Annotated in this window: 58 protein-coding genes, 3 pseudogenes and 1 riboswitch (1 of these 62 running past the window's edge); of the genes and pseudogenes, 27 read left to right on the top strand and 34 right to left on the bottom strand. The window is 69.5% G+C overall.

The genetic code is table 11. From position 1 onward, the window contains the following. Both ACIBTS_RS42740 and ACIBTS_RS42735 read right to left on the bottom strand, forming a co-directional pair. A protein-coding gene (locus tag ACIBTS_RS42740) for a zinc ribbon domain-containing protein (protein WP_180291724.1) crosses the window boundary here: on the bottom strand, positions 1-88 show its start. 656 nt of this gene lie to the left of the window's left edge; the window shows 88 of its 744 coding nt (coding positions 1-88); its start codon is at positions 86-88; its stop codon lies beyond the left edge, outside the window. Further along, complete coding sequence (locus ACIBTS_RS42735; protein WP_399326452.1) at positions 85-945, bottom strand: Nif3-like dinuclear metal center hexameric protein; 861 nt, start codon at positions 943-945, stop codon at positions 85-87. Before ACIBTS_RS42735 ends, ACIBTS_RS42740 begins: the two co-directional genes overlap by 4 nt. A 196-nt stretch (positions 946-1,141) precedes the next feature. Here ACIBTS_RS42735 and ACIBTS_RS42730 point away from each other — a divergent pair, with 196 nt between their 5' ends. Together ACIBTS_RS42730 and ACIBTS_RS42725 are read left to right on the top strand one after the other, a co-directional pair. Continuing rightward, positions 1,142-2,413, top strand: coding sequence for a hypothetical protein (locus ACIBTS_RS42730; protein ID WP_399326476.1), 1,272 nt, complete (start codon positions 1,142-1,144; stop codon positions 2,411-2,413). 97 nt (positions 2,414-2,510) lie between these two features. Continuing rightward, the gene (locus ACIBTS_RS42725; protein ID WP_399326450.1) at positions 2,511-2,693 is read left to right on the top strand and encodes a hypothetical protein; all 183 of its coding nucleotides are present in this window, start codon (positions 2,511-2,513) and stop codon (positions 2,691-2,693) included. Positions 2,694-2,858: 165 nt separating this feature from the next. Here ACIBTS_RS42725 and ACIBTS_RS42720 read toward each other — a convergent pair whose 3' ends face one another. From ACIBTS_RS42720 to ACIBTS_RS42710, 3 genes are read right to left on the bottom strand one after another with little or no spacing between them, the layout of a single operon-like run. After that, positions 2,859-3,806, bottom strand: coding sequence for a 3-oxoacyl-ACP reductase (locus ACIBTS_RS42720; RefSeq protein ID WP_399326448.1), 948 nt, complete (start codon positions 3,804-3,806; stop codon positions 2,859-2,861). Positions 3,807-3,814: 8 nt separating this feature from the next. After that, the gene (locus ACIBTS_RS42715; RefSeq protein WP_079662679.1) at positions 3,815-4,891 is read right to left on the bottom strand and encodes a Zn-dependent alcohol dehydrogenase; all 1,077 of its coding nucleotides are present in this window, start codon (positions 4,889-4,891) and stop codon (positions 3,815-3,817) included. 29 nt (positions 4,892-4,920) lie between these two features. After that, positions 4,921-5,781 (bottom strand): MaoC/PaaZ C-terminal domain-containing protein, encoded by an 861-nt coding sequence (locus ACIBTS_RS42710; protein ID WP_399326446.1) that lies wholly within the window; start codon positions 5,779-5,781, stop codon positions 4,921-4,923. 368 nt (positions 5,782-6,149) lie between these two features. On the opposite strand from ACIBTS_RS42710, the gene ACIBTS_RS42705 reads away from it, so the two are divergent. From ACIBTS_RS42705 to ACIBTS_RS42695, 3 genes are read left to right on the top strand one after another with little or no spacing between them, the layout of a single operon-like run. Further along, entirely contained in the window at positions 6,150-7,565 is a 1,416-nt protein-coding gene (locus tag ACIBTS_RS42705; RefSeq protein WP_399326444.1) for a sensor histidine kinase, read from the top strand. A gap of 29 nt (positions 7,566-7,594) precedes the next feature. Next, a complete protein-coding gene (locus ACIBTS_RS42700) occupies positions 7,595-8,227 on the top strand; it encodes a response regulator (protein ID WP_399326475.1) in 633 nt (210 codons plus the stop codon). Positions 8,228-8,275: 48 nt separating this feature from the next. After that, on the top strand, positions 8,276-9,766 hold the full coding sequence (locus ACIBTS_RS42695; protein WP_399326442.1) for a hypothetical protein: 1,491 nt from the start codon (positions 8,276-8,278) through the stop codon (positions 9,764-9,766). Between the two features lie 140 nt (positions 9,767-9,906). On the opposite strand, the gene ACIBTS_RS42690 is transcribed toward ACIBTS_RS42695, so the two are convergent. The 3 genes and pseudogenes from ACIBTS_RS42690 to ACIBTS_RS42680 all read right to left on the bottom strand — a co-directional run bounded on the left by ACIBTS_RS42690 (position 9,907) and on the right by ACIBTS_RS42680 (position 13,557). Next, the gene (locus ACIBTS_RS42690; RefSeq protein WP_399326473.1) at positions 9,907-10,560 is read right to left on the bottom strand and encodes a class I SAM-dependent methyltransferase; all 654 of its coding nucleotides are present in this window, start codon (positions 10,558-10,560) and stop codon (positions 9,907-9,909) included. Positions 10,561-10,701: 141 nt separating this feature from the next. Continuing rightward, positions 10,702-11,551, bottom strand: a pseudogene (locus ACIBTS_RS42685) (RNA-guided endonuclease InsQ/TnpB family protein). Positions 11,552-11,814: 263 nt separating this feature from the next. Continuing rightward, complete coding sequence (locus tag ACIBTS_RS42680; protein ID WP_399326440.1) at positions 11,815-13,557, bottom strand: MFS transporter; 1,743 nt, start codon at positions 13,555-13,557, stop codon at positions 11,815-11,817. Positions 13,558-13,892: 335 nt separating this feature from the next. Between ACIBTS_RS42680 and ACIBTS_RS42675 the strand changes: the two genes are divergently transcribed. The 6 genes from ACIBTS_RS42675 (at position 13,893) to ACIBTS_RS42650 (ending at position 18,976) form a co-directional block, all read left to right on the top strand. After that, positions 13,893-14,435, top strand: coding sequence for a SigE family RNA polymerase sigma factor (locus ACIBTS_RS42675; RefSeq protein ID WP_399326437.1), 543 nt, complete (start codon positions 13,893-13,895; stop codon positions 14,433-14,435). Then, positions 14,435-15,244 (top strand): hypothetical protein, encoded by an 810-nt coding sequence (locus ACIBTS_RS42670; protein WP_399326435.1) that lies wholly within the window; start codon positions 14,435-14,437, stop codon positions 15,242-15,244. The genes ACIBTS_RS42675 and ACIBTS_RS42670 overlap by 1 nt, the downstream gene beginning before the upstream one ends. A gap of 168 nt (positions 15,245-15,412) precedes the next feature. Beyond that, on the top strand, positions 15,413-16,450 hold the full coding sequence (locus ACIBTS_RS42665; protein WP_399326433.1) for an N-acetylmuramoyl-L-alanine amidase: 1,038 nt from the start codon (positions 15,413-15,415) through the stop codon (positions 16,448-16,450). 178 nt (positions 16,451-16,628) lie between these two features. After that, a complete protein-coding gene (locus ACIBTS_RS42660; protein WP_399326431.1) occupies positions 16,629-17,471 on the top strand; it encodes a hypothetical protein in 843 nt (280 codons plus the stop codon). Positions 17,472-17,575: 104 nt separating this feature from the next. Then, positions 17,576-18,586, top strand: a complete 1,011-nt coding sequence (locus ACIBTS_RS42655) for an LLM class F420-dependent oxidoreductase (RefSeq protein WP_399326429.1) — start codon at positions 17,576-17,578, stop codon at positions 18,584-18,586. Between the two features lie 96 nt (positions 18,587-18,682). Continuing rightward, complete coding sequence (locus ACIBTS_RS42650) at positions 18,683-18,976, top strand: hypothetical protein (RefSeq protein ID WP_079662668.1); 294 nt, start codon at positions 18,683-18,685, stop codon at positions 18,974-18,976. 54 nt (positions 18,977-19,030) lie between these two features. On the opposite strand, the gene ACIBTS_RS42645 is transcribed toward ACIBTS_RS42650, so the two are convergent. From ACIBTS_RS42645 to ACIBTS_RS42635, 3 genes are read right to left on the bottom strand one after another with little or no spacing between them, the layout of a single operon-like run. Then, positions 19,031-20,101, bottom strand: a complete 1,071-nt coding sequence (locus ACIBTS_RS42645; protein ID WP_319676126.1) for a prenyltransferase — start codon at positions 20,099-20,101, stop codon at positions 19,031-19,033. Further along, positions 20,098-20,841 (bottom strand): class I SAM-dependent methyltransferase, encoded by a 744-nt coding sequence (locus tag ACIBTS_RS42640; RefSeq protein WP_079662666.1) that lies wholly within the window; start codon positions 20,839-20,841, stop codon positions 20,098-20,100. Before ACIBTS_RS42640 ends, ACIBTS_RS42645 begins: the two co-directional genes overlap by 4 nt. After that, complete coding sequence (locus ACIBTS_RS42635; protein ID WP_399326426.1) at positions 20,835-22,307, bottom strand: glycosyltransferase family 4 protein; 1,473 nt, start codon at positions 22,305-22,307, stop codon at positions 20,835-20,837. Before ACIBTS_RS42635 ends, ACIBTS_RS42640 begins: the two co-directional genes overlap by 7 nt. A gap of 231 nt (positions 22,308-22,538) precedes the next feature. Here ACIBTS_RS42635 and ACIBTS_RS42630 point away from each other — a divergent pair, with 231 nt between their 5' ends. Next, on the top strand, positions 22,539-23,189 hold the full coding sequence (locus ACIBTS_RS42630) for a TetR family transcriptional regulator (protein ID WP_399326424.1): 651 nt from the start codon (positions 22,539-22,541) through the stop codon (positions 23,187-23,189). 218 nt (positions 23,190-23,407) lie between these two features. Here the strand turns inward: ACIBTS_RS42630 and ACIBTS_RS42625 are convergent, their stop codons facing one another. Both ACIBTS_RS42625 and ACIBTS_RS42620 read right to left on the bottom strand, forming a co-directional pair. Then, the gene (locus tag ACIBTS_RS42625; RefSeq protein WP_399326422.1) at positions 23,408-23,698 is read right to left on the bottom strand and encodes a ferredoxin; all 291 of its coding nucleotides are present in this window, start codon (positions 23,696-23,698) and stop codon (positions 23,408-23,410) included. Between the two features lie 3 nt (positions 23,699-23,701). Beyond that, a complete protein-coding gene (locus ACIBTS_RS42620; protein ID WP_399326420.1) occupies positions 23,702-25,159 on the bottom strand; it encodes an aldehyde dehydrogenase in 1,458 nt (485 codons plus the stop codon). Between the two features lie 85 nt (positions 25,160-25,244). On the opposite strand from ACIBTS_RS42620, the gene ACIBTS_RS42615 reads away from it, so the two are divergent. Continuing rightward, positions 25,245-26,270, top strand: coding sequence for an MBL fold metallo-hydrolase (locus ACIBTS_RS42615; RefSeq protein ID WP_399326418.1), 1,026 nt, complete (start codon positions 25,245-25,247; stop codon positions 26,268-26,270). 51 nt (positions 26,271-26,321) lie between these two features. Continuing rightward, positions 26,322-26,774 (top strand): nuclear transport factor 2 family protein, encoded by a 453-nt coding sequence (locus ACIBTS_RS42610; protein WP_399326416.1) that lies wholly within the window; start codon positions 26,322-26,324, stop codon positions 26,772-26,774. A gap of 4 nt (positions 26,775-26,778) precedes the next feature. Here ACIBTS_RS42610 and ACIBTS_RS42605 read toward each other — a convergent pair whose 3' ends face one another. Then, positions 26,779-27,468 (bottom strand): phosphotransferase, encoded by a 690-nt coding sequence (locus ACIBTS_RS42605; RefSeq protein ID WP_399326471.1) that lies wholly within the window; start codon positions 27,466-27,468, stop codon positions 26,779-26,781. An 84-nt stretch (positions 27,469-27,552) separates the two neighbouring features. Beyond that, positions 27,553-27,707: riboswitch (cobalamin riboswitch) on the top strand. 82 nt (positions 27,708-27,789) lie between these two features. On the opposite strand from ACIBTS_RS42605, the gene ACIBTS_RS42600 reads away from it, so the two are divergent. The 6 genes from ACIBTS_RS42600 to ACIBTS_RS42575 all read left to right on the top strand — a co-directional run bounded on the left by ACIBTS_RS42600 (position 27,790) and on the right by ACIBTS_RS42575 (position 34,230). Continuing rightward, positions 27,790-29,046 (top strand): prenyltransferase/squalene oxidase repeat-containing protein, encoded by a 1,257-nt coding sequence (locus ACIBTS_RS42600; RefSeq protein WP_399326469.1) that lies wholly within the window; start codon positions 27,790-27,792, stop codon positions 29,044-29,046. Continuing rightward, positions 29,043-29,759: an SCO2322 family protein gene (locus ACIBTS_RS42595; RefSeq protein ID WP_399326414.1), complete on the top strand. Its 717-nt coding sequence runs from the start codon at positions 29,043-29,045 to the stop codon at positions 29,757-29,759. The genes ACIBTS_RS42600 and ACIBTS_RS42595 overlap by 4 nt, the downstream gene beginning before the upstream one ends. A 6-nt stretch (positions 29,760-29,765) precedes the next feature. Beyond that, positions 29,766-30,869 (top strand): energy-coupling factor transporter transmembrane component T, encoded by a 1,104-nt coding sequence (locus ACIBTS_RS42590; protein WP_399326412.1) that lies wholly within the window; start codon positions 29,766-29,768, stop codon positions 30,867-30,869. Continuing rightward, positions 30,866-32,569 (top strand): ABC transporter ATP-binding protein, encoded by a 1,704-nt coding sequence (locus ACIBTS_RS42585; RefSeq protein WP_399326410.1) that lies wholly within the window; start codon positions 30,866-30,868, stop codon positions 32,567-32,569. The genes ACIBTS_RS42590 and ACIBTS_RS42585 overlap by 4 nt, the downstream gene beginning before the upstream one ends. Then, positions 32,566-33,477, top strand: a complete 912-nt coding sequence (locus ACIBTS_RS42580) for an ECF transporter S component (protein WP_399326408.1) — start codon at positions 32,566-32,568, stop codon at positions 33,475-33,477. The genes ACIBTS_RS42585 and ACIBTS_RS42580 overlap by 4 nt, the downstream gene beginning before the upstream one ends. A gap of 330 nt (positions 33,478-33,807) precedes the next feature. Further along, positions 33,808-34,230: a transglycosylase SLT domain-containing protein gene (locus ACIBTS_RS42575; protein WP_399326406.1), complete on the top strand. Its 423-nt coding sequence runs from the start codon at positions 33,808-33,810 to the stop codon at positions 34,228-34,230. Between the two features lie 99 nt (positions 34,231-34,329). Here ACIBTS_RS42575 and ACIBTS_RS42570 read toward each other — a convergent pair whose 3' ends face one another. Genes ACIBTS_RS42570 through ACIBTS_RS42560 form a run of 3 tightly spaced genes read right to left on the bottom strand, consistent with a single transcriptional unit; the run spans position 34,330 to position 36,237 of the window. Continuing rightward, positions 34,330-34,716 (bottom strand): hypothetical protein, encoded by a 387-nt coding sequence (locus ACIBTS_RS42570; RefSeq protein WP_399326404.1) that lies wholly within the window; start codon positions 34,714-34,716, stop codon positions 34,330-34,332. Next, on the bottom strand, positions 34,713-34,976 hold the full coding sequence (locus tag ACIBTS_RS42565; protein ID WP_399326402.1) for a hypothetical protein: 264 nt from the start codon (positions 34,974-34,976) through the stop codon (positions 34,713-34,715). The genes ACIBTS_RS42570 and ACIBTS_RS42565 overlap by 4 nt, the downstream gene beginning before the upstream one ends. Before the next feature lie 25 nt (positions 34,977-35,001). After that, the gene (locus tag ACIBTS_RS42560) at positions 35,002-36,237 is read right to left on the bottom strand and encodes a cytochrome P450 (RefSeq protein WP_399326401.1); all 1,236 of its coding nucleotides are present in this window, start codon (positions 36,235-36,237) and stop codon (positions 35,002-35,004) included. A gap of 187 nt (positions 36,238-36,424) precedes the next feature. Here ACIBTS_RS42560 and ACIBTS_RS42555 point away from each other — a divergent pair, with 187 nt between their 5' ends. Then, a complete protein-coding gene (locus ACIBTS_RS42555) occupies positions 36,425-37,594 on the top strand; it encodes a steroid 3-ketoacyl-CoA thiolase (protein WP_399326398.1) in 1,170 nt (389 codons plus the stop codon). On the opposite strand, the gene ACIBTS_RS42550 is transcribed toward ACIBTS_RS42555, so the two are convergent. Both ACIBTS_RS42550 and ACIBTS_RS42545 read right to left on the bottom strand, forming a co-directional pair. Then, a complete protein-coding gene (locus ACIBTS_RS42550) occupies positions 37,578-37,859 on the bottom strand; it encodes a DUF397 domain-containing protein (protein ID WP_399326396.1) in 282 nt (93 codons plus the stop codon). The two genes, ACIBTS_RS42555 and ACIBTS_RS42550, sit on opposite strands and share 17 nt — an antisense overlap. Then, the gene (locus ACIBTS_RS42545; protein WP_399326394.1) at positions 37,819-38,667 is read right to left on the bottom strand and encodes a helix-turn-helix domain-containing protein; all 849 of its coding nucleotides are present in this window, start codon (positions 38,665-38,667) and stop codon (positions 37,819-37,821) included. Before ACIBTS_RS42545 ends, ACIBTS_RS42550 begins: the two co-directional genes overlap by 41 nt. Positions 38,668-38,742: 75 nt before the next feature. Here ACIBTS_RS42545 and ACIBTS_RS42540 point away from each other — a divergent pair, with 75 nt between their 5' ends. After that, complete coding sequence (locus ACIBTS_RS42540) at positions 38,743-39,180, top strand: ATP-binding protein (RefSeq protein WP_399326392.1); 438 nt, start codon at positions 38,743-38,745, stop codon at positions 39,178-39,180. Between the two features lie 870 nt (positions 39,181-40,050). Here ACIBTS_RS42540 and ACIBTS_RS42535 read toward each other — a convergent pair. Beyond that, positions 40,051-40,347: a DNA/RNA non-specific endonuclease gene (locus ACIBTS_RS42535; protein WP_399326390.1), complete on the bottom strand. Its 297-nt coding sequence runs from the start codon at positions 40,345-40,347 to the stop codon at positions 40,051-40,053. Between the two features lie 66 nt (positions 40,348-40,413). Beyond that, complete coding sequence (locus ACIBTS_RS42530) at positions 40,414-40,758, bottom strand: SMI1/KNR4 family protein (protein ID WP_399326467.1); 345 nt, start codon at positions 40,756-40,758, stop codon at positions 40,414-40,416. 263 nt (positions 40,759-41,021) lie between these two features. On the opposite strand from ACIBTS_RS42530, the gene ACIBTS_RS42525 reads away from it, so the two are divergent. After that, entirely contained in the window at positions 41,022-41,381 is a 360-nt protein-coding gene (locus ACIBTS_RS42525) for a helix-turn-helix domain-containing protein (RefSeq protein ID WP_399326387.1), read from the top strand. 25 nt (positions 41,382-41,406) lie between these two features. Beyond that, a complete protein-coding gene (locus ACIBTS_RS42520) occupies positions 41,407-41,601 on the top strand; it encodes a helix-turn-helix domain-containing protein (protein ID WP_399326466.1) in 195 nt (64 codons plus the stop codon). 191 nt (positions 41,602-41,792) lie between these two features. Here the strand turns inward: ACIBTS_RS42520 and ACIBTS_RS42515 are convergent, their stop codons facing one another. The 11 genes and pseudogenes from ACIBTS_RS42515 to ACIBTS_RS42465 all read right to left on the bottom strand — a co-directional run bounded on the left by ACIBTS_RS42515 (position 41,793) and on the right by ACIBTS_RS42465 (position 49,751). Next, positions 41,793-42,203: a hypothetical protein gene (locus ACIBTS_RS42515; RefSeq protein ID WP_399326384.1), complete on the bottom strand. Its 411-nt coding sequence runs from the start codon at positions 42,201-42,203 to the stop codon at positions 41,793-41,795. A gap of 52 nt (positions 42,204-42,255) precedes the next feature. After that, positions 42,256-43,536, bottom strand: a complete 1,281-nt coding sequence (locus ACIBTS_RS42510; RefSeq protein WP_399326382.1) for a polymorphic toxin-type HINT domain-containing protein — start codon at positions 43,534-43,536, stop codon at positions 42,256-42,258. 25 nt (positions 43,537-43,561) lie between these two features. Beyond that, the gene (locus tag ACIBTS_RS42505) at positions 43,562-44,104 is read right to left on the bottom strand and encodes a hypothetical protein (RefSeq protein WP_399326380.1); all 543 of its coding nucleotides are present in this window, start codon (positions 44,102-44,104) and stop codon (positions 43,562-43,564) included. Beyond that, the gene (locus ACIBTS_RS42500; protein ID WP_399326378.1) at positions 44,101-45,612 is read right to left on the bottom strand and encodes an RHS repeat-associated core domain-containing protein; all 1,512 of its coding nucleotides are present in this window, start codon (positions 45,610-45,612) and stop codon (positions 44,101-44,103) included. Before ACIBTS_RS42500 ends, ACIBTS_RS42505 begins: the two co-directional genes overlap by 4 nt. 151 nt (positions 45,613-45,763) lie before the next feature. Continuing rightward, on the bottom strand, positions 45,764-46,105 hold the full coding sequence (locus ACIBTS_RS42495) for a hypothetical protein (protein WP_399326377.1): 342 nt from the start codon (positions 46,103-46,105) through the stop codon (positions 45,764-45,766). 120 nt (positions 46,106-46,225) lie between these two features. Next, positions 46,226-46,381: a hypothetical protein gene (locus ACIBTS_RS42490; protein WP_399326375.1), complete on the bottom strand. Its 156-nt coding sequence runs from the start codon at positions 46,379-46,381 to the stop codon at positions 46,226-46,228. Positions 46,382-46,739: 358 nt separating this feature from the next. Next, a complete protein-coding gene (locus ACIBTS_RS42485) occupies positions 46,740-47,069 on the bottom strand; it encodes a hypothetical protein (protein ID WP_399326373.1) in 330 nt (109 codons plus the stop codon). 591 nt (positions 47,070-47,660) lie between these two features. Then, positions 47,661-47,876 (bottom strand): annotated as a pseudogene (locus tag ACIBTS_RS42480) (helix-turn-helix domain-containing protein); the annotation flags it as partial. A 35-nt stretch (positions 47,877-47,911) separates the two neighbouring features. Further along, a complete protein-coding gene (locus tag ACIBTS_RS42475; protein ID WP_232649539.1) occupies positions 47,912-48,250 on the bottom strand; it encodes a helix-turn-helix domain-containing protein in 339 nt (112 codons plus the stop codon). Then, positions 48,247-48,630, bottom strand: a complete 384-nt coding sequence (locus ACIBTS_RS42470; protein WP_399326370.1) for a type II toxin-antitoxin system RelE/ParE family toxin — start codon at positions 48,628-48,630, stop codon at positions 48,247-48,249. Before ACIBTS_RS42470 ends, ACIBTS_RS42475 begins: the two co-directional genes overlap by 4 nt. Before the next feature lie 674 nt (positions 48,631-49,304). Further along, positions 49,305-49,751 (bottom strand): GntR family transcriptional regulator, encoded by a 447-nt coding sequence (locus ACIBTS_RS42465; protein ID WP_399326368.1) that lies wholly within the window; start codon positions 49,749-49,751, stop codon positions 49,305-49,307. 311 nt (positions 49,752-50,062) lie between these two features. On the opposite strand from ACIBTS_RS42465, the gene ACIBTS_RS42460 reads away from it, so the two are divergent. The 3 genes and pseudogenes from ACIBTS_RS42460 (at position 50,063) to ACIBTS_RS42450 (ending at position 53,292) form a co-directional block, all read left to right on the top strand. Continuing rightward, positions 50,063-51,802: a replication initiator gene (locus tag ACIBTS_RS42460; protein ID WP_399326366.1), complete on the top strand. Its 1,740-nt coding sequence runs from the start codon at positions 50,063-50,065 to the stop codon at positions 51,800-51,802. After that, positions 51,799-51,987: a helix-turn-helix domain-containing protein gene (locus ACIBTS_RS42455; protein ID WP_399326364.1), complete on the top strand. Its 189-nt coding sequence runs from the start codon at positions 51,799-51,801 to the stop codon at positions 51,985-51,987. The genes ACIBTS_RS42460 and ACIBTS_RS42455 overlap by 4 nt, the downstream gene beginning before the upstream one ends. Beyond that, a pseudogene (locus tag ACIBTS_RS42450) lies at positions 51,987-53,292 on the top strand (tyrosine-type recombinase/integrase). Before ACIBTS_RS42455 ends, ACIBTS_RS42450 begins: the two are co-directional and overlap by 1 nt. A 110-nt stretch (positions 53,293-53,402) precedes the next feature. Here ACIBTS_RS42450 and ACIBTS_RS42445 read toward each other — a convergent pair. Both ACIBTS_RS42445 and ACIBTS_RS42440 read right to left on the bottom strand, forming a co-directional pair. Then, a complete protein-coding gene (locus tag ACIBTS_RS42445; RefSeq protein ID WP_399326362.1) occupies positions 53,403-53,816 on the bottom strand; it encodes a hypothetical protein in 414 nt (137 codons plus the stop codon). A gap of 5 nt (positions 53,817-53,821) precedes the next feature. Beyond that, the gene (locus ACIBTS_RS42440; RefSeq protein WP_399326361.1) at positions 53,822-54,169 is read right to left on the bottom strand and encodes an EndoU domain-containing protein; all 348 of its coding nucleotides are present in this window, start codon (positions 54,167-54,169) and stop codon (positions 53,822-53,824) included. Between the last annotated feature and the right edge of the window lie 682 nt (positions 54,170-54,851).

Raw genomic sequence — 54,851 nt, 5'->3', positions numbered from 1 at the left:
ACCTCCGCTTGTGCGCCAGCTGCTGCAGCCGGACGTCGAGGGCCTGGACGTCGAGGAGTCGGATCTGGTCGGCGGGCGCGGCGTTCAGTTGGGGGCTCCCAGTGGGTCGGTGGTGGCGGTGGTGGACGCCGCGTGGGCGGTCCAGGGGTCGGTGACCGTGCGGGAGACATGGACCCTGAGGTCCCATCCCCGCCGGTCGGAGATCTCGTCGAGCTGGGCGGCCGCCAGCTCGCACCAGGGCCACTCGGTGGCCCAGTGCGCCGCGTCGAGCAGGGCGACAGGGCTGTGCGCGCGGGCCTCGGACGCCGGGTGGTGGCGCAGGTCCGCGGTGAGGAAGGCGTCGACGCCGGCCGCGCGGACGTGGTCGAAGAGGCTGTCGCCGGACCCGCCGCTGACGGCGACGGTCCGCACGACCGCCTCGGGGTCGCCGGCCACCCGGATGCCCTGCGCGGTGGCCGGCAGCCGCTCGGCGGCCCTGGCGGCGAACTCGCGGACGGTGAGCGGGTGGTCCAGCTCGCAGACCCGGCCGAGCCCGCGCCGCCCCTCGGGATCGCTCGGATCCGGTACGAGGGGCCGTACGACCCGCAGGTCGAGGGCGCCGGCGAGGGCGTCGCTCACCCCCGGGTCGGCGGTGTCGGCGTTGGTGTGAGCGACGTGCAGGGCGATGTCGTTCTTGATGAGCGTGTGCACCACGCGGCCCTTGAAGGTGGAGGCCGCGACGGTCGTCGTCCCGCGCAGATACAGCGGATGGTGCGTGACGAGCAGACCGGCGCCGAGCCGCACGGCCTCCTCGACGATTCCCTGGACGGGATCGACGGCGAACAGAACCCGGGAGACCTCCTGCTCGGGGTCGCCCACGACCGTGCCGACCGCGTCCCAGGACTCGGCCCGCTCGGCAGGCCACAGGTTCTCCAGCGCAGCGATGACTTCAGACAGACGGGGCACGGGCCAAGGCTACCTGGCCGTTCTACGAGCCCGTACCGCTGCCGTCGATGCCGGCCCGGGCGATGCACACCCCTTCCACAGCCCTCAGGCGAATCGCTTCTGCACCACTCTTATGAGGGAAGTGGACCGCCCGTCGGTCCCACGTCCGTGCGTGCGAAAACTAGCTTCGTGTGCCGGAGGTGGCTGAACGATGACGATGCCGGCCTGTGCGATCGAGCCCACCGCGACGGACGGGGAGGCCCCTGAGGTGCCTGAGGCACTCGATGTCCCCGAGGTCCCCGAAGTTCCTGAGGTCCCCGAGGTTCCTGAGGCTCCCAGGGGCGGCCGCGCCGATCCTGGTATGCCGCCGCACGCGGACTGCGTGATCACGGCGGACGGCGCCTACGCCGCACGCCTGGCCCGGGCCGGCGACTGCTGGTTCCCGGAGCGCTGGACCCTGGACGGCCCCGAGCCGTACGCCGTGCCGCTGCCCGGCAACCAGCCCGAGGAGCCGGGCACGGAGGTGCAGCCGATGGCCGACGGCCGGGTCCTGATCCGGCGGCCGACCGACGGCCGGCACGCCTTCTCGCTGCTGTACCCGACCGGCCCCGGCACGGGCGAGCTGCCGCTGGGCGCCGTCGAGTGCCCGGACGAGGGCACCTGGCTGCGCCTGCTCCCGCCGGCCCCCTGCGGCGGACGCGCGTACGCCCTGGCCGTCGGCCGCGGCACGACGGACCTGTGGCTGGTCGCGGGCGGCGCCTTCGGCCCCGAGTACCTCGCCGAGATCCCCGGCCGCTGCTCGGGCGGCGTCTGGCTGGACCGTACGGGCCGGATGCTGGCGCTGGACCGTGAGGTCGGCGGCCGGACCAAGGCGATCGTGGTGGACCTGGAGCGCGGCGGCGAGGTGTCTGAGCTGCTGCAGATCTCCGCCGACAGCGACGACCGTCTGCTGCTCGCCGACCCCGACAGCGGGCTGCTGCTCATCGGCTCGGACGCCCCCACCCCGGGCGAGACCCGGCTGGGCTGGGGCGTCCTCGGCAGCACCCTGCCGGTCCGATTCCCGGAGTCCCTGCATCTGCCCGGCCACACGCTCACCCCGTTCGCGATCCAGCCGGGCCAGGTGCTCCTGCCGGAGGGCTGTGCGGTGGGGTTGCGCATCGACGGCCCCTTCGGCACCTGGGTCGGCGTCTGGCGCCCGATGGACCGACGGTTGCATCAACTCGCCGCCCCCGAGGGCTGGTTGGCGGGCAGCGGGCTGTGGACGGCGGACGGCGTGCTCCGTCTGCCGTACGCCACGGCGGCGGAGCCCTGCGGGGTGGCGCCGCTGCCGGCGCCGGTCACGGCGCCGCCCTCGTCCGCGCCCCGCGACGATGCCTCCCTGCTCGAAGGACCCTCGGGGGCAGAGGAGTGGGATCCCTCCCGACCGCCTCCTGGCCGCCGCCCGATCCCTCTCCAACAGGCCCCTCTCGGCAGCCTTGTAACGAAGTAGCTGCGGTTGGCGTGGCCGCCTGGATTCGCCCCGCGGTGTGCTGGATAAAATCGCCCGGCTGTAAAGAAAGATCATGTTGACGGGGTGAACTTTTCCGATGAGCGACGCAAGCACGATGCAGCCGCTGTCCACCGACTCCCAGGAGACGGCCGGTCACGGCCGGCACCGGGGCCCGGTCTCGTCCTACGACGGCGACTCGGCCCCGCACGGCCGGCACCGCAAGCCGGCCGACAACCGGTCCGAGAACCGGTCCGAGGGCAAGGCCCAAGCGGCTGTCTGAGCAGGAAGCAGCCGGCTGAGCAAACGAAACGGCTGTCTGAGCAGGAAACGGCTCTCTGAGCAGGAAACGGCTCTCTGAGCAGGAAACGGCTCTCTGAGCAGTACGCGGAACACCGAAGGGGCTCCGGGCGTCCATGGACGGACGACCGGGGCCCCTTCGCTTGCGCTATCCCTCCCCGCGTCGCAGCCCCAGCACCTCCGCCGCCGCGAACGTCTCCGCAGGCGGCCGCTGCGCGTAGTGCGGGGTGAGGACGGCGTCGAGCTCGTCGTAGGTGAAGGTGTCCTGTTTGCTGTCGAACTTCGCCCGGACCTTGGGCCGTTCGACGACGGCGACCATGCCGCCGTGCACCACGAGCAGCTGTCCGTTGATCCGGGCGGCGGCCGGTGAGGCCAGGTACCCGACCAGCGGGGCGACATGCTCGGGGGCGAGCGGGTCGAGGCCGCCCTCGTCCGGCTGCTCGAACCCGGCGAAGACGTCCTCGGTCATCCGGGTGCGGGCGCGCGGGCAGATGGCGTTGGCCGTCACCCCGTACTTGGCGAGCGCGAGCGCCGTGGACGTCGTCAGTCCGACGATCCCGCCTTTCGCCGCCGCGTAGTTGGGCTGTCCGGCCGAGCCCGCCAGGAACGCCTCCGACGAGGTGTTCACGATCCTCCCGTACACCGGCCCGCCCGACGCCTTGGACCGTTCGCGCCAGTGGGCGGCGGCGAAACGGGTCGTGTTGAAGTGGCCCTTGAGATGGACCCGGACGACCGCGTCCCACTCCCCCTCGGCCATCGAGAAGACCATACGGTCGCGCAGGATGCCCGCGTTGTTGACCAGGACGTCCAGCTTGCCGAACTCGGCGATCGCCAACTCGACGAGCTGACGGGCCTGTTGGAAGTCGGCGACGTCCCCGGTGTGTGTGAGCGCGGTGCCGCCGGCCGACCGGATGGCCTGTGCCACCTCCTCGGCGGGGCCGGCCGACGCCTCGCCCGACCCGTCCCGGCCGGGCTGCCCGTAGTCGTTGACGACGACGGCCGCGCCCAGCCGGGCCAGCTCCAGCGCCTCGGCCCGGCCGAGCCCGCGCCCCGCGCCGGTGACGATCGCCGCGAGTCCCTCAAGTGGCAGCGACATACCACGCCTCAGATCTCTATGCAGGTACGCAGGGCCGCTCCCGTACGCATCTGGTCCAGCGCCTCGTTGATCTCGGCGAGCGGCACACGGTGGGTGATCAGACCCGACAGGTCGATCCGGCCGGCCCGCCACAGGGCGATCGTCCGCTCGTAGGAGCTCAGGACGTCCCCGCCGCCGTACATCGAGGGCAGGATCCGCTTCTCGTCGAAGAACAGCTCGAACATGTTGAGCTGGAGGAAGTCGTCGAGGGCGCCCGCGCCGACGACGACGAGGGTGCCGCCGCGCCGGGTGTTCTCATAGGCGGTGCGGGCGGTGGCGGAGCGGCCGACGACCTCGAAGACGTAGTCGAACCCCTCGCCGCCGGTGACCAGTTGCTTCGCGCCGGGCAGCTCCTCGGGCGAAACGGCCTTCGTGGCGCCGAAGTCGAGTGCGGCCTCCCGGCGCGAGGCGACCGGGTCCACGGCGACGATCTCGGCGGCGCCCCTGAGCCGCGCACCCTGGATCGCGGAGATGCCGACGCCCCCGCAGCCGATGACGGCGACCGACGAACCGGCCGCCACGTCCGCGGTGTTGAGGGCGGCGCCCAGGCCCGTCGTCACCCCGCAGCCGATGAGCGCGGCGATGTCGAAGGGGACGTCGTCGGGGATCGGGACCGCGCAGCCGGCGTCGACCACGACCTCCTCGGCGAAGGTGCCGGTGCCGGCCATGCCGAACAGGTCCCCGCCCGCCCGGCGGAAGTTGGGGGTGCCGGCGTTCATGAACCCGGCCAGGCACAGCTCGGTCTGGCCGCGCTTGCAGGCGGGACAGGCTCCGCAGGCCGGCAGCCAGCAGACGACGACCCGGTCGCCGGGCTTGACCCGGGTGACGCCCTCCCCCACCTCCAGGACCTCGCCCGCGCCCTCGTGGCCGGGCACGAACGGCGCGGGCTGCGGCAGCACCCCGCTCATCGCGGACAGGTCCGAGTGGCACAGCCCCGTGGCCCGCACCCGGATCCTGACCCGTCCGGGGCCGAAGCCCACCGCCTCGACGTCGTCGAGGACCTCCAGCTTGTCCTGGCCGATCTCGTGCAGTACGGCTGCGCGCATGGTGCGGCTCCCCTCAGGTCATCGCGAGTTCAAAAGTGTTCGACGATCGTGTCGGCGAGGACGGGCGCGTCGTCCCTCTCGACGGCGTTCACGGCCACCCGGAGCGTGGTGTCGTCCTGCCGCCACATCCGGATGCGCAGGGTCTCGCCCGGGTACACGACCCCGGCGAAGCGGGTGGCGTACGAGCGCACCCGGGTCACGTCGCCGTCGAGCAGGGTGTCGACGACCGCCTTGAGGGTGATCCCGTAGGTGCACAGGCCGTGCAGGATGGGCCGCTCGAACCCGGCGCGCTCGGCGAACTCGGGGTCGGCGTGCAGGGGGTTGTAGTCGCCGGAGAGACGGTAGAGCAGGGCCTGGTCCTCGCGGACGGACCGCTCCACCACCTTGTCGGGGTCGCCCGCGGGCGGGTCGAGTCGGGTGGACGGACCCCGGTCACCGCCCCAGCCGCCCTCCCCGCGCACGAAGATCTGGGCGTCGTTGGTCCACAACGGGCCGTCCGCGTCGGCGACTTCGGTGCGCATCACGAGGACGGCGGCCTTGCCCTTGTCGTAGACGGCGGCGATGCGCCCGGTGGCGGTCGCCCGGCTCTGCACCGGGAGGGGCCGGTGGATCTCCAGACGCTGCCCGCCGTGCAGGACGCGGGCGAGGTCGACGTCGACGCCGGGCATGGACAGGCCGCTGATCACGCCGGGTGAGCCGGCTCCCGCGACGGTGGCGAAGCTCGGCAGGACGTGCAGCCGGGACTCCAGGGTGTAGCGCAGCTCGTCGGGATCGGTCGCGGGGACGCCGGCGCCGATGCCGAGGTGGTAGAGCTGGACGTCCTTGGGGATCCAGGAGATCTCGCCGGAGCGGGGTTCGGCGGCGAGCGCCTTGGCTGCGTCGATGGGCATGAAGCTCCTGATGTTCGGAACGATCGGATCGCTCGGACTGCTCGGAACGCTCGGACTGCTTGGATCGCTCGGACTTGCTCGGATCGCTCGAACTGCTGAGAGACCTCGGCACGGCCGTCCGCACCGATCGGCCGCACCGAGGTCGTGACGGGGCCGCAGAACCCGCCCGCTCTAGAACGCGTTCCAGTGCGGCGACCCCCTGTATAGCCCAGGCCCCGGGACTTGTGAAGACAGCTGACGGTATGTCAGAAACGGCCGCCGGTGACATTTGTCCCGGCCGAGTCCGTACATCCGGCACTGCCGCGAACGGGCGCGGAACCGTAGCGTCGGGGACGACCACACAGCCGTGGAAACCGGGGGACAGGAACATGACGAGGTCGTTCGAGGATTGGCGGCGCGCACAGGCGTGCCGCCGGGATGCCCTGCGCTCGGCAGTCCGGGAGGGGCGCAGGCAGCAGCGGTACTGGCAGGACAACAAGCAGCGCCTCAAGGCCGAGTACAAGGCCGCCCGCAAGGCCGGACAGGTCCCCGAGGACCCGGGCCCGCCCGCCAACGCGTTCTCCCTGATGCCGTGGCTGCTGTTGGGGATGGGCGCGATCTCCAACCTGTTCCACGGCGAGACGCCGAATCCGTGGATCGGCGGCCTCGGCCTGCTGACGTTCAACTCGCTCTACATCTACGTCTCGAGCCGCGCCTTCGCGAAGCAGTCGCGAGAGGCGACCTCCACGCGGGTGGCGCTGGGGCTGCTGGCCCTGGTCACCTTCGGTCTCGCCCTCGCCTACGGCGGCAACTGGCTGCTGTTCCTCCCGCTGCTGGGCCTCGCGACGGGCGCGACCCTGCGCGGTGCCCGACTGCGCGCTCTGGGTACCGCGCTGGCCGTCCTCGCGGGGGTGGTCTCCTGCGTCCACAACGGTTGGGACGGCCTGACCATCGCCTACGCCACCTGGATCTCGACGATGGTGACGGCCGCGATCCTCTCCCTGTCCGAGGCCGTACGGGAACTGCGCGCCGCCCGCGAGGAGCTGGCCCGCCGGGCGGTGGAGGAGGAACGGCTGCGCTTCTCCCGCGATCTGCACGACCTGCTCGGCCACACCCTGTCGGTGATCGTGGTGAAGTCGGAGGCGGCCCGCCGGCTGGCGCCGCGCGACATGGACGCGGCCCTCTCCCAGGTCATGGACATCGAGGCGGTGGGCCGCCAGGCGCTGACCGAGATCCGGGAGGCGGTCACCGGCTACCGCGAGGGCAGCCTGGTCACCGAGCTGGACCGGGCCCGCTCGGCCCTGACGGCGGCGGGCGTCGAACCCTCGGTGAGCCGGTCCGGGCCGCCGCCCGAGCCGCAGACCGCGGCCCTGCTGGGCTGGGTGGTGCGGGAGGCGGTCACCAACGTCGTCCGGCACAGCGGAGCGACCCGCTGCCAGATCACCGTGACGGGTGCCCCGGAGCGGGTCCGGCTGACGGTGACGGACAACGGCACCGGCACCGGCACCGGCACCGGCAGCGACGGTGGCTGTGGCAGTGGCAGTGGCAGTGGCACAGGTGGCGAGGAGTGCCGCCCGTCTCGCGGCGGTACCGGTCTGACCGGCCTGCGCGAGCGCCTCGCGACGGCGGGCGGCTCGCTCACGGCGGGCCCGGGACCGCGCGGCGGCTTCACGGTCACGGCGGAACTGCCCACGGAACCGTCCTCGGAACCGTCCACGCAGTCCCCGACGCACCAGACGTCCGCACCGCAGGAGCCCACGGACAGTGCGCCGTCCGTGGCCGCCGGCCCTAACCTGGTGCCGTGAACGAGATGCCGGGCCGGCCCGTGAACGAAATGCCCCGCGACCACCGCCCCACCAAGTCCATCAGGGTGCTGCTCGCGGAGGACCAGGGCATGATGCGCGGCGCGCTGGCCCTGCTGCTGGGGTTGGAGGCCGACATCGAGGTGGTCGCCCAGGTCGGCACCGGGGACGCGATCGTGGACGCGGCGCTCCTCCACCGCCCGGACGTCGCGCTCCTCGACATCGAACTCCCCGGCATCAGCGGTTTGGACGCGGCCGCCGAGCTGCGCGAACAGGTGCCCGACTGCCGGGTGCTGATCCTGACCACGTTCGGCCGGCCCGGCTATCTGCGCCGGGCCATGGAGGCCGGGGCCTCGGGCTTCCTGGTCAAGGACGGGCCGGTGGAGGAGCTGGCGGCGGCCGTCCGCCGGGTCCTGACCGGCGAGACGGTGGTGGACCCGGCGCTGGCCGCGGCCGCCCTCGGCGCCGGCCCGAACCCCCTCACCGCCCGCGAGTGCGACGTCCTGAAGGCCTCCGTGGACGGCGCGACAGTCGCCGACATCGCCGCCAAGCTGCACCTCTCGGAGTCCACGGTCCGCAACTACCTGTCCTCCGCGATCGGCAAGACGGGCACCCGCAACCGGATGGAGGCGATGCGGGAGGCCCGGCAGCAGGGGTGGCTGTAGCCGCGGGGCCGACGGCGACGACCGGACCGGTGGTGGCATAGTGCCGGGATGCCCTTACCGATATCGATCCTGCGGCGACGTCTCTTCACCCGTGGGGCCGCCCTGGCGGCAGCACTCGCCGCCGTGTCGGCGTCCGCGCCCGCCGCGGCCGAGGGCTCCGGTCAGGTCGTGATGCGGTTCGAGACCGTGAAAACCTTCGTCATGTACAACGCCGACGAGGGAGCCAAGGCATCGAACGACGACTTCCACGTCCCCGTCTTCGTCGAAGCGAGCAAGGGCGGCGAACCGGCCCGCAACGTCAGCGTCGTCGTGGACGCGTCGGGGCTGAAGGGCGTCGCCCGGCTCGGGGACCGGGAGATGTGCAAGGCCGCGGGCCCGATCTACACCTGCCACTACGGCGATCTGCAGAACGGCGACGGGGAGAGCTACGACCCCCTCACCCTCCTGGGCGTGGACGGCGTCGAGCCGGGCGACGGCGGAACGGTGACGTACACCGCGACCGCCGACAACGCTCCCACCATCACCGGCTCCACCCGGCTGATCGTCGGCGGTCCGACGCTGTCCGCGCCCGGGCAGGAGAAGGGCGTGAGCGGGCTGGCCCCGGGAAAACCCGCGAACCTGACCGCACGACTGGCCAACAACACCCGTTTCCCCGCGAAGCAAGGGGTCGCCCTCCGGGTCGACGTGTCGGAGGGGCTGACGCTGGCCGCCCGGCACAGCAACTGTTTCTACGCCGGTTCCGCGGCCACCTCGGCGTGGTGCACGTTCCCCACGAAGCCCGCGGCGGGCGCCGCGTACCGCACGAGCGCCCCGCTGGTCTACACGGTCGACGTGCCCGACACGCTGTCCGGCGCGGTGACCTACAGCTGGTCGTCGGCCCCGTCCCGCCCCGCCGACCACACCGTACGTGGCACAGGCGCGCCGCTCACCCTCGTCCGCACCGCCGCCCAGGCCTTCGGCGAAGGCCAGGCCCGGGTCGGGATCACCACCACTCTGCAGGCCGACTACCGTCCGGTCACGGCGAGCGTGCGGGGCCGGGTCGGCGACACGGTGAAGGTGCGGCTCGGGGTGCGGAACCTCGGCCCCGGCCGCCCGGAGGGGGACGAGCAAATGGGTCGCTTCGAGGTGGTCCCGCCGGAGGGCGCCACGGTCACCTCCATCCCGTACACCATCGAGGACGACGACGTGAAGTGGGCCTGCGACCGGCCCGAGAAGCCGGGCAAGGCGTTCGTCTGCGAGGTCGGCTCCAACGCGTTCTACGAAGAGGCGCGGTACGGCGACGGTTCGACCGCCATCGACTTCCACATCCGCATCGACCGGCAGGTCCCGGGCGCGAAGGGGACCATCCGCACGTACAACCCGTCCGACCGCACGCCCGGCAACGACGTCGCCGCCATCCCGCTGGAGGCGTCCCCGGCGCCGCTGTACCGGTCCGCCCTGCGGCCCGCCGTGCTGGTGCCGGCCGCCCTGGTCACCGCGGCGGCGGTCACTGCGGCTGTCGTCGTGCGCCGCCGTCGCCGCGGCTCGGAACCGGCCTGAGTTTCGGACGACGGCCTTCGGATCGTCCCTGGATCCGCTCGCCCATGGATCCCCTCGTCTCCAGGGCCCCTCGTCTCCAGGGCCCCTCGTCTCCAGGGCCCCTCGTCTCCAGGGCCCCTCGTCTCCAGGGCCCCTCGTCTCTAGATCCCCGTGCCCGTGCGCCGCAGCACCCGCAGCGAGCCGGTGTCCGAGACCTCCGTGAAGGCCCCGGAGGCCAGGGCGCGCAGGTAGACGCGGTAGGGGGCCTGGCCGGTGAACTCGTCGACCGGGTCGGGGAACACGTCGTGGATGACGAGGAGCCCGCCCTCGGCGACGTGCGGCGCCCAGCCCTCGTAGTCGGAGGTGGCGTGCTCGTCGGTGTGGCCGCCGTCGACGAAGACGAGGCCGAGGGGCGCATTCCAGAACGCGGCGATCTGCGGCGACCGCCCGACCAGCGCGACCACGTGCTCCTCCAGGCCGGCCCGGTGCAGGGTCCGGCGGAAAGTGGGCAGTGTGTCCATCAGTCCGATCTCGGGGTCCACGGTCTCCGGGTCGTGGTACTCCCAGCCCGGCTGCTGCTCCTCGCTGCCCCGGTGGTGGTCGAGCGTGAGCGCGCTGACCCCGGACTGGCGGGCCGCGTCCGCGAGCAGGATCGTGGAACGCCCGCAGTAGGTGCCGACCTCGAGCAACGGCAGCCCGAGCGCGCCCGCCTCGACGGCTGCGGCGTACAGCGCGAGGCCCTCGTCGACCGGCATGAACCCCTTCGCCGCCTCGAACGCGGCCAGGATCTCGGGCTTGGGTGCGGCCGCGGGCATGGGCGGTCCTCTCGGTCGTACGAAGTTCTCGGTGCCCATGCTGTCGTACCCCCTGTCGCTCAATCGACAGAGGGTACGTTTGACTTGCTCCTCGGGCTGAAGCCCGAGGATTCTGGCCTTCCCTGACTGGTTGCCGTGCCGCTACGCGGCACGCGGTTCGGTCGGGAATCCGTGGCTTCCTGTTTCTTCGCGCTGTGCCGGGATCGCTCCTGGTCTTACCGGCGCTCCGCAGGCCGATGCCGCCAGTCCGGCGGCCGTCTTCACGTTGATCGCGGCGTTGTGGTCCCGGTCGTGGACGGCGCCGCAGGCGGCACAGGTCCATTCCCGCACGTTCAGCGGTTTGGGCCCGTCCACGGCGCCGCAGGCAGAGCAGGTCTGGGAGGTCGGCTCAAACCCGGCCGATCTTCACCAGGGTGCGGCCGTACCGCTGCGCCTTGTACTCCAGCATGTGCACGAACGACGACCAGCCCGCCTCGTGAACGGACTTGGCCAGCCGGGTACGTGCCAGCGCTTTCACTGCCGAAGGGACGGCGGGCAGAGGGCGGGACCATTTCACCTTCACCGCGCCGATCTTCGGCAGGTTCAGACGGCCGCCGGCGGTGACGCTCCAGCGGGCGTTGGCGGTGAACCGGATCGACTGCCGGGCGTCCTTGCGGGACTTCAACCGCGGCGCACCCACTTTCGGACCCTTGCGGGCGCCCTTGAGGGAGGCGAAGAAGTTGCGGTAGGCGGTCTCGGCGTCCCGCAGGGACTGCTGGAGCACCACCGCGGAGACCTCACCCAGCCAGGACCGCCCGGCCGTCCGCTTCGCCTCGGTGATCAGCTTCCGGGACAGGTCACCGGCCGTAGGGAAGGGCTGCCCGGCCCGACGGGCGTCCTCGCGGGCCCGCACGGCGTCGTTGAACACGACACGGGCGCACCCGAACGCCCCGGCCAGCGCTGCCTGTTGAGTGGCGTCGGGGTACACGCGGAAGCTGTACCGGAGCTGCATGACGATCACACTAGGCACGTCGAACCCGCGTCGTCATCGGGAACGTGTGAACGATCCGTCACCGTCACGAGTCGACTCCGGCTCCGCCGGAACGAGACCGCGACGCTCCGCGTCGCCACTGTCAGATTCGCTTCACCACCGGCCTGAAGGCCGATGCACTGCGAATGAAATCCGGTAGCGGACCTAGGGGCGCGGGGAACTGCGCGACCGGCCACGACGGCGCGGCAGACGCCGGACAGCGCGACGCGGCACCGCAGTGGGCGCTAAGCAGTCACCGTCTCGCCCGGCAAGGAGAGATCCAGCTCGACCGCCCGTTCCCCGCCATGGTGCGACGCGGACGACGCAAGCGGCCCATGGCCGGAGGCCCTCGCGGCGAGGACGTAGGCGCCCTGGGCCGGGACGGCGAGGGTGTAGCGGCCGTCCTCCTGCGACAGGGTGGCGCCGGCCTGCCGGCCGCGGCGGTCGATGAGGGTGACCTTGGCGCGGGCGACCGGGGCGCCGTCGGCGTCCAGGACCCGTCCGCGGAAGCCCCGCAGGACCTCCTCGGCGTGCTCCAGGTTGACGTCCTCCTCGCTGCTGGCGCGCAGCTGCGGAGCCGTCGCGGGGCGCTGCTGCTTCGGCAGGCACAGGGCGAGAACCAGGCCGACCGCGACGGCGGCCGTGGCGATCAGGAAGGAGACGCGGAAGCCGTGCATGGTCGGGATCGCGACGCCGTTCACGTTGTTCGCGGTGTTGGCCAGCACCATGCCGATGACGGCGCTCGACACGGACGTGCCGATGGACCGCATCAGGGTGTTGAGGCCGTTGGCCGCGCCGGTCTCCGAGGCCGGGACCGCGCCGACGATCAGCGCGGGCAGGGAGGAGTAGGCGAGGCCGATGCCCGCGCCCAGCAGCACGGCGATGACGAGGCTCTGCCAGGCGGCGCTCATCAGGCCGAGGCCGGCGCCGTAGCCGATCGCGATGATCAGCATGCCGAGGATCAGGGTGACCTTGGGGCCGTACTTCGCGGACAGCCGGGCGTAGACGGGGGCGGTGACCATCATCGTCAGGCCGAGCGGCGCGACGAGCAGACCGGCGACGACCATCGACTGGCCGAGGCCGTAGCCGGTGGCCTTCGGCAGCTGGAGGAGCTGCGGCAGGACGAGGGAGACGACGTAGAAGGAGACGCCGACCATGATCGAGGCGAGGTTGGTGAAGAGGACGGCGGGGCGGGCCGTCGTGCGCAGGTCCACCAGCGGGGCCTTCACGCGCAGCTCCATCACGCCCCACAGGAGGAGGACGACGGCCGCGGCGGCGAACAGTGCGAGGGTGGTGCCGGAGGTCCAGCCCCAGTCGCTGCCCTTGGTGATCGGCAGCAGGAAGAGGACGAGGCCGGTGGAGAGGCCGATCGCGCCCAGCACGTCGAAGGTGCCCTCGGCGCGGGCCGGGGACTCGGGGACGACGAGGAGGGTCAGGGCGATGGCGAGGGCGCCGAGGCCGGCGGCGCCGTAGAACAGGGCGTGCCAGTCGGCGTGCTGGGCGACGAGGGCCGCGGCGGGCAGGGCGAGGCCGCCGCCGACGCCGATGGAGGAGCTCATCAGGGCCATCGCCGAGCCGAGCTTCTCGCGCGGCAGCATGTCCCGCATCAGGCCGATGCCGAGCGGGATGGCGCCCATGGCGAAGCCCTGGAGCGTTCGGCCCACGATCATCATGAGCAGGTCGCTGGTGAGTGCGCTGACCAGCGCGCCGACGACCATCACGGCCAGGCTGAGGATCATCATCCGCCGTTTGCCGTACAGGTCGCCGAGGCGGCCCATGATCGGGGTGGCGACGGCGCCGGACAGCAGGGTGGAGGTCAGGACCCAGGTGGCGTTGCTGGGCGCGGTGTCCAGCAGCTGGGGCAGATCCTTGATGACCGGGACGAGCAGGGTCTGCATCACCGCGACCACGATGCCCGCGAAGGCGAGCACCGGGACGACGGCTCCGCTCGCTGGGCGGGCCGGCCGGTCGGTCGTCGTGTGCGTCATGGGGTGGGGCCTCCGGGGGCGGTGCTTCGGGCGTTACGAGGGTGGTGTCTCGGCGGTTACATGCGAACTGAACCTGTATGCACGGGCAACTATTCCGATGCTTTGGCGTACTAACGATTTCTTTATCTTCTCTTGGGAAAGCGGTCCCTCTCCCGCGCCCCGACCGGCGACCCAGGACCTGCCCTGGGCCGAAAACCCGATCCTCGACGCCGCTCGCCTCGCCGTTGCCGGCGGGGGCGCTGCTGACGCCGGTGTGGCTGCCGCGGAAAGTCTCCGCTCGCCGAGGCAACGATCCGGGCCGCTCATGGCCTCCTTTGAACATCTAGGAGGTGCTCATGGGGGATGGGAAGCAGGATCGGGACACGGAGTTCCAGGCTTTCGTCGTCGGCCGCTGGCCGCGGCTGATGCGCACGGCATTTCTCCTCACGGGGGAACAGCACGCCGCGGAGGACCTGGTCCAGTCGACGCTGGAACAGGTCTACGTGGCGTGGCGCAGAGTCGGCGCAGCCGACGAACCTGAGGCGTACGTACGGTGTGTGATGATCAACGCGCATGCCCGCAAGTACCGCAGGAAGCTCCGCGAGTTCCTCGCCCCGAAGGGCGACGACTCGGGTCTCACGCACGAGGTCGCCGACACCGGCGATCCGATCGGCCGGGCCGACGACCGGCACACCCTGCTGAAGGCGCTGGCCGAGTTGCCGCCGCGGCAGCGGGAGACGGTGGTGCTGCGCTACTGGGAGGACCTGACCGAAACGCAGACGGCCGAGGCGATGGGCTGTTCGGTCGGCGCGGTGAAGAGCAATGCGGCCAAGGGGATCGCGAAACTCCGCGCCATACCGGAACTGGCGGGCACAGCGACGCAGGGAGGGCGGAAGTGATGAGCGCGGACCGGGAGACGAACCACGACATGATGCAGCACGACATCGCCGGCCTGCTGGCGGACGCCGCGGACGAGGTCGAGATCGGTATAGCCCCCACCCAGACACTCATCCGCAGGGGTCGCCGCCGCAGGGCCCGCCGCTGGGCGGTCGCGGCGGCCACAGCCCTCGTAGTCGCCGGCTCGACCGGGGCGCTGGCGATGACGGGGCTGCCGGGAGGCAACGGCGAGCGGGTGACACCGGCGGCGACGGGAACGCCGGGCGCACTCCAGTCCCCCAGCAGAACGATCCTGGGGACCGGAACCGACCAGGGCAAGCCCTGGAAGGTCGCGATCGACGTCTGGCCGGCGCCACGCGACGCCGCAGAGGCCCAGGCCGAGCTGAAGGCGATGGCGAAGTACCGCGAGACCCTCCCGACCGTGCGGAAGCCTTCCGATCTGGTCGGCAGGAGCGCCCTCTTCCTACGCAGCAGCACCGGTGACGAGAACGGCCCGGGCACCCTGATTCACGCCGGCCTGATGAACGGTCGCGGCCTCGACCCGCCTCTGCGGAACCAGTCCGGCACGGTCCCGGCAGGCCCCGGCTCGGGCAGCTCCGACCGCGTGGTGGTGGGCCCGGTCGCCGAGACGGTCAACCAGGTGACCTGCAAGTGGAAGGACGGCACGAGGACCGACCTGGTCAGGCGACCGGCCAACGAGGCGACGAACACCGACAAGTCCGCCATCCGCTCGGTCGAGGGGTCCCCGTGGGACTGGTTCGTGTGCCTGGTGCCGCAGGGCACGACGCCTGACGGGACGATCTTCAAGTAATCAGGGGTCGGGGGGCGGAGGGGAAGGGGCAGGGAGGTGAAGGGGCAGGGGGTGAAGGGGCAGGGGGTGTAGGAGGGCGGGGGGTGCAGGAGGGCGGGGGGCCGCCCCTCATCCGTCCGGCCGCCTTCCGCCTGAGCCCTCGCCGGGATGCCCGTTAGGGTGGCAGGCGTGTCGTACACAGGCTCGAACCCCGGCTCCTCCGACCCCTTCGGCCCCTCCGATCGCTTCGACTCCGCGTCGCCGCGCCGCTCCCCGCTGCGCCGCCCGCTGACCGTGGCGCTCGCGGCGCTCGTGCCTGGGGCGCTGCTGGGCTGGCTGGCGTACGAGGCGCTGGGCGGGACGGGAACGGGAACCGGCGGGGACAGTGGACCGGACCGGGGGGCGGGAGCTGCGGCCTCGTCGTCCACGCTCCGCTCCCCCACCGACAGCTCCCCTGCCGACGGCTCGCCGGCCGGCGGCGCGAGCGGGGACCGGAACGCGAGCGGCGACGGCAAGCAGGGCGCCGGCGGCACCGCCCCGACCGCGGGGTCCGCCTCCCTCAGGGGCAAGGTCGTCGTCATCGACCCCGGGCACAACCCCGACAACGTCCAGCACACCGCCGCCATCAATCGCAAGGTGGATATCGGCACCAACTGGAAGGAATGCGACACTACGGGCACGTCCACGAACTCCGGTTACAGCGAGGCGGAGTTCACGCTGGACGTGGCCCACCGGCTGCGCGCGGTGCTGCAACAGCAGGGCGCCACGGTGAAGCTGACGCAGGACGGCGACCGGGAGTACGGCCCGTGTGTCGACGAGCGCGCCCGGATCGGGAACGCGGCGCACGCCGACGCGGTCGTCTCGATCCACGCGGACGGCGCCGGAGCCGGCGACCGCGGCTTCCATGTGATCCTGCCGGCCACGGTGCACGAGGGCGCCGCCGACACCCGTGCCGTCGTGGGCCCGTCGAAGGACCTCGGGAAGCTGATCGCAGGCGACTTCGCGCGCACGACGGGCAGTTCGCCCGCCAACTACATCGGCGACGGGACCGGTCTCGTCACGCGGAAGGACCTGGGCGGTCTCAATCTGTCAACGGTTCCCAAGGTGTTCATCGAGTGCGGCAACATGCGCGATACCAAGGACGCGGCGTTGCTGACCAGTGGCGCCTGGCGGCAGAAGGCGGCGCAAGGGATCTCTGAGGGAATCGTGAGTTTCCTGCGCGGGTAGTGATCAGCGCGCTGATCACGGCGGACAGCACAATCGTGCGGACGATAGTGTCGTCCCTACGATGAGGGGCCACCCCCACGCTTCACACCGGGGCCTGACGGCGACATGGTGACAGCGACGCCTCTACCGATACGTGTATGCGTGTACCGACGACGAGACGACTGACGAAGGACCTGAAGTGAATATCCGCTCCCTCACTCGAGGCGACGGCGTGGTGATCGGAGCAGCGGTATTGCTGTTCATCGCGTCGTTCCTCGACAACTACTCGTACGACAACGCGCCCAGCAGCCTCGACATCCCGAGCCTCTGGTCGAGCGGACCGGTCCTGCTCAGTGTTGTCCTGGCCGGCCTCATCGCCGCCGCGCTCATTGTCGTCGCCCGCGGTCTGCCGAACCCTCGCAAGATCGCCGGCCTGGAACTCGGCGCGTTCGGTGTCGCGTTCGCCGTGTTCGCCGCCTGGAGCGCCCTCGGCAACGTCGTCGACCCGGTCGGTGGCCTGGACAACTTCGGCGGTGACAACTCGAACGCCCCCTCCGCCGGGACGGGGCTGATCCTCGCCCTCATCGCCACGCTGGTGCTCGCCGGGGCCGCTGTCGCCACCCCCCTCGTCCCTGCCCTGCAGGCCGGCCTCATCCCGGCGCCCAAGCCGCCGACCCCCCAGCCCTACGGTGCGCAGCCGCCCGCGGGTTACGGCTACCCGGGCGGGCCGCAGCCGTCGGCGTTCGGCGGTCAGCCGCAGCCGGGGCAGCCCGGTCAGTCGGGTGGGCAGCCGGGACAGTCGCCGTTCGGCGCTCAGCCGGGTCCGGCGCAGCCGCCGGCCGCGGACTTCTCGCCGTTCTGGTTCGCCGTACCGGTGCCGCGTCCGCTGTACGCGGAGGACGGCGCGCCGATGCCCATCGCCGAACTGGCGCCGGGCACCTGGTACCTCGCGGTCGAGCAGGGCGCCCAGGGCCTGGTGGCCCAGACCCAGGACGGCCGACGCGGCGTCCTGCGGGACGCCTCGGGCATTCAGCGCGGCTGAGCCCACGCCCCCCGTACGACGGGTACGGCCCCTCGCCCTTCCGGGCGGGGGGCCGTTGTCGTACAGTCGCAGCCCCGTATCTGACGTACCGTCAGGAGGCTGGTATGCGGCTCGGTCTGGCGCTCGGCTACTGGGGCCGCGGCCCCGCCCCCGACCATGTGGAGCTGGCGCGCGAGGCGGAACGGCTCGGCTACGGCTCCGTGTGGACGGCGGAGTCCTGGGGCTCGGACGCCTTCACCCCGCTCACCTGGATCGCCGCGCGGACCTCGACGATCTCGCTGGGTACGGCCGTTGCCCAGATGGCGGCCCGCTCCCCCACCACGACCGCGATGCACGCCCTGACCCTGGACCACCTCTCCGGCGGCCGGATGATGCTCGGGCTCGGCCTGTCGGGCCCGCAGGTGGTGGAGGGCTGGTACGGCCGCCCGTTCCCGAAGTCGCCGCTGACCGCGACCCGGGAGTACGTGGACGTCGTCCGGCAGGTCCTGCGCCGGGAGGCCCCGGTGGAACTGGACGGCCGGTTCCACTCCCACCCCTACCGTGCCCCGGACGCCACCGGCCTCGGCAGGCCGCTCAAGTCGATCACTCACCCTCTGCGTGCCGATCTGCCGGTGCTGTTGGGCGCGGAGGGCCCGCGGAACGTGGCGCAGACGATTCGCATCGCCGACGGCTGGCTGCCGCTGTACTGGTCGCCGAACCGGCCGGACGCATACGGCCCGGCGGTGGCGGAGCTGCCCGAGGGCTTCCGGGTCGCTCCTCTCGTACGGGCGCTGGTCTGCGACGACGTCACGGAGGGGCTGCTGCCGGTGAAGGCCATGCTCGGGTTCTACATCGGCGGCATGGGCCACGCCACCCGCAACTTCCACGCCGACCTGATGGCGCGCATGGGCTACGAGGAGGAAGCCCGGCACATCCAGGAGCTGTTCCTGTCGGGCCGGCGCGAGGAGGCCGTGCTCGCCGTCCCGGACGCCTTCGCCGACGAGATCTCCCTCGTCGGCCCGCGCGAGCGCATCGCCGAACGGCTTCAGACCTGGCGCAAGGGCCCGGTGACCGACCTCCTGGTCGTGGCCCCGGACCCGCACACCCTGCGGGTGCTGGCCGAGCTCAACTCCTGACGACGAAAGGCGTCAACTCCACCCCGGCACGGGGCGAATGGACGCGACACGCACCGGCCGGGTTTCGTTCGGCGTCGAACGGCAACCCGAAAGGGCATGTCCCCTCGATATCGCAACGGCGCCAATCAGGCCGGGACGGTCATCGCGGTCGTCGCCGACATCATGGCCCTCATCCTGGGCCTGTGGATCCTGATGTACCTGCTCGACGCGAACCGCGCCAACTCCTTCGTGCAGTTCATCCACGACACGGCCCGCTGGCTCGCCGGCTGGTCCCATGACCTGTTCACCTTCGACGAGGCCTGGGCAAGGGTGGTGGCGGGCTACGGCCTGGCGGCGGTGGTCTACCTCTTCGTGGGCCACGCCATCGCCAACAGGGTCCACCGCCACTGAGACACCGCCACTGAGACACCGCCACTGAGGCACCGCCAGGAGGCCACCGCGCCCTCAGGCGCAGCAGTCGACCTCGAGCCCGGAAGGAAGCAGTTCCCCGCCGAACACGGCACACGTCGCCTCATGTCCCCCGAGCGCGGCGACGGCCAGCAGCAGCGACCCGGCGGTCCATGTGGTCAGTTCCCGGGGCCAGATCGCCTCGTCCTCGAAGACGAACCCGGTCCAGTACAGCCCCGACTCCGCGTCCCGCAGATGCTGGATCGACTGGAGGATCTCCAGCGCCCGATCGGACTCGCCCATCGCCCACAGCGCGAGGGCGAGTTCGGCGGACTCGCCTCCCGTCACCCACGGGTTGGGGACCACGCACCGCACCCCCAGCCCCGGCACCACGAACCGCTCCCAGTCCGCCTCGATACGGGACTTGGCCTCCGTGCCGGTCAACGCACCGCCCAGCACCGGGTAGTACCAGTCCATCGAGTAGCGGTCCTTGTCGAGGAACCGCTCCGGATGCCGTCGTATGGCGTGCCGTAGCGCGCCTGCCGCCAACTCCCAGTCGGGCTGGGCCTCTTCGCGCTGCTCGGCGATCGCCAGCGCGCAGCGCAGCGCCTGGTGGATCGAGGAGGAGCCGGTGAGCAGGGCGTCGGCGGTCGGGGCGCCGTCGTCCTCGCGCCGCCAGCCGATCTGCCCGCCGGGCTGCTGGAGCCGCAGCACGTACTCGACGGCCGCGTAGACGGCCGGCCACATGCGGTCCAGGAAGGTGTCGTCGCCGGTGGAGAGGTAGTGGTGCCAGACGCCGACGGCTATGTAGGCGACGAAGTTCGTCTCGCGCCCACGGTCGGTGACCTCGTCGAAGGCGCCGTCCGCGTACGCCGCGAACCACGAGCCGTCGTCGTTCTGGTGCCGGGCCAGCCAGGTGTACGCCCGCTCGGCGGCCTCGTGCTCGCCCGCCGCGTCCAGCGCCATCGCGGCCTCGGTGTGGTCCCAGGGGTCGAGGTGGTGGCCACGGAACCAGGGGATCGCACCGTCCTCGCGCTGCACGGCGAGGATCCCGGCGACGGTCGCGGCGGCCTGCTCGGCGGTGAGGACCCCGGGCAGGACGAGGTGTTCTGTCCGGGGGGTGGTCACTTGGCGGCCACCTCGGACAGCGCGGGAAGGTGTGGCTTGGTCGCGTACGCCACGAAGCTCTTGCCGATCAGCGGGTTCAGCGCCTGCTCGGCGACGCGGGTCGCAAGCGGCTTCTTCATGATGTCCCAGACCAGCAGCTTGTGGTACGCCCGCACCGGCAGCGCCTTGTCGTTGTCCACGCCGAACGCGCACTTGAGCCACCAGTACGGCGAGTGCAGCGCGTGGGCGTGGTGGGTGCCGTACGGCTTCAGGCCCGCCTCGCGGATCTTCGCGAGCAGTTCGTCCGCCTTGTAGATGCGGATGTGGCCGCCCTCGACCTCGTGGTAGGCGTCGGAGAGCGTCCAGCAGACCTTCTCGGGGCCGTAGCGCGGCACGGTGATCGCGATGCGGCCGCCGGGCTTCAGGACGCGCACCATTTCCGCGAGCACTCCCTTGTCGTCCGGGATGTGCTCCATGACCTCGGAGATGATGACGACGTCGAAGGACTCGTCGGGGAAGGGCAGCGCCAGGGCGTCGCCCTCCATGGCGGTGGCGGTGGCGCCCTCGGGGGCCTCGCCGGCCTCCTTCATCGCCGCGAACCACTTGGCGACCTCGCGGATCTCCTCGCCGTTCTGGTCGAGCGCCACGACCTGGGCGCCCCGCCGGTAGCACTCGAAGGCGTGCCGCCCCGCCCCACAGCCGAGGTCCAGGACTCGGTCGCCCGGGGCGAGCGGGAACCGGGAGAAGTCGACGGTCAGCACGTGGCCCTGCTTTCGCGATCGGATGCTTCGGATACGACGCCGTCGGCGTCAACGGCGTCGACACCACGACCGGCGGCAACGGCCTCGGCGGTTTCGACGGCGGCGGCAACGGCTGCTTCGGGGGCGGCGGGGGCCTCGGCAGTACCCGGGCGGCGGCCGTCGGCTATCGCCTCGCGGTAGCGGGCCACGGTTCCCTCGGCGGCCCGCGCCCAGGTGAAACGGTCCAGCACCCGTTCCCGCCCGGCCGCACCCAGCCGGGCCCGCAGCGCGGGGTCGCCCAGGAGCCGGCTCAGGCCGGCCGCCAGCGCGCCGGCGTCGCCCGGCGGCACGGCCAGGCAGGTCTCCCCGTCGCGCCCGGCGACCTCGGGGATCGCCCCGCCGGTCGTGGCGAGCAGCGGGGTGCCCGTGGCCATGGCCTCGGCGGCCGGCAGGGAGAAGCCCTCGTACAGCGACGGCACGCAGGCGACCTCCGCCGAGCGCACCAGGTCGACCAGTTCGGCGTCGGAGATGCCCTTGACGAACTCGACGGCGCCTTCGAGGCCGTACCGCTCGATCGTCTGGGCGACCGGCCCTTCCTGCGGGCGCTTGCCGACGACGACGAGGTGGGCGCGCGGATGCTCGGTGCGCACCTTCGCCAGCGCCTCGACGAGGAAGACCAGGCCCTTGAGGGGGACGTCCGCGCTGGACGTCGTCACGATCCGGCCCGGTATCTGCGGCACGGCCGGGTTCGGCGAGAACAGGTCGGTGTCGGCGCCGATGTGGACGACATGGATACGGTCGTCGCGGACGCCGAGGTGGTCGACGATCTCCTGGCGGGAGGTGCCGGAGACGGTGAGCACGGACGGCAGCCGGCGCGCGACGCGCTTCTGCATCCGGGTGAACGCGTACCAGCGGCGCACGGAGTAGCGCCGGCGCCATCCCTCGGCGGCGTCCAGCTCCAACTGCCGGTCGACGGTGATGGGGTGGTGGATGGTGGTGACCAGGGGCGCGCCGAGGTCCCCCAACAGGCCGTAGCCGAGGGTCTGGTTGTCGTGCACGACGTCGAACTCCCCGCGCCGGGCGCGCAGATGACGGCGGGCACGCAGGGCGAAGGTCCGCGGCTCGGGGAACCCGCCGGTCCACATCGTCGCCACCTCGAGGGCGTCGATCCAGTCGCGGTACTCGCCGCGCTTCGGGGTGCGGAAGGGGTCCGGCTGGCGGTAGAGGTCGAGGCTGGGCAGCTCGGTGAGCGAGAGGCGGTCGTCGTGGGCCGGGTCCACCGGGTCCAGCACCGGATAGGGCTGGGAGCCGATCACCTCGACGCGGTGACCGAGGCGGACGAGCTCACGCGAGAGATGCCGTACGTAGACGCCCTGGCCCCCGCAGAACGGGTTCCCCTTATAGGTGAGGAGCGCGATGTTGAGCGGTCGCCTGCCGTCGGCCGCGAGGTCATGCCGAGACCCCGCCTGACTGGCCTCAGCGGTCACTCCGGGCCCCCTTCTGCCTGCATGGTCCCGCGAGACTACGACGGGACGCTAATCTAGAACAAGTTTCAGACTTGATCGTCCGGGAGGCTCTGAATCTACCGGCAGGTAAGAGCGCTGGGAGCAGTGGATCAGGTGATTCACGCCACGACCGACCGCTCTGCCGAACCGCATGATCACCGCCCCTCACCGACTGTCACCAGGACTGTCACGGAACGGACCGGAACGGGACCCATGCCAGCCACGCCAGCCACGCCCGCGGAAGCCAAGGGGAACGCGGAAGCCAAGGGGAGCAAGGCGCAGTCCTCGCCCCTCACCGAGCGGCAGGAGGCGCGCCGCCGCCGCATCCTGCACGCGAGCGCGCAGTTGGCCAGCCGGGGCGGGTTCGACGCGGTGCAGATGCGGGAGGTCGCGGAGTCCTCGCAGGTCGCCCTCGGCACCCTCTACCGGTACTTCCCGTCCAAGGTGCATCTGCTGGTCGCCACGATGCAGGACCAGTTGGAGCACATGCACGGCACGCTGCGGAAGAAGCCGCCGACGGGCGAGCGGGCGGCCGAGCGGGTCGCGGAGACGCTGATGCGGGCCTTTCGCGCCCTGCAGCGCGAGCCGCACCTGGCGGACGCGATGGTGCGCGCGCTGACCTTCGCCGACCGCAGCGTCTCTCCGGAGGTCGACCAGGTCTCGCGTCAGACGACGGCGATCATCCTGGACGCGATGGGCCTCACCGATCCGACCCCCGAGCAGCTCTCCGCGGTCCGCGTCATCGAGCACACCTGGCACTCCGCGCTGATCACCTGGCTGTCGGGTCGCGCCTCCATCGCCCAGGTCCGGATCGACATCGAGACGGTGTGCCGCCTGATCGACGTGACGGACCCGCGCACATAGAAAGGACCTACGAGACGATCGGGGGTCGCCTTCAGGTCCTGTCATGCAACCTTCAGGTCCCTCAGTCCGACCGTCGACGTCGGCCTCAGCGGATGCCCGTACCTCTCGGCGTCGCGCCCAAGTCGGCTACTCCGGTCGAACTCCCTCACTCGCCTCGTAGGCCACTAACAGAATAGAACACCTGAAGCTGGATGGAACACCCCAAAAGGGAAATTTTTTTACTCCTCCGGCGGGAAGACCGCCTCCCCGCTCCCCACCAGCGTGATCACGATCGCCTCCACCGGGCAGTTCTCCGCCGCCGCCAGCACCTGCTCGTTCGCGTCCGTGTCGGGGTCGACCGGATGGGACTGGCGCGCGGCGTCCAGCCGGAAGCCCTCCGGTGCTCGATGGAGGCACTGCGCGGAACCGATGCACAGCGAACGGTCCACGTCGACATGCCACCGGTCGCCCGCCCCTGCCCCCGCCCCCGCCCCCGCCCCCGAATCCGTTCGCGCGAGAGGTACCTCCATCCCTCAGCCCTCCCAGCCGGCCGGCAGATGGATCATCTTGTGCTCCAGGTACTCGCCGAAGCCCTCGGGCCCGAACTCCCGCCCCAGCCCGGAGTTCTTGTAGCCGCCGAACGGGCCGAGCATGTCCAGGCTGAAGGTGTTCACGGAGTACGTCCCCGTACGGACCTGGCGTGCGACCTCGATGCCGTGCCCGACGTCGGCCGTCCAGACGCTGCCGCTCAGCCCGTAGTCGGAGTCGTTCGCGATCTTCAGGGCCTCGGACTCGTCACCGTAGGGCAGGAGGCAGATCACCGGTCCGAAGATCTCCTCACGGGCGATCCGCATGGAGTTGTCGACGTCGCCGAAGAGGGTCGGCTCCACATACCAGCCGCGCTCCAGGCCCGCCGGACGCCCGCCACCGGTGAGGATCTTCGCGCCCTCCTCCTGCCCGATCCGGATGTAGTCGAGGTTCCGACGCTGCTGCCGCTCGGCGACCAGCGGCCCGACCTGGGTCGCCGGGTCCATCGGGTCACCGACGACCAGCGCGGCCGCCGCCGCGGCGAAGGCGTCCGCGAACTCGTCGTAGCGCGAGCGCGGCAGGAGGATGCGGGTCTGGGCCACACAGGCCTGCCCGTTGTTCATGAAGGCGGCCGAGACGATGCCGGGAACGGCCGTGGCGATGTCCGCGTCGGGCAGCACGACCGCCGCCGACTTGCCGCCGAGCTCCAGGGTCACCCGCGTGAGATTGCGGGCGGCCACCTCCATGACCCGCTTCCCGGCCGCGACCGAGCCCGTGAACGCGACCTTGTCGATGCCCGGATGCCCGACCAAGTACTCACTGACCTCGCGGTCCGCGGGCAGGATCGACAGCACGCCCTCCGGCAGCCCGGCCTCCCGCGTGATCTCGGCCAGCACATACGCGTCCAGCGGCGACTCGGGGGACGGCTTCAGCACCACCGAGCAGCCGGTGAGCAGCGCGGGCGCGAGCTTGGCGGCAGCCACGAACTGCGGGACGTTCCAGGGGACGACGGCCGCGACCACGCCCACCGGCTCGCGCCGCACGAGGATCTTCCCGAGCACACCGTCGCGGCGCTCCTCGTAGGTGAAGTCCCGGGCCACCTTGATCGCCGCGTCCCACACCATCATCGCGCCGAGGGCCTGCGCGAGGACGCTCCACGAGTACGGGGAGCCGTTCTCGGAGGAGATCACGCGGGCGATCTCCTCATGGCGCAGGGCGATGCCGTCCTTGATACGGGTGACCACGGCGATCCGCTCGTCGAGCGACATCCGCACCCAGGGCCCCTCGTCGAAGGCCCGCCGCGCCACGGCGACGGCCCGGTCCACATCGGCCGTCGACGCATGCGGCACCCGCCCGATGACCTCCTCGGTGTGCGGCGAGACCACCTCGATGACGTCCTTGCCCAGCGGGTCGGTCAATTCCCCGCCGATGAACAGCTGTCCGTGTTCCACGAGCTCGGCCATGGCCACTGCCTTCGTTTCTGACGGTGTTTCAGAAACTGATACCAGTTCTAGTTATAGTGGGCAATGGCCGGGAGACGGAGGGCAGATGACGAAGGCGTTCGATCACGGCGGGGGTGTGCGGTCGCTTCGGGTGCCCATTCCGGACAACCCGCTCGGGCACACGCTCGTCTACGTCGTCGACACCGACCGCGGGCCGGTGCTGATCGACGCCGGATGGGACGATCCCGCCTCCTGGGACGCCCTCACCGCCGGTCTCACGGCCTGCGGTACGGACGTCGCCGAACTTCACGGTGTCGTCATCACCCACCACCACCCCGACCACCACGGCCTGTCGGCCAAGGTGCGGGATGCGTCCGGGGCTTGGGTGGCGATGCACGCGGCGGACGCGTCGATCGTGCGGCGGACCCGGGAGACCCGCCCCGAGCGCTGGTACACGTACATGGCCGACAAGTTGGCCGCCGCCGGCGCCCCCGACGAGCACCTCGCCCCGCTGCGCACGGCCCGCCGCCGTACGCCGCTCGGCTTCTCGCCCGCGCTCCCCGACCGCGAGATCGTCCCCGGCGAACTCCTGGACCTGCCCGGCCGTCGGCTGCGCGCGATCTGGACCCCGGGCCACACCCCGGGCCATGTCTGCCTCCACCTGGAGGAGAGTCACCCGGCCGGACTTGCGGGCCACGGCCGCCTGTTCTCCGGCGACCATCTGCTCCCGGGGATCAGCCCGCACATCGGTCTCTACGAGGACCCCGACGACGCGACGGTCACCGATCCCCTCGGCGACTACCTCGACTCGCTCGAACGCGTCGGCCGGCTCGCCCCCGCCGAGATCCTCCCCGCCCACCAGCATGCCTTCACCGACGCCCCCTCCCGGGTACGGGAGTTGCTCACCCACCACGAGGACCGCCTCACGGACCTGTCGTCGCTCCTGGCCGAGCCCCTCACCCCCTGGCAGCTCGCCGAACGCATGGAGTGGAACCGCCCCTGGCAGCAGATCCCCTACGGTTCGAGGACCATCGCGGTCTCCGAGGCCGAGGCCCACCTGCGCCGACTCGTGAAACAGGGCCGCGCGGAGGCGGTGGCGGGCAGCGAGCCGGTGACGTACGTGGCGGTGTAATGCGCTCGCGGTGCGGAACGGCCTGCTGATACCAACGGCAGCATGGAACCCATGGATCCCTTGGAACGCCTTCTCGTCGAGCGGGCCTGCGAACGTCTCGTCGTCGACTTCGTCCACCGGCTCGACCTGGGTGAACCCTCCACCGTGGCCGCTCTGTTCACCGAGGACGGCAGGTGGGAATGGCCGGCGGGCGAGCGTCTGATCGAGGGGCGGGCGGCGCTGCGCGGGTATTTCGGCTCGCGCCCCACCGACCGGCTCTCCCGCCGTCTCATGTCGAACATCCTGGTCACGGTCACCGCGCCGGACACCGCCCTGGCCACCTCGTACTTCTCGACGCACCGGGTCGACGGCTACGAGGGCGGCATCGTCCCCGCCGGACCCCCGGTCCAAGTCGGGCACTACGAGGACGCGTTCCGGCGAGTCGACGGGACCTGGCTGCTGGCACGCCGGCTGCTGCACCTCCCCTTCGGCGGACCGACACCCCGCGCTGAGCGGCCTGTCTGACCCGTCAACCACCCGTCCGACTCATCAGCGACCTGATCAACTCACCGGCCGGGGCGAGGAGTTCCGTTTCCTCGGTGCTCATCGTCGGGTTGGCCGCGCGCCGACGCAGGGCCTCGGTCAGGCCCTGCTCGGTGAGGTCGGAGGGGTCGACGAGGAGGGCGGCCAGCATCGTGCGGGCGGGAGCGGCGATCGACTGGGCGGAGACGGCGACCTGGGCGAGGATCACCGCGGACATCCCCCAGTCGAGCCCCGGGTCGCCCTCCTCCGCGTTGGCCCAGTCGATGACCCGCGGGCCGTCCGGCGTGAGGATCACGTTGTCGGGGTGGAGGTCGAGGTGCAGGATGCGGGCGTCCGCCGAGCCAGGCCCCGAGACCCGGCCCGGGACGGTGTGCAGCGCGCGCAGCAGCCTCGCGAGTACGGCCCCCGCCTCCTCGGCGTCCAACGTGCCCGCCACGAACGCCTGGAGCATCGTCGGCCCCTTCAGCCGCTCCATCACCAGGTCGGTGCGCGAGCCGTCGGGCGAGGGTCGTACGGCGGGCGCGGGGTAGCCGTACTCCCGTACGTGCGCCATCACCGCGCCCTCGGCGGCGGCGTCGCCCCACCCGTCCCGGTCCCGGCGCAGCACCCACGCCTCGTCGATCTCGTACACGTCGGCCGTGCGACCCGAGCCGAGCAGTCTCCCCGTTACTGGCATGAACATGAACCTACCTCCACCCACCTCCGTCCGGCCCGTCCGCCCCATCCGCCCCATCCGCAGCCACCCCTCAGGCCGTTCGCTACCTGCCGGTAGAGTGACGGCGTCGTCATCACGCCCGTACAGGGAGAAGCCGGTGTAATTCCGGCGCTGTCTCGCAACCGTAGAGCCGGATCGCCCGGTCCGGAACGTGACCGGCTCACGTGCGTCGGCAGCCCGCCGTCGCACGCACCGTCGAGGTATACGGAGTCGAGCCGCCGGGGTCGCCCCGTGCTGCCCGCCTCCGTCGACCTCCCGCACCGGGAGAGGCACCCGCCGATCATGAACGTCCGCCGCAGCGTCACGGCCCTGGCCCTCGCCGGCGCCACCGCCGTCGCCCTGGGTGCCGCCGTCCCCGCCGTCGCCGTCACGCCGTCCCCCGCCCCGTCGGTGGCGATACCCGACGGGCTGTACGGCACCACCGACCCGACGTACGACGGTGTCTGGCGCCAGTCGCTGGCGTTGCTCGCGCAGCGGACCGTGGGCGTCACGCCCGCCGACCGGGCCGTGGCCTGGCTGGCCGGGCAGCAGTGCGCGAACGGCGCCTTCGCCGCCTTCCGCGCGGACACCGCGAAGCCGTGCGACGCCAAGCTGATGGTGGACACCAACAGCACGGCGGCCGCGGTCCAGGCGCTGGCCGCGCTCGGCGGCCACCGGGCGGCGACGGAGAAGGCGGTCAGCTGGCTGAAGTCCGTCCAGAACGCGGACGGCGGCTGGGGCTACTCCCCCGGCGGGGCCAGTGACGCCAACTCGACGTCCGTCGTCGCGGGCGCGATGGCGGCGGCCGGGCAGCGGCCCGCGGAGGTGAAGAAGGCCCAGAAGTCGTCGTACGACGCTCTCCTGAAGCTCTCCATCGCCTGCGACAAGGCCGGTGGCGGCGCGTTCGCGTACCAGCCGGACAAGAAGGGCGGCCTCGCGGCCAACGCGGACGCCACGGCGGCGGGCGTGCTCGGCGTCCTCGGCAAGGGGTTCGTGACGACGGCGGGCAAGGCGCCGGCACCGATGAACGGCAACAGCTGCGGCAACTCCCCCGCCCCCCTCACCCCGTCCGAGCTCGCCCGCGACGGCTCGGCCTACCTCGTCGAGGCGATCAGCAACGACGGTCATCTGACGTCCGCCCTGCCCGGCGCCGCGGACCAGCCCGACTACGGCAACACCGCCGACGCGGTCGTCGCCCTCGCCGCACAGGGCTGGACCGCGCAGGCGAAGAAGCCCCTGGCCTGGCTGGAGCGGAACTCCGCGGCCTGGGCCAAGCAGAGCGGCCCCGCCGCCTACGCCCAACTCCTCTTCGCCGCCCACGCCATGGGCGCCGACCCCCGTCATTTCGGCGGCACGGACCTGGTCGCGCAGCTCAACGCGACGGGACCAACCCCGCAGACCACAGCCACGGGCAAGGCCACGCGGCAGGCCGCCGAGTCCGAGAGCAAGGACGACTCGGATTCCGGTTACAGCGTGTGGTGGATCGTCGGCGTCTTCCTCGTCGCCGGCATCGGCATCGGCTTCCTGATCAGCGGCCGCGGCAGGAAGCAGCAGCCGTGACGCGCCGGACCCTGCCCCCGTTGTTGCTGACCCTGACGTTCCTCCTCCTCGCGACCGCCGCTCAGGCTCACGCCGCCGGCTACCGCTACTGGTCCTTCTGGGACCGCGCCGGCGACCAGTGGACGTACGCCACCCAGGGCCCCTCCACCGCGCGTCCCGCCGACGGCGACGTCCAGGGCTTCCGGTTCGCGGTGAGCGCCGACTCCCAGGACGCGTCGCAGCCGCGCGGCACGGCCTCCTTCGCGGCGATCTGCGCGAAGACGCCCGCACAGGACGGCACGAAGCGGGTGGCCCTGGTCATCGACTTCGGGACGACGGCCGACGCCCCGTCCGGCGAGAGCCCGCCGTCGCCGTCGCCGCGCACGGCCTGCGCCCGGGTCGCACCCGACGCGACGACGGCCGAGGCGCTCGCCGCGGTCGCCAAACCGCTGCGCTACGACACGAACGCCCTGCTGTGCGCGATCTCGGGGTATCCGCGGACGGGGTGCGGCGAGCAGGTGTCCGGGAAGGGCAAGCCCGGGACGGACAAACCGGGGACGAGTGAACCGGGGACGGAAGGTCGGGGGACGGAGAAGCCGACGGCCACCGAGAAGTCCGGCAACGACGGCGGCGGCCCGTCGCTGGGCCTCTACGCCGGCGCGGCGGCCGTCGCGGGGTTGGGCGCGGCCGCGCTGTGGCAGGCGCGGCGGCGAGGATCCCGCCGGGATGGCTGACGGCTGATGGGTGATTCCCGCTCCCACCCGCAGCTCCACCCCGCCGCCTGGTGGCTCTGGGCCCTCGGCCTCGGCACCGCCGCCACCCGCACCACCAACCCGCTGCTCCTCGCCCTCCTCCTCACCGTCTCCGCGTACGTCGTCACCACATGCCGCCCGGACACGCCCTGGTCCCGTTCCTACTCGGCGTTCCTGAAGCTCGCGCTGGCGGTGCTCGTCATCCGGCTCGTCTTCGTCGTCGCTCTGGGCTCCCCCATCCCCGGCACGCAGGTGCTCGTCACCCTGCCCGAAGTCCCGCTGCCTCACTGGGCGCAGGGCATCCGGCTCGGCGGCGCGGTCACGGCCGAGGGCCTCCTCTTCGCGTTCTACGACGGTCTGAAACTGGCCACGCTCCTCGTCTGTGTGGGCGCGGCGAACGCCCTGGCCAGCCCCTCCCGTCTGCTCAAGACGCTGCCCGGCGCCCTGTACGAGACCGGAGTGGCGGTGGTCGTGGCCCTCACCTTCGCCCCGAACCTGATCGCGGACGTCCACCGGTTGCGTGCGGCCCGCCGTCTGCGGGGCCGTCCGGACCGGGGTGTGCGGGGCCTGCTCCAGGTGGGCCTGCCGGTGCTGGAGGGCGCGCTGGAACGCTCCGTCGCCCTCGCCGCAGCGATGGACGCCCGCGGGTACGGCCGTACCGCCGACGTCGCCGCCCCCGTCCGTCGGACGACCGCCGCGCTCACGCTCGGCGGGCTGCTCGGCGTCTGCGCGGGAACGTACGGTCTGCTCACCGCCGCGGGCGGGACGTACGGCGTGCCGGTGTTACTCGCCGGGGTCGTCGCGGCCGTCGCCGGACTGCGCCTGGGCGGCCGGCGCTCGCCGCGCACCCGGTACCGTCCGGACCGCTGGACGCCGCGTGCCTGTCTCGTCGCCGTCTCCGGCGGCGCGGTCGCGGCGCTCCTCACCGTCGCCGCGTCGGCCGCCCCGGCGGACCTGCACCCCGGCGTCGTCCCCCTGACGGCCCCCGCCCTCCCCCTCTGGCCGGCGGCGGCCGCACTCCTCGGCCTGCTGCCCGCGTTCGTGGCCCCCTACCTTCCCCATGTTCCCCATGTCCCCAAGGAGCCGTCGTGATCCGTTTCGAGAACGTCTCCGTGACGTACGACGGCGCCCCTCAACCCAGCGTCCAGGGCGTCGACTTCACGATCCCGGAGGGAGAACTCGTGCTCCTCGCAGGACCGTCCGGGGTCGGGAAGTCGACGCTGCTGGGCACGGTCTCCGGGCTCGTGCCGCACTTCACGGGCGGCACCCTGCGCGGCCGGGTCACGGTCGCCGGCCGTGACACCCGCACCCACAAGCCGCGCGAACTCGCCGACGTGGTGGGGACGGTGGGGCAGGACCCGCTGTCGCACTTCGTGACGGACACGGTCGAGGAGGAACTCGCCTACGGAATGGAGTCGTTGGGCCTGCCCCCGGAGGTGATGCGCCGGCGCGTCGAGGAGACCCTCGACCTGCTCGGCCTGGCCGGCCTACGCGACCGCCCCATCGCCACCCTGTCCGGCGGCCAGCAGCAGCGGGTCGCGATCGGCTCGGTCCTCACCCCGCACCCCCGGGTGCTCGTCCTGGACGAGCCGACCTCCGCGCTCGACCCGGCGGCCGCGGAGGAGGTCCTCGCCGTCCTGCTGCGCCTCGTCCACGACCTCGGTACGACGGTGCTGCTGGCGGAACACCGTCTGGAGCGCGTCCTGCAGTACGCCGACCAGGTCGCCCTGCTCCCCGCCCCCGGCGCGGCTCCGGTCCTCGGCGCCCCGGCGGGCGTCATGACCGTCTCCCCGGTGTTCCCGCCGGTGGTCGGCCTGGGCCGCCTGGCGGGCTGGACCCCGCTGCCACTGACCGTCCGGGACGCCCGACGAAGGGCCGGTGACCTGCGGGAACGCCTGGAGAGCGCGAGGGGAGGGGCTGGCCGGGCGGCACCCCTGGCGCCTCGCGAGGTTCCGCCGCCGCCCGTGCCGGGCCCCGCCGGACGACCCGCCCGCCGCCTCTTCCGCCGCCCTCCGCCCGCCCCGTCCGCCTCCGTCCCCGCGCCGCCCGCCGAGGCCCGCTCCCTCGCCGTCCGCCGGGCGGGCGTCCAGGCCCTGCGCCGCGTCGATCTCACGGTCGCGCCCGGCGAGACGATCGCCCTCATGGGCCGCAACGGCGCCGGGAAGTCGACGCTGCTGGGCGCCTTCGTAGGCCTCGTCGAGGCGTCGGCGGGAACGGTCCGGGCCGGCGGGCTGGTCCCGCATCGCACCCCGCCCCGGGACCTGGTGCGCCGCGTCGGCCTGGTCCCGCAGGAGCCGCGCGACCTGCTGTACGCCGACACGGTCGCCGCCGAGTGCGCGGCCGCCGACCGGGACGCGCAGGCCACCCCCGGCACCTGCCGCGCCCTGGTCTCGGAGCTCCTCCCCGGCATCGCGGACGACACCCACCCCCGCGACCTCTCCGAGGGCCAGCGCCTCACTCTCGCGCTGTCGGTCGTCCTCGCGGCCCGGCCGCCGCTGCTCCTCCTCGACGAGCCGACCCGCGGCCTGGACTACGCGGCGAAGGCCCGCCTGGTCGCCGTCCTGCGTGGGCTGGCCGCGGCCGGGCACGCGATCGTGCTGGCCACGCACGATGTGGAACTGGCCGCCGAGCTGGCCCACCGGGTCGTGCTGCTCGCGGAGGGCGAGGTGATCGCCGACGGCCCGACGGCGGAGGTCGTCGTCTCCTCCCCGTCCTTCGCCCCGCAGGTGACGAAGATCCTGGCGCCGCAGGAGTGGCTCACGGTCGCCCAGGTGCGGGAGGCGCTGCGATGACGACGCCGCCCCGGCGACGTCCGGTGCACCTCGGCCCCCGCTCCGTCGCCGCGTTGACGCTGGTCAGCGCGGTGGGCGTGGTGGCGTTCAGCTGGCCTTTCCTGGCTCCGCCCGACTCCGCGCTGAACGCCCACGCCCAGGACGCGCCCTGGCTCTTCGCGGGCCTGCTGGTGCTGCTGGTCGCGGTCGTGGCGGCGACGATCTCGGAGTCCGGGCTCGGCGCGAAGGCGGTGGCGATGCTGGGCGTGCTGGCGGCGACGGGCGCGGCGCTGCGTCCGCTCGGTGCGGGAACGGCCGGCATCGAGCCGATGTTCTTCCTGATGGTGCTGAGCGGCCGGGTCCTCGGCCCGGGCTTCGGCTTCGTCCTGGGCTCGGTGACGATGTTCGCGTCCGCCCTGCTCACGGGCGGGGTGGGCCCGTGGATGCCGTTCCAGATGCTGGCGATGGGCTGGTTCACGATGGGCGCGGGCCTGCTGCCGGGCGCGGATCGCGTACGCGCCCCACGGGGCCAACCCGACCCACGGGGCCTACCCGACCGACGGGGCCTACGCCGCCGTACGGAACTGGCCCTGCTGTCCGTGTACGGCTTCCTGGCCGCCTTCGCCTACGGCACGGTGATGAACCTGGCCGGGTGGCCCTTCATGGGTGCGCCGGCCTCGGGCGTCGCCTTCGACCCGGACGGGACGGTCCCGTCGAACCTGGCCCGCTTCGTCGCGTACTGCGTGGCGACCTCGCTGGGCTGGGACCTGGGCAGGGCGCTGGTCACGGTCGTCCTGACGCTCACTGTCGGCCCGGCGGTGCTCAAGGCGCTCCGCAGGGCGACCCGCCGGGCGGCCTTCGAGACCGCGGTCACATTCGAGGCCCCCGAGGGGACGGGGAAAGGGCCCCAGAAGACCGTTGCCCGGTGAAGCACCCCACATGACCCACATCACCTACTACCTGACCTAGTCGGGCAATTCGGACGCCATGTCCACGCCATCACAGGGCCTGACCTGCGCATTGAGAGCCAGCTCACACAACCGACTACCCTCCCGAATACGACGACAACTAGCAAAAGGGGTCTTTGCGGACGGCTCCCGATCCTGCTTCTCTGGATGACGTCGCACGGCGCCGACACGCCCCACGGGCCTCGGCGCCGACGCATGCAGCCACCCACCGCACACCACGCGGTGCGGCCACGCACCGCGTGACTCCGGCATGCAGGCGACCGCCACAGTCCCCGAAGAAAAAGGTTCTCCGTGTCCGTCTCCGTCATCCGTCGCATCGCCAGCCCGAAGAAGGCCCTCACCACCGTCGCCGTGGCCGCCGCCACCGCCGGCATGGCTCTGGCCGCGGCCCCCGCCCACGCCGCGACGTCATCCGTGAGCTCCGCCTCCCAGGCCCAGGCGATCGCGCACAAGATGATCCCGAACACGGCTCAGTACAACGCCTTCTCCAACATCGTGAAGCACGAGAGCGGCTGGGACGTCAACGCCACCAACGCCTCCTCCGGTGCCTACGGCCTCGTCCAGGCCCTCCCCGGCAACAAGATGGCCTCGGCCGGCTCCGACTGGAAGACCAACGCCCAGACCCAGATCAAGTGGGGCCTGGACTACATGAACTCCCGCTACGGCAGCCCCCTCGCCGCCTGGTCCTTCTGGCAGGCGAACGGCTGGTACTGAGCCACACCCTGAGCCACACCCCCCAAGAACGCGCGCTCTGCGCGCCGAAAGCGGCGGCCCCCGATCCCCGGGGCCGCCGCTTTCGGCGTTTCGACCGCGTCAGCGGTTGAGGTCGAGAACGGGCACACCACGCCCTTCGTACGCCTTCGGATGCACCGTGGCGACAGCCGCGTCGGCCCCCCACTCAGGCAGATGACGGGCAGCATGGATCGCGGCACCGATCCCTGGAGGGACCCCGTCGCGTTCCATCCGCGCCACTGCCAACGTCGCTGGGTAATCCAGATCGACGGTGTGAAGGGATTCCAACTGTCCGACGTGCTCAGCGATGCCGAGGTACTCGCGATCGGCCTCCAAGACCGACAGGGTGGGCACCCAGAGACGGGTCTCCACCTCGAAGTCGGCCCAGTGGATGAGCGCGGACACCTGTCGGTTGCCCGACATCGCCACCAGCGTCGGCGCGTCCAGCACAAGGTGATGCAGGATCACGCGGCCTCCCCCTGCTGGCGGGCGAACACCTCCCGGACCTTGCGCCCTATCGCAGCACTCTCCTCGTCGGTCACATCGACCCCGAAGTGCTCCGCCAGATACGCACGGGTCCGCTCCGCCCTCTCGCGACGCTCCTCGTCGGTGAGGGTGGACTCCGCATACTCCTGCACCAGAGAACGGATCGAAGTCCCCCGGGACTCGGCGATCACGGCCAAGCGATCACGCACCTCGGCAGGCACGCGGATCATTGCATCAGTCATGACTGGAGTATACGTCGCCGTATACTCACTCGGCGCTCACCCTCAACTCCTTCACTCCGTTGATCCACGCGGACCGCAGTCGGCGTGGATCGCCCACGAGCCGCAGGTCGGGCATGGCGTCGGCGATGGCGTTGAAGATGAGGTTGATCTCCAGCACGGCCAGCGACTTGCCGAGGCAGAAGTGGGGTCCGCCCCCGCCGAACCCGAGGTGGGGGTTCGGATCCCGGGTGACGTCGAAGGAGTCGGGATTCTCGAACACCTCGGGGTCGCGGTTGGCGGAGGCGTAGAAGATCCCGACCCGGTCCCCCTTCCTGATCTGCTTCCCGCCGAGCTCGGTGTCCTGGGTGGCGGTCCGCTGGAAGGCGACGACGGGCGTGGCCCACCGCACGATCTCCTCGGCGGCGGTGCCGGGCCGCTGCGCCTTGTAGAGCTCCCACTGCTCGGGGTGGGTCAGGAAGGCGTGCATGCCGTGCGTGGTGGCGTTCCGGGTGGTCTCGTTCCCGGCGACGGCGAGCATGAGCACGAAGAAACCGAACTCGTCGGAGCTGAGGTTGCCCTCGTTCTCGGCGGCGACGAGCGTCGAGACGATGTCGTGAGCAGGGCACTGCTTCCGCTCGGCGGCCACGTTCATGGCGTACGCGAGGATCTCGGCGGCGGACTGCTGGCCGACCTCGGCGGTGACGGCGAACTCGGGATCGTCGTACGCGATCATCTTGTTGGACCAGTCGAAGATCTTGGCGCGATCGTCCTGGGGTATGCCGATCAGCTCGGCGATGGCCTGGAGGGGCAGCTCCGAGGCGACGGACGTGACGAAGTCGAAGGAACCGCCCTGCGCACGGGCACTCTCGACGATGGCGGTGGCGCGGTTGCGCAGCCGCTCCTCCAGCCCACGGATGGCCCGCGGCGTGAACCCTCGCTGCACGATCTGCCGCACCCGGGTGTGCTCGGGCGGATCCATGTTCAGCATGATCAGCCGCTGGGCGTCGATCGAGTCGCGCTGGATGTGCTCGTTGAACCGGATGATCGCGGTGTTGAGGTAGGAGGAGAAGATCTCGGGGTGGGTGGAGACGTACCGCACGTCGGCGTGCCGGGTCACCGCCCAGTACCCCTCGTCCTGGAACCCGGCGACATTGCCCGTCTGAGGGATCCAGCGGACCGGTTCGGCGAGCCGCAACTCGGCGAACTCCGGTAGAGGAACATGGTGTTGCAGCAGGTCGGGATCGGTGAAGTCGAACCCGTCGGGAATCGCTGGACAGGGCATCGGCGGCTCCAGCCATCTGACGATGCGAAGTGGCGTTGACATCTGACGGTGCATCAGAAACAGACTGCCGTGAAGGTAGTTCAGGAGCCTTGAGCCTGCAAGACCCTTGCGGTGACGCACATCACGTCAGCAGACTGCTCACAGCAGAGAACTAGAACACGTACTAGTTCCGAAGGGATCCGCACCCATGGCCGCCGAACCCGTGATCGTGGAAGCAGTCCGCACCCCCATCGGCAAGCGCGGCGGCGCGCTGGCCAACCTGCACCCCGCCTACCTCCTGGGCGAGACCTATCGCGAACTCCTCGGCCGCACCGGCATCCCCGCCGACGCGGTCGAGCAAATAGTCGGCGGCACGGTGACCCACGCCGGCGAACAGTCCATGAACCCCGCGAGGACAGCCTGGCTCACGATGGGCCTCCCGTACGAGACGGCGGCGACCACGGTCGACTGCCAGTGCGGCTCCTCGCAACAGGCGTCGCACATGACGGCGAACATGATCGCGGCAGGCGTCATAGACGTCGGCATCAGCTGCGGAGTGGAAGCCATGTCGAGGGTCCCCCTCGGCTCGGGCTCGAAGCACGGCCCCGGGAAACCGTTCCCGGAGGAGTGGAACGTGGACCTCCCCAACCAGTTCGAGGCAGCGGAACGCATCGCACGCCACCGAGGCCTGACGAGGGCGGAAGTGGACGGGCTCGGCCTGCTCTCCCAGGAACGAGCGGCGGTCGCCTGGTCGGAGGAACGCTTCAAACGCGAGACCTTCGCCGTCCAGGTCCCGACGACGGAGGAAGAACAGGCGGCGGGCCAGGGCATGTGGCGCCTGATGGACCGGGACGAGGGCCTACGGGACACGTCACTGGAGGCGTTGGCGCGCCTGAAGCCGGTCATGCCGACGGCGATGCACACGGCCGGCAACTCGTCGCAGATCAGCGACGGCGCGGCGGCGATCATGTGGTCGTCGAAGCGGATGGCGAGAGCGCTGAAGCTGAAGCCGAGGGCGAGGATCGTCGCCCAGGCCCTGGTGGGCGCGAACCCGCACTTCCACCTGGACGGCCCGATAGACGCGACGCGCGCGGTCCTCGGCAAGGCAGGCATGACGCTGAAGGACATCGACGTCGTCGAGATCAACGAGGCATTCGCGTCCGTGGTGTTGAGCTGGTCGAAGGTCTTCGATCAGACCTTGGACAAGGTCAACGTGAACGGCGGCGGGATTGCCCTGGGCCACCCGGTCGGAGCGACGGGGGCCCGCCTCATCACCACGGCCCTCCACGAACTGGAGCGCGCGGACAAGGAGTTCGCCCTGATCACCATGTGCGCAGGCGGCGCACTGGCGACGGGGACGATCATTCAGCGCCTGTAGCCGCCGCCGTCCAGGACAGGAACGTCGAGAACGCGGCGGGCTTGATCGTGAGGATCGGGCCTGCCGGGTTCTTGGTGTCGCGGACGGCGATGGTGGCGGGGGTTTCGGCGATCTCGACGCAATCGCCGCCCTGATCACTGCTGTGCGACGACTTACGCCAGGCCAGGGCCCCTATCGACGCGCACTCGACGCAATCCCCGCCCTGATCTCCGCTGTAGCTGGACTTACGCCACTGGATCCCCGTCAGAGTCACGTCGTTCCCCATAGCGTTCCTCCATCACTCGCCGGATCAACTCCGCCGAATCCTTGAGCGAGAGTGCGGCGGCCCGGAGATGATCGTAACGGAGCGAACAGTCCTTGACGGTGTCCGGGTTTGCGGTCGGATGCCCGCTGCCATACCCCTCGGTATAGACGATGGCGGGATCGCTCGCGAAGCGGTAGAGGTTGAACGAGCCTGTCAGCCCGGCATGCGCACCAACACTGAACGGCAGCACCTGGATGTTGATCCGCGGATTGCGCTCGAACGACAACAGGTGCGCGAGTTGCTCCCGCATGACGGCCCGATCGCCGATCTCCTGACACAGCGCGGCCTCGCTGAGGACCACCCAGAAGACCGGGGGTTCGTTCTTCTCAAAAATGCGCTGGCGGGCGAGCCGGACGGCAGCGCGGTCGTCGAGGTCGGCGTCGTCGAGCACGCCGAGCACGGCACGGACGTACGCCGGGGTCTGGAGCAGCCCATGGACCATGTTCATCTGGAAGGTACAGATCTCGATGGCCCGCGCTTCCAGCTCAGCGACCTGCCTGAACCAGGCCGGAAGTTGACTGCGCAGCACAAGCTCGACGAGCCGCGAGAACAACCCGCCGGTCCCGAGCGCGGCATCGACCCGCTCACTGAACTCAGGGGTGGGAACCTTCCGGGCGGTCTCGACCTGCCCAACCAACGAGCCGGTGTAGTTGAGGATGTCCCCGAGCTGGCGCTGCGTAAGTCCAGCCGCCTCCCGCAACCGGCGCAGCTCGAAGCCGTAGTAGTCGAGCGGCGAAGCGCCGGGATCAAGGACGTTGATGTGCGTCACGCAGGGCCTCCCACGACAGAACGCGTTGCATTCAAGTGGTAGCCCAGAGTAGTTCCACCAGATCACCCTCGTACCGTGAACGGAAACTTCCCCTCCACGTACGTCTCCCCCACCCCCACCCAGTACCGCATGACCCTCACAGCCGGCACCCACTCGGCCCGCCACATCCGCCGGATCGCCCGCAGGTTGCTGGAGGACTGGGACCTGCAGCCCCTGACGGACACGGTCGAACTGGCCCTGACAGAACTGATCGCCAACGTGGTCCGCCACGTCCCGGACCGCCGCTGCACCTTCCTGCTGTTGCAGCAACCGACGGGAGTCAGGGCAGAGATCACGGACGCCTACGGCCAACTGCTCCCGACTCCGGCAGAGTTGCAGCCGGACGCGGAGAACGGCCGAGGCCTGTTCCTCCTGGACGCACTGGTCGACAAGTGGGGCGTGTCACCGGCACCTGGGGGTGGAAAGACGGTGTGGTTCGAATGCGCAGACAAGAACGAAGCATCCGCCAACTGATGACCTGCTGCGCCAGGAGCCGCGCCGGCTGACACCTTGCCCGCCACTCCTCACTCCAGAATCGGCTCCCCTTCGCCGGGAAGAACAAGGGATTCACTGAGGATCAGAAATCGAACATGGCCTGCGGCCACCGTCTCATCATTTCCCATACAAGCCACGATGATCAACGGTGGCCACCCGGACAGTAGCGCGCAACGCCGCCAAAACGCCTCGTAGCCTCTGCCCTGTCCAGCCCGTCCATTCCCATCAAAAGCTGGCCGAAGATCTAAACTCATGAACCCTGGGCGGGAAGGACGAAGAGAGGATTTCCGAACGGATTTCTCCGGCGAGCAGCCTTACAAGTAGCTCGGAGCACCCGACCTCGAACTGCTCCCACCACTCTCCTCGAGCCTCGTTCACCATGATCGTCCACTCGTCTGGGTCGACTCCTGGACGAACGAGCCAGTAAAGAAACTCTCCGTTGTCCGTCGAGGCCCAGGGAATGACTTGACTTCCAGACGATTCCAGCTGCTCTGGTTTGGGTTCACCCATTTCCCAAAGCATCTAAAATGCCCCATTTCGCTCGCTTATGGAACGCTCAAGGTCGTAATGGCGATTGGCACACCTGGGCTCGAGGAACCAGAGATACCCATCGAACCTGCCACCACCATACGTGTCGATCAAGTCAACATAGTCTCCCGGAAGCCCTGTCCCGAGCTCACTGATCACTCCATCCCAGTCCTTATGCAAAGGAGGGACGTCAGGAGGTGCCACCAGTCGCGTCAGTCGTTCGACGTGTGGATTCATGGTTTCGGCCTGTTCAGAATCGTCTGGTACATGTTGAGGCCGCCCGAGCCGGTGGCGCGAACCGTCACACCAGTGGATAAGGATTCACAGGACCGACTGCAGGAGGCAGGGCGTAAATTGGGGTGGCACTCTATACCGGACCGTCTGCCCGCCCCGCTCTACAGCCCTCCGCACCTGACCCTCGACGGCACGCATCACCGGCGTGTTGGCGTACTGATGCATTGTGACGAAGTTCCTTGGATCGGCGTTCGATCCGCCCAGCTGAGCAAGGTCATGGGCCAGTTCGGCCTCTTCGTAGAGGCGGTCGTACTCAGAGTTGTCCCCAGCCGCTTCACCCAGGAACTTGCGCTGGCGGCGGGTCTTCCGCTCTGCGTGGTTCATCGCGGTTCCTCCTTGATGTCGCGGCTGCAGACCGCGTGTTCGGCGGATAACCCGGATTCAACCTCATTAGGACGATTTCACATACTCGTACAGGAATTCACTGAAGGAGTCCGCCATGCGGATCGGAAATTGGGAGTCCTCATGGATGCAATAGACAGCTCCTTCACCCAGGGCAACGTAGTAATAGATGTAGCCCTGATGTGAGGCCACAACTAGTGCCTCCGCCAGGTCGCAAACTATATCGAACTCCGCACACATCGATTTCGCATTTGACCGCAAACTCAGGACAGCGGGATAGAAAATAACCTCAGAGGTTAGCGTGCGCCCAGACCCCGCACCCATACACCCAAGAAACTCTGCATACTCCGGGTCTAGGCGAACACCTTGAACGCCAGAGATCTCCTCCAGCACATCCCCGGAAACACCTCGAGACTCGCGGTCATGGATCAGCCCCTCGTCAACCAGTCGAGAGTACACGGCCCAGAACGCTCCGATAGGAAATTTGGGGCGCGAAGGGTTCCTCCGAAGGAACTTCACTGACGACCTCCCTGTCGCTTATGACATCTCGATACGCAACCACATATTGAGTCGTGCCCCCTATCCGTTGGGGTCGGCGTTCCGGCCGCGCTCACACCCGACCGCCGCGTCGTGCTGCTCACCGTTACGGAGAGCCGATGAATCACAGCGAATGGAGGACCCGCTGCCACCGCCAGTTGGTCGGTGAGCACCTCGACGCCGACTCCGAGTATGACCGCGTCTACGAAGAAGCCGGTCTGGCCATGACACTGGGCAAGGCCGTCTACGACCGGCGCAAGCAACTCGGGCTGAGCGAGGCCGACCTGGCCGAGCGCCTGCACACCACCACCGACGAGATCGAAGACATCGAGACCGCCACCGAACTGCCGCCCATCGCTGTCATCATGCGCCTGGCCCGAGCCCTGGACCTCACCGTCGACATGCACCTCGACCCTGGGGATGAGCCCACCGTCACCATCTCACCCCGGCCGCCTGAACCCAGGAGGAGCCATGCATGACACCTCCACAACACTCGCCCGCTAGCTGGGCAGACTCGTCCACGACCGGCGCACCGAGCTCGGGCTGTCCCAGGCCGAGCGATGCAGTATGAAACAGCCGCAGGTCTCCCGCTTCGAATCTGGCGGAACCGTGGCCACCCTTCCGATGCTGCGCCGCCTGACCCACGCCCTTGGAGCCGACTTGAGCATCAGTCCCACTCCGAACGACGAGGCCGCTTGACGTGGATCTCCAATCCCGCGAATTCCCGAGTATAGATCGTTGACGCTGAGGTTTAAAGGGACTGCGACTGGAGCCCCCGTAACTCGTCAACCCACCCTTTCAACCTCAGCGTCACCATTGCCGTCACAAGCCCTTTGGGCCCCTCCGAAATCTTTTCGGAGGGGCCCAAGTATTTCACTGACGCAAGTACCTCAGGAATTGACTACTGGGATGATTTCATCGTCGTCAGAACGCCAGTCCCATGACGGGTCTCGCTGGAATCTCCGCAAGGCATTTTGGTAATCCAACAACTCGCCATGGTTCGTGTCAAGTATTCCACGGATCCCAGAAAGCACGTCCAGCAGGAGTTCGCGAATGCATACCATATCGGGATACTCGACGAGGACCGCCCTGAACTCTCCGAGCTTCTCAGAAATCTCGGCAAGCTCTTCCTCGTCAAACTCGTTGATGACGTCTCCGGAAAGGTCCACACCGAATCGACATCCTCCTCGATCCAAGTGATCGAAAAACTCGGCCTCGCGATAGGAGCCAGCTCCACGCAAGCGATGCACCAGCTCCTGATGATCACCAGTAGGGCTCAGAAGGACGATGGTAGGACGCACTGCGGCTCCCTTCGTATCGAATATTTGCTACCCATTCGGAGGCTTCCGGAGGCTATGGCGCCAGGACATCAAGTAGCAGATTCTTGTCCCGCGTGACCATGATGCCAGCCTGCTCTAGACTCTTGATCACAGTGCCACGCCCCTGCGGAAGGTAAACAATGACAGGATAATCCGTCAGGCTTTGAGTATTTAGCGCCTGCTTGAGGGCACCCTTTCCTGAACCACTCTTCACCTGCACCACCGCATTCCGGGTCACGATGTCAAAGTCTGTGAGCGATTCACCGTTCGGCCCATTTATCGTGACGCCTTCAGCTCGCACATGCCCAGGATAGCGAGCATTGATATCGTTGATGAGTTCCGGAACGAGCGGGTCATCCCCCTTACCTGTGACATGAGTGGGGATACCTCCGCAGTTGTGAACCAGGACCGGCGTGGCCCCCGCCAGCACATAGTACGCGTGGATGTCTTCGATGGTGAGGTCGTGTGTGCGCTGGCGTTTGGTGTAGTGGGTGACTGCGGTGATCTGGACGTGGGTGCCGGCGCTGGTGCGGAGCGTCTGGCCGAGTTGGAGGTCGCCGGCCTTGACCCACTTCTTCAGGTCGGGGACCCAGAACGGGTGGGTGTCCGTGGCCACGATGCTGGAGTAGTCGCCGTCCACGGATATGGAGATCTCGGTGAAGTCCTTGTCGTCTTCCGTGGTGATTGTCTCGACGACCGGTTTCTCGACGGTTTCGCCCGTTTCGGGATTCGTCGTGACGACGACGTCGCCGACCACAACGTCTTCGATGGCTTTCTTCGTGCCGTCGCCAAGGAGGACGCCGGTTCCGGGTAGGAAGCTGTGGCATTTGCCAAGCACCTTTGACGCGACTTTCCCGAAACCGTATCCGGTCGCGCCGCTTGCAGCGCCCCATATGGCGCCCTCAGCCATGTCTCCGAGCTGGCCTGCGATGCTGTGGTCGGCGCTGTCCGACAGCATGTTCCCCACCGCTGAACTCGCCGCGCCTGCGAGGGCCCCGCAACCTGTCGCGGCGCCAAAACCGGCGCCGCCGGTCGCCATACCCGCGCCTGCCGCCGTGCTGTAGCAGAGCCCACCGACCACGACTTCCGTGGCTACTTTGGCGATGACGACCTTGTGTTCCGAGACCCAGTCTTTGGTGTCGTCCCATGCCTTGCTGACGCCACAGGACGTGTACCACGGACAGTCGTCGTCACCGCCCCCGCCCCCGCCGCCGCCGCCGCCGTCGCTGCCGCCGTCATCGCCCGCCCCGCACTTCTTCCAGCCCTCGCTACACAGACCCCTGGCCGTGTTGCAGCCGGAGTCGGGAGGCCACAAGGGAAAATGTTGGTCTGATTCGAGGCTACGGAGTCTCCGTGCCGCCTTTAGTGAGGTAATACGTGTCGCGTACGTCAGGGTCCGATGTCAGGAAGACGAGGAGTATTTCGCCCTTTTTCCCCCTGGTGACGCCGATGTCCCAGGTCGCCCGGTCGGGCGGCGGCTCGGTGCGGGAGGCGGCGACCGTCGGGTTTGGGCTAGCAGACGGGGAATGTGACGCACTCGCCCTGGCTGTCGCCCCGGGGCGGACCTCCAGATGAATCACCGACCCGGCGCCCACGGTGTTTCCGCCCTGATAAGTGCCCGACTTCAACACGCTCCAGGTACCCGTTCCCGTCATTCTCCAGGCATCGTCAAAGTTGAATTCCTGGCCATCCAACTTCACTGTCGACGCCTTGGCATCGGGTGCCAGAGTGAGCGAACTCCCCTCCCAGCCAATCCACTTACCGTACAAGTCCTGCGCCGTGACGTTGACCGGCGGCGGCGGCGGGTCGGTACGACTGTCTACACAGGAGGACAGGGTGAGTGCCGCAGCACAGACAGCCATCCCGGCGACGAGGCGCCTCATCGGGCCGGCTCCGGCATCGGAATACTCTCGGTCCACCGGAACCTCATCAACAACGGCTTCTGACCTCCGGGGAAGGCAGCGCGGGCAGAATTGGAGATGCCTGTCGCAATCGGATCCTTCGCTCCGCTCTCGTACCCCTCCTTCGAGACGCCACGGGTCAGCGATTCAACCGTCATTTTCTGGGTGATCTCAAATTCCACCGTTCCGCGCCGGTTAAGTTTGCTGTAGTCGGTGACTGTAGCCTTCATGTTGAAGGAACCGAGCACAGCCCGGGTGGCTCCCGCTGCGGTATCCGGTTCCTTGTCGCCGAGAAGCTGCATGATGGCGTCAGATACTTCGCCCATCATCATTCCCTTGAGCGGCAGTTCGTTCATTGCCGCACCGTACTTGGTCTTGTAGTCAAGACCTTTAATGGTCTGGCCCATCTTCGTGTTCTTCCTGTGCGTCAGAAAGGTGCGCACAACCTGCATCCAGATGTGATTCTGGACAGCCTGGGTCATCATGTCATTCTCGTCGAAGTAGTAGGCTGACGGGGTAGCGCCCATGAACCACATCGACGTGAGCTGGGTGGCGTTCGGGTTGAAGAAGACCTGAGAGTTGAGGACCAGCGGCGCCCGATAGGCGGCTGCGGCCCGACGAGCCATCTCGTCATCTCTCGTCCATGTGCTCCCGTCGCCCCCGCCGCCGCCGTCATCGTCCGACCCCGTGCTGCTGAGGACGCTTTCCCCCGACCCGCACTTCTTCCAGCCGCCGCTGCACTGCGTTCCGTCGGAGTTCATCTTGATGGTGCCGGTGGGGTCGCTGTAGGTGATCGGGTTGTTGCCGGAGTAGCTGTAGCCGTTGACGGTTTGGGGGTCGTTCAGGTCGAGGATGGGGTCGACGCTGATGAAGCGGCCGATCGCGGGGTCGTATTCGCGGGCGCCGAGGTGGGTCAGGCCTGTGTCGGCGTCCTTGGTGCCGCCGATGAAGCCCTTGTCGCCGGCCCACGGGCCGACCTGGGCGCCGCGCGGGGTGCCGAAGATGCCTGTCTTGCGGCGGGTGATGGCCTGGGTTGCGTCCGCGGTGACCTGGGTCGTGGTCGTGCCGTGGTGGTCGGCGAGCAGGAAGGTCAGCTTGCCGCCCGTGCGCATGGCGACTGTCTGCGTGCCGGTGCTGTAGTAGCGGGTGCCCGTGGCCTTGCCGGCCTTGTCGACCTGGAGCTCGTTGCCGCCGGGGAGGTAGAGCGTCGTGCCCGTCGAGTCGGTGCGGGTCAGACGCTGGCCGTCGACGTCGTAGGTGTAGCTGGTGGTCTGGCCGTTGCCGGTGACGGACTTGAGGTGGCCCTCCTCGTCCCAGTCCAGGTCCTGGCCGACAGTCGTCGTGCTGCCCTGCTTGAAGGTGCGGGTCTCGGTGTTGCCCGCCGTGTAGGTGTACGTCTCCGTGTGTGGGTCGGTGCCGGTCTGGGTGACGCCCGGCAGGTTGTGCGTGCCCGCGTCCGGCTCGGCGTACGTGGACCGTGTCCGCGACAAGACCGCCTGAACAACGCCCTGAGCAGTACCGAGGAGCCCCCTGACGATCCAACTGTCGCAGCGCTCGTCCGCTGACGTTGACATCAACAGCTGTCATGAGCACAGAAGACCCGTCAGAACATACCTGCTGGGAATTCCGCTTTCCCACGGCTCAATGCGGTAGTTGAGACAGCATCTGCACGAGATCGCCTGGAAACTCAGAAATATGCGCCTCGGCGCAATATCTTACGGTGCAGGCCGCAGAGACCAACTCAACCGCCGAATACTCTCCACTCGACAGCATCCTCGCAGACATTCCCAAAGGAACCACAAAGTCCGCTTGGACGCCATCCGTAAGCGAATCGAGCAAACCGGACTCGTCCGAGAGGTCCAACTCGATGATTGCCCCCAAGACTCTCGCCAACTCAGACAAATCCACTCCACGAGAGAGTTCGGCCATATCTTCATATTCAGCGAAGCCGAATTGATTGACCCGGAGGTGTTGTCTACTCACGTCAATTTCCTTGGAAGCCGATTCCTTGGTTCCGCAACCTGGGCCGGTAAACCGTCAGGCAAGGACGGGCAGGGGTTCCATGTGCTCCGCCGGGTGGCGAGTTCAAGCCCCTCACCCTCACTACTTCGAATGCCCCCCGCGAACTCCGGCCGCACCCTCGGCCGCGATCACCGTGGCATCATCACCGCGCTCGAACCGCTCGGCCACCTCCAGCCTCAGCAGCTCCCGCTTCTCCTGCTCGACGGGCGTATACCCGCCCCTCTGCGCGTACCGCATCATCCCGTCGTACCGCAGGGATCACGAACCGTCACGACCCCGCAGGCTCTACGAGTTCAACCTGAGTATCAGCAACGCCTCGACCTCGCGGCATAATACGGAAGTGTCGGACCTCAAGGGGTCACTTCACGACGCCTCGACACCCGCAGCATCGCTCTGGAGGGCCCTGCCGACGACGAATCGGCCCGCAACGACGGCGACGTCCCGCAGTTGCGCGGAGCCACCGTCCACTGCCGCTGTGTCAAAGAAGGCCTGAGTGCGAACAGTGCATTTCCATCGCACCCAGGCCTCCTTTCCCTATCCTGGTCTCGGGTTCGAACTCGCTCGCCGAGAAACCTACAGCAATGACGAGGCGTCATCACTTACCTTCAAGAGCGCCACCCATTGCCTTCAAGGCTTTACGTGCCGCCGCAACGACATCACCCCACCCATGAGAATGAATAACCTCTGCGTCAGTTGATGCAGAAGAAGACAGAACGGAATCAAGCGCAAAGTTCAGTTCAGCCATTGCAGAGACTTCTTCGTCGTCAGCAAGGACATACCCCAGCCTTCCGCTCGGCTCAGCCAAGACACCTGAGTCGTCGAAGAAGTCTAGTACCTCATCAAGGCCTGAGACACCCGCTACTTGGTCTCCCCAATGCTCCTCTTGCCAGTCCCTATCACCTAGCTTGACCAGCCAGTCAACCAACTGGCTCCGTATCCAGGGTGTCTGAAGGTCACGACCCTTAGGGGGCATCCCATGTCCTCCATGTCTGCCACTCACTGAGCGGGATATGAGCCTCCGCCGGATAGTCTTGTATTCGTGCATTTGGAGGCAGAAGCTCGCCGCCGCGCCCCACAATCCTCCCCCCAGCATTGATCACTACGTGATCAACTTGCTGAGTACCCCATTGAGAGTTGGGGTCTCCCCTGTCGATGCGAACGCTGTCTTGCCCCTTCGGAGCGCGCCACACGAAACCCTCCTTATTTGCATTCTTCCTGAACTTGCTCGTCATATTGGGGCCAGACCAGTCGCTCGGGATTTTTCCACTCCCGTACGGGAACCATCCAGGACCGATTCCGGGACAACTCGAATTGTGAACGAGTACCGGCGTCTCTCCCGCCAGCACATAGTACGTGTGCAGGCCAGGCCGCTCCTACCTGCAAGTTTGCTGGTCAGCGGGCGATTCGATAGTCGCCGGATGTTCGTGCTCGTGCGCTGGAGTCTGCTGGTGTTGCCGTCACTACTGCCGTCAGGGGTCTGCACCGCCTGGGGAATTCCAGGAATTCTGAATGCGTGTCAAGCGGCTTTGTCGTGTGGGGTGAGGCTGATGGTCAGGTCGGCGCCGAGAGCCTGAGCCAGGCGGCGCAGGAGGGGAAGCGTGGGCACGGTCCCGCCGCCTTCGAAGCGGGAGATCTGCGGCTGCTTCATCCCGCACCGCTCGGCCAGCTCGGCCTGGGACAGCCCGAGCTCGATGCGCCGGTCGTGGACGAGTTGCCCGAGCTCACGGGCGAGCGCGGAAGGCGGGTCCTGCATGGTTCCTCCCCGCCTCAGGCCGCTGGGGCGACGATGGTGACGGTGGGCTCGTCTCCGCCGGCGAGGTGCACGTCCACCGTGAGGTCCAGTGCGCGGGCCAGGCGCATGATGACCGCGATGGGCGGCAGCTCGGTGGCCGTCTCGATGCCTTCGATGTCATCGACGTCGACGTGCATGCGCTCGGCGAGATCAGCCTCGCTCAGGCCCAGCTGCTTACGCCGGTCGTAGACGGCCTTGCCCAACGTCATGGCGAGGCCGGCCTCTTCGTAGACCCGGTCGTACTCGGGATCAGCGTCCAGGTGTTCGCCCAGCAGCCGGCGGTGGCGACGGGTCCTCCATTCGCTGTGGTTCATCGGTTCTCCTTGAGGTTGCGGCTGTAGAGGTCGTGCTCGGCGGCGGCTTCATGCTCCGCCTCGCACAATCGCTGTGCGGCGTGGGCGCGGTCCACTTCGGCCTGCTCGCGCATCTTGGTCTTGCGGAACACGGTGAGCAGCACGACACGTCGGCCGGGCGCCAGCCAGTAGGTGATCCGCTGATGGGCATCGCCCAGGCGGAAGCGCAGCTCGCGGAGCTTGCCGCCCAGGTGGCGGGAGTGCGGTTCATCGAGGGTGGTGGGCTGCTCGGCGAGCAGGTCGGCAACGCGTTCGGCCTGCGTGTAGTGATGGGCGGGAATGCTCTCCAGCCACAGCCGCACCTCCGGCTCGATCTCGATCGAGTACCGCTCACTGTCCATATCGCCGATGATATATGGCGCGGGGCGCGAGAGCTCGACTTCGGAGCTCAGGTCGCGTGCCGCCGCCGCGACCGCAGCCACTCCAGCGCCGCACACCCCCGCACGCCCCTCCTCGTCCTGATGCCACGGCGCCGCCGCAAACCAGCGGAAACCTGCCGAGCGGTGCAGGCTTCTTTCGGCAGGATCAGGCCCGATCGGGAAAGGCAGCGTACGGCCGGGCTGGTGCGTCGCCCAGTCTGGCGGCGCGGGGCCGGGGCGGGAGGAGTCAGCCCCCGACGGGCGGCCGGGATCTTCGCCCCCGCCGGAGGCAACGCCGACCACCGCCCTCGGCGAGTCCGGCGGCGCGCGTGAGGGTCGGCCCCCTGGTCGGCCCTGTGCCTGCGATCCGGCCGTAGGACGGTCGTGGGCGACAACTTGCTGTGCGACACACAAGGGCTCCAGAGCCCACAACTTGCGCCCGGCGGCACCAAGTCAGCTCCCGCTCGCGCCCGCCTCTGGCCGTCTGCCTGTGCCTCGCGCGGGCGTCGGCTGCTCGCCCGACGGCGGGCCGGTCGGCGGCGGTGGCCAGCTTTTGGCGGGCGGGCGCCGCCTTGAACCTCGAAGAGAAAATCTGAACGCACACCCCTGGCGGCCCCTGACGGCCCGGTGTGTCCCGGGCCGCCCGGCACGGCGGGTCAGCGGCCCCGCCCGCCGCTGCACGTCTCCAGGGCTTCGACGCGGCCACGAAGGTCGGCGATCTGCTCGACGGCGTCGGCCAGTGCCCGTTCCAACGCCTCGACGCGGGCCGCCGCCCCGCTGACGAGTGCGGTCGCCTCCGGGCTGTCGAGGTCATCAGCATCGTCTACGCCGTGGTCGCGGTGGGCGACGAAGGCACCCTTGCCGGGGCGGGAGACCGCCCACCCGTCCTGTTTCAGCAGGGCCATGGCCTTCTGCACAGTCAGGCTCGACGCCCCGAACTCCTGCATCAGCACGGCCTGCGTCGGCAGCGCGTCCCCCGGCCGCAACCCGCCCGAGCGGATCCGCTCGCGCAGGGTCTCGGCGATCACCTCGAACGTCAGCGGCACCCCGCTGCCCGCCGGCCTGCGCCCGCGCCTCGCCGCCACCACCACCACGCCGGTCATCCCCGCTTTCCACGCCCTCTACCAGCAAAATCCGGCCCGTCCAAACCGGGAAACCGGCCCCACACTACCCGCGTCCCACCACCCAGCAGAAAGGAATCAGGAGGGATGTACTTGAATGTGCCGGTGAGGCGATGTTAACGTCACGCACTCGCCGGTGATCATCACCGCGCCCCGCCGACCAGCCCTCACTGGTCCGGCCCCCGCGCCCAACTCCGAGGCGCCCCGTTCCCCTGTGAGCCGATCACTTCGGCCTGCCCACGCCGCCCCGCGCCGTACCGCTTCCGCGCTCCCGCCGAAAGGCCTCTTTCCGCATGCCCGCACAGCTTCAACTCACGTATCCCGCGACCGTTGCAGCCGCCTCGCGTCCGTCGTCGGCGTTCACGACGCCGACCCACCCGGCGGAAGTCACCGCCTCTGCGGCTGCAGGGCGGGCGCTGGAGCGTCGCGCCCGGCTCACCGCCAAGCTGGCCAAGCTCGCCGCCACCGGCCAACTCGCACCCCTCGCACGGCAGATAGCCGGACTCGGTGGCTGCGCGCACCCGATCCGCCTCACCGGGCACCGCACCCGCCTGGACACCGCGACCGGTGAGGTCCTCGACCACTTCGACTCCGGCCGGCTCCCGGCGGGCGAACTGCTGGTCCGCTGCGGCAACCGCCGCGCCACCCGCTGCCCCGCATGCTCCACCGTCTACCGCTACGACACCTACCAACTCATCGCCGCCGGACTACGCGGCGGCAAGACCGTCCCCACCAGCGTCGCCGTGCACCCGCGCGTGTTCGCCACACTCACCGCGCCCGGCTTCGGGCCCGTCCACAACCAGCCCGACACCGGCCGCTGCCACTGCGGCCAGCTCCATACTGACGACGACCCGCTCCTCGGCACCCCGCTCGACCCCGAGCACTACGACTACACCGGCGCGGTCCTGTGGAACGCGCACGCCCCGGCCCTGTGGGCCCGCTTCACCACCCACCTACGCCGCGAGATCGCCAAGGCCGCCTGCCTCACCCAGCGCGCGCTGCGGCACCACGCCACGCTCTCGTACGCCAAGGTCGCCGAGTACCAGAAGCGCGGCCAGGTCCACTTCCACGCCGTCATCCGCCTCGACGGACCCACCGGCCCCACCAGCACCCCGCCCGCCTGGGCCACCACCCAACTCCTCGACCACGCCGTCCGCGCCGCCGCCACACGCACCCGCGTCCACCACCACGGCGAACCGCCGAAGCAACCGCAGCCCGCCGGGCGCGTCCCCACGTCCCCGCCTCAAGTCTCAGATCGGGCGCGGTGGTTGGTGTTCCGGTTCGGGCGGCAGATCGACGTCCGGGCGATCCGCAGCACTGACTTCACCGGCGGCGGCCCGGTCACCGAGCGGCACGTCGCCGCCTACATCGCCAAGTACGCCACCAAAGGCGCCGAGACCACCACCGGCACCCTCGACCACCGCCTCCGCCTCCTCGCCGAACTCGCCACCCACGACATCACCGACCACGCCCGCCACATGATCCACACCGCCTGGCACCTCGCCACCCAACCCCAGCACGCCCACCTCCGCCTACGCCAATGGGCCCACATGCTCGGCTTCCGCGGCCACTTCTCCACCCGCACCCGCCACTACTCCACCACCCTCGCCCACCTCCGAGCCGAACGCACCGCCTGGCGAACCGGCCGACCCGAAACCCAGACCCCAACCCCGGCGTCGGCTGCGACGCAGACCGGCCAGACGGACGGCAGTCAGGTCAGCGACGACGCCGGACACCCCACTGACCTGGTCGCCGGTCACCGTTCCGGTCACCGCAACATCGACGGTCAGCGCGTGGATTCGGACACGACGCTGGTCATCTCCCACTGGCAGTTCGCCGGAACCGGCCTCCTGCCCGAACTCGAACACCTCGCCGACCTCCTGGCCGCAAAACCGCAGACCCGACCCAAACAACCGACCCGAACCCGCCGCTCGGAGCGCCCAGGTGACCGCGCCGGTCAGTCCGCCGGTCACCCGGTCGGCCACGCCACTCATCGGCTGACCAGCACTGCCCGGACGGGGGCCGTCGCGTGACCGCCAGCACGGAACTCCTCACCGTCCCCCAGGTCATGGCCCGCCTCCAGCTCGGCCGCTCCGCCGTCTACGACCTCCTCCGCACCCGCCAGCTCGCCTCGATCACTCTCGGTCGCGCCCGGCGCATCCCCACCCACGCCCTCACCGACTTCATCCGTACCCGCCTCGACCAGGAAGCGACCTGATGACCACGCCCCGCGACACCCCCGCCTCCCGCCGCGTTCGCGCCAACGGTGACGGGACCGTCTACCAGCGCAAGGACGGCCGCTGGGAAGCCGCCGGATACGTCCTCGCCCCCGGCAACACCCGCCGCCGCGTCCGCGTCTACGGCACCACCCGCAAGGAAGCCCTGGCCAAGCTCACCGAGAAGATCGCCACCAGCAACCGCGGCCTCCCGGTCCCCTCCGCGCAGGGCGGCCTGGCCACGTACCTGACGTACTGGCTGGAGAACGTCGCCGTCCACCAGCTCCGCGAGAACACCCACACGCGATACGCCGCCTGCGCCGACCGGTACCTGATCCCCGGCCTGGGCAAGAAGAAGCTCACCAAGCTCACCGCCAAGGACGTCCGCACCTGGCTCAACCAGCTCCGCACCACCTGCCAGTGCTGCACGCGCGGCCTCGACGCCCGACGAGACGAGCCCCGCTGCTGCGCCGCCGGCCAGTGCTGCCACAAGCTGCTCTCCCCGCTGACGCTCACCTACATCCACTCCGTGCTCAAGTCCGCCCTGGAGCACGCCGTCCGCGAGGAAGAGATCCCGCGCAACGTCGCCCGCAACGTCCGCACGGGCACCCCACGGCCACGACGCTTCGAACCCCTCAGCGCCGACGAAGCCCGCCAGTTCCTCACCACAGCCCAGGGCCATAGGCTGCATGCGCTGTTCGAACTCGCCCTCCACACCGGACTCCGCAAGGGCGAACTCCTCGGCCTCCACTGGGAAGATCTAGACCTCGACACGGGCACCGCCGCCATCCGCCGCACCTTGCAGCGCATCAGCGCAGGCGGGCTCACCACGCTCCCTACCAAGACCCGGGCCTCCGAACGCCGCATCGCCCTGCCTACCCGCTGTGCCCAAGTCGCTGAAGCTCCACCGCGAGCAGCAGCAACGCGAACGGGAGGCCGCAGGCACCACGTGGCAGGACAGCGGGCACGTGTTCACCACCGCGCAGGGCGGAGCGATCGACCCGACCAACCTCACCCGCGCGTTCACCGCGCTCCTCCGCCGCGCCGGCCTCCGCCGCATCCGCTTCCACGACCTCCGGCACTCGACCGCGACCTTGCTCCTGGAGCAGGGCGTCGAACTCGTCGTGATCAAGGAACTCCTCGGTCACGCACACATCGGCGTCACCGCCACCGTCTACGCCCACGTTCGGCTCCGCCTCCAGCGCAAGGCCATCGACACCCTCAGCACTGCACTTGGGAGCCGGACCACCGAGACGGCCAACAGCGACTGCGACGACCCGCCACCCGGCACCGCCTTCATCCGCTGACGTTGCCGTCAACTACTGCCGTCACCCCGTGCAGAAGCCCCGCCAGGCCGTACCTGGCGGGGCTTCAGATTTGCACTTCTGAATCCATCAGGAGTCTCGTCGGACGCCTGTTACTGAGCTTGCAAGCGGCGAACGTCCATCTGTTCACCCCATCCCCGCTCCAGGCACGCACGGACCAACTCAGTTTGAACCGCTGTCAACGATCGAGCCATGTCGTGAACGCTGACCGTCACCCTCTTGTCTGCGCCGTGGGCGTTAGCCGAAACATTCACGGCACCATCACCCCGACCGACCAGATCGATCCAGAATGGGCCGTCGAAGAACCTGACTCTCCTGCGCCTTCCCTCAGCCTGACGAACAAAGGAAACCGCGTCGATCAATTCCACGATGAATGCGACTGGCATGTCGTTCCAGTTCGATTCCGGAAAGGAGCACCCGGAGATATTGATCCAGACGTTACCCCAGATCGAGCCCGATCTAGCGAGATCGAGAGATTCCACGTCACAGAACAGTTCGAACTCCATCAATCTCACCTCCAAACCGGGTATGCGGTCTCAATCATGCGCGTTTGTTTGTTTACCCACATCTCGACGTCAAGCCCATTTGCCGAGCCTCGCAGGAAGACTCGATCCCCCTGAGAACGCCCTGCAACCGAAGACGACCTGTACGCCTGGCGAATCGTGGACTCAATCTCCCCTTGAGACATGTAGTCCGGGAACTTCGTCTTGATTCCGCTCTGCTTGTACGTCTTGCCTGCAGCGGTGTGTCGGTCGAGGACATGATCCATATCAATGTCCACTTTCCGCCACCCTGGAAGGTTGACCGGCTTCGTGCAGTTGCTGTTGTGAACGAGTACCGGCGTCTCGCCCGCCAGCACATAGTACGTGTGCTCGCGGGGCGGTCGTCACCTGCGTTTTCGCTGGTCAGTGAATTCTTGCCGGTCCGTGGGTGTGCGTGGAAGTGCCGTGCTGTGCGCCCGTGTTGCCGTCGGCGTTGCCGTCAGGCGGCTGCGTGCGTGAGGGCGGTGGAGTGGGCTTTGGCCGGTGTCCTGCCCGGGTTGGGGTCGGGCATGGTCAGGGGGCCGTACGCTGGCCCGGCAACTCGGGCAGGCTGTGCCCCTGCCCGGAATTTGAACGAGTGGTCCCCTGGCCTTGCCCGACGCGGGCCCCGGCCCGGGGAGGTGGGTAAAGCACACGGAGCCGACCGACCCCGGCGCCGGGCTGCGCTCCGACCAACTCCCTGCCGTCGCCTCGCCGTCGGCCTGGCGCTCACCGTACGGGCGCGTCCGGTCTTCTCAGCGTTTCCGGTCGTCCGCTACGCGCTTCTGCGCGGCCTGGTCGCTGGCCGGCCCGCGGTGGCGGAGCCGAGAGCGGGCCGGGTGGGCGGCCGTGCCGCGCGCGACCCGCGTCAGCGGGTCGCCTTGAAGACGTAGAGAAAGTTTGGACGCATCACGCTTCGGTGGTATGTCCGGTCCCGGGAGATGCTTGACACTTCGATCCCAGCTGATGGTTGACGGTGGCCGTGATCGGCTTTGCTGTGCGCGTCGTTGCGGCGTGTGG

The sequence above is a fragment of the Streptomyces sp. NPDC050121 genome (assembly GCF_044460385.1).
Classification (GTDB): Bacteria; Actinomycetota; Actinomycetes; order Streptomycetales; family Streptomycetaceae; genus Streptomyces; species Streptomyces soliscabiei.
This window is presented reverse-complemented; position numbering and strand designations above follow the sequence as displayed.

Coding starts and splice junctions, on each gene's coding strand:
- ACIBTS_RS42555 (WP_399326398.1), top strand. CDS start 36,425: ATGGCCGCCGAACCCGTGATCGTGGAAGCAGTCCGCACCCCCATCGGC.
- ACIBTS_RS42615 (WP_399326418.1), top strand. CDS start 25,245: ATGACGAAGGCGTTCGATCACGGCGGGGGTGTGCGGTCGCTTCGGGTG.
- ACIBTS_RS42475 (WP_232649539.1), bottom strand. CDS start 48,250: ATGAACCACAGCGAATGGAGGACCCGTCGCCACCGCCGGCTGCTGGGC.
- ACIBTS_RS42725 (WP_399326450.1), top strand. CDS start 2,511: ATGAGCGACGCAAGCACGATGCAGCCGCTGTCCACCGACTCCCAGGAG.
- ACIBTS_RS42610 (WP_399326416.1), top strand. CDS start 26,322: ATGGATCCCTTGGAACGCCTTCTCGTCGAGCGGGCCTGCGAACGTCTC.
- ACIBTS_RS42505 (WP_399326380.1), bottom strand. CDS start 44,104: ATGAGGCGCCTCGTCGCCGGGATGGCTGTCTGTGCTGCGGCACTCACC.
- ACIBTS_RS42650 (WP_079662668.1), top strand. CDS start 18,683: ATGTCCCCTCGATATCGCAACGGCGCCAATCAGGCCGGGACGGTCATC.
- ACIBTS_RS42720 (WP_399326448.1), bottom strand. CDS start 3,806: ATGTCGCTGCCACTTGAGGGACTCGCGGCGATCGTCACCGGCGCGGGG.
- ACIBTS_RS42465 (WP_399326368.1), bottom strand. CDS start 49,751: ATGACCGGCGTGGTGGTGGTGGCGGCGAGGCGCGGGCGCAGGCCGGCG.
- ACIBTS_RS42680 (WP_399326440.1), bottom strand. CDS start 13,557: ATGACGCACACGACGACCGACCGGCCGGCCCGCCCAGCGAGCGGAGCC.
- ACIBTS_RS42630 (WP_399326424.1), top strand. CDS start 22,539: ATGCCAGCCACGCCAGCCACGCCCGCGGAAGCCAAGGGGAACGCGGAA.
- ACIBTS_RS42690 (WP_399326473.1), bottom strand. CDS start 10,560: ATGCCCGCGGCCGCACCCAAGCCCGAGATCCTGGCCGCGTTCGAGGCG.
- ACIBTS_RS42625 (WP_399326422.1), bottom strand. CDS start 23,698: ATGGAGGTACCTCTCGCGCGAACGGATTCGGGGGCGGGGGCGGGGGCG.
- ACIBTS_RS42620 (WP_399326420.1), bottom strand. CDS start 25,159: ATGGCCGAGCTCGTGGAACACGGACAGCTGTTCATCGGCGGGGAATTG.
- ACIBTS_RS42670 (WP_399326435.1), top strand. CDS start 14,435: ATGAGCGCGGACCGGGAGACGAACCACGACATGATGCAGCACGACATC.
- ACIBTS_RS42565 (WP_399326402.1), bottom strand. CDS start 34,976: ATGACTGATGCAATGATCCGCGTGCCTGCCGAGGTGCGTGATCGCTTG.
- ACIBTS_RS42605 (WP_399326471.1), bottom strand. CDS start 27,468: ATGCCAGTAACGGGGAGACTGCTCGGCTCGGGTCGCACGGCCGACGTG.
- ACIBTS_RS42730 (WP_399326476.1), top strand. CDS start 1,142: ATGCCGGCCTGTGCGATCGAGCCCACCGCGACGGACGGGGAGGCCCCT.
- ACIBTS_RS42535 (WP_399326390.1), bottom strand. CDS start 40,347: ATGAACCACGCAGAGCGGAAGACCCGCCGCCAGCGCAAGTTCCTGGGT.
- ACIBTS_RS42655 (WP_399326429.1), top strand. CDS start 17,576: ATGCGGCTCGGTCTGGCGCTCGGCTACTGGGGCCGCGGCCCCGCCCCC.
- ACIBTS_RS42580 (WP_399326408.1), top strand. CDS start 32,566: ATGACGACGCCGCCCCGGCGACGTCCGGTGCACCTCGGCCCCCGCTCC.
- ACIBTS_RS42700 (WP_399326475.1), top strand. CDS start 7,595: ATGCCCCGCGACCACCGCCCCACCAAGTCCATCAGGGTGCTGCTCGCG.
- ACIBTS_RS42710 (WP_399326446.1), bottom strand. CDS start 5,781: ATGCCCATCGACGCAGCCAAGGCGCTCGCCGCCGAACCCCGCTCCGGC.
- ACIBTS_RS42490 (WP_399326375.1), bottom strand. CDS start 46,381: ATGCGGTACGCGCAGAGGGGCGGGTATACGCCCGTCGAGCAGGAGAAG.
- ACIBTS_RS42460 (WP_399326366.1), top strand. CDS start 50,063: ATGCCCGCACAGCTTCAACTCACGTATCCCGCGACCGTTGCAGCCGCC.
- ACIBTS_RS42525 (WP_399326387.1), top strand. CDS start 41,022: ATGAATCACAGCGAATGGAGGACCCGCTGCCACCGCCAGTTGGTCGGT.
- ACIBTS_RS42470 (WP_399326370.1), bottom strand. CDS start 48,630: ATGGACAGTGAGCGGTACTCGATCGAGATCGAGCCGGAGGTGCGGCTG.
- ACIBTS_RS42560 (WP_399326401.1), bottom strand. CDS start 36,237: ATGCCCTGTCCAGCGATTCCCGACGGGTTCGACTTCACCGATCCCGAC.
- ACIBTS_RS42445 (WP_399326362.1), bottom strand. CDS start 53,816: ATGGAGTTCGAACTGTTCTGTGACGTGGAATCTCTCGATCTCGCTAGA.
- ACIBTS_RS42590 (WP_399326412.1), top strand. CDS start 29,766: ATGGGTGATTCCCGCTCCCACCCGCAGCTCCACCCCGCCGCCTGGTGG.
- ACIBTS_RS42705 (WP_399326444.1), top strand. CDS start 6,150: ATGACGAGGTCGTTCGAGGATTGGCGGCGCGCACAGGCGTGCCGCCGG.
- ACIBTS_RS42600 (WP_399326469.1), top strand. CDS start 27,790: ATGAACGTCCGCCGCAGCGTCACGGCCCTGGCCCTCGCCGGCGCCACC.
- ACIBTS_RS42715 (WP_079662679.1), bottom strand. CDS start 4,891: ATGCGCGCAGCCGTACTGCACGAGATCGGCCAGGACAAGCTGGAGGTC.
- ACIBTS_RS42550 (WP_399326396.1), bottom strand. CDS start 37,859: ATGGGGAACGACGTGACTCTGACGGGGATCCAGTGGCGTAAGTCCAGC.
- ACIBTS_RS42695 (WP_399326442.1), top strand. CDS start 8,276: ATGCCCTTACCGATATCGATCCTGCGGCGACGTCTCTTCACCCGTGGG.
- ACIBTS_RS42675 (WP_399326437.1), top strand. CDS start 13,893: ATGGGGGATGGGAAGCAGGATCGGGACACGGAGTTCCAGGCTTTCGTC.